The sequence below is a fragment of the Bradyrhizobium ingae genome, assembly GCF_055791185.1.
This window is the reverse complement of sequence record NZ_JBVUBB010000038.1, coordinates 1-57,273: the sequence shown is the minus strand read 5'-3', so window position 1 is coordinate 57,273 and position 57,273 is coordinate 1. Positions and strand designations below refer to the sequence as shown.

Annotated in this window: 49 protein-coding genes, 1 tRNA gene and 2 pseudogenes (1 of these 52 only partly in view); 33 read left to right on the top strand and 19 right to left on the bottom strand. The window is 63.7% G+C overall.

Translation table 11 applies throughout. From position 1 onward, the window contains the following. Together ACV1FX_RS34795 and ACV1FX_RS34790 are read right to left on the bottom strand one after the other, a co-directional pair. On the bottom strand, nt 1–765 hold the 5' portion of the coding sequence (locus ACV1FX_RS34795) for an alpha/beta fold hydrolase (RefSeq protein ID WP_473122059.1). The gene continues 42 nt to the left of window position 1, outside the view; only the first 765 of its 807 coding nucleotides appear in the window; it begins with the start codon at nt 763–765; the stop codon falls past the left edge of the window. Nucleotides 766–767: 2 nt separating this feature from the next. Then, a complete protein-coding gene (locus ACV1FX_RS34790; RefSeq protein WP_473122058.1) occupies nt 768–1,586 on the bottom strand; it encodes an alpha/beta fold hydrolase in 819 nt (272 codons plus the stop codon). A 137-nt stretch (nt 1,587–1,723) separates the two neighbouring features. On the opposite strand from ACV1FX_RS34790, the gene ACV1FX_RS34785 reads away from it, so the two are divergent. Further along, on the top strand, nt 1,724–2,266 hold the full coding sequence (locus ACV1FX_RS34785) for a methylated-DNA--[protein]-cysteine S-methyltransferase (protein ID WP_473122057.1): 543 nt from the start codon (nt 1,724–1,726) through the stop codon (nt 2,264–2,266). Nucleotides 2,267–2,382: 116 nt separating this feature from the next. Here ACV1FX_RS34785 and ACV1FX_RS34780 read toward each other — a convergent pair whose 3' ends face one another. The 4 genes from ACV1FX_RS34780 to ACV1FX_RS34765 form a co-directional block, all read right to left on the bottom strand. Then, the gene (locus ACV1FX_RS34780) at nt 2,383–3,252 is read right to left on the bottom strand and encodes an MBL fold metallo-hydrolase (protein ID WP_473122056.1); all 870 of its coding nucleotides are present in this window, start codon (nt 3,250–3,252) and stop codon (nt 2,383–2,385) included. A 13-nt stretch (nt 3,253–3,265) separates the two neighbouring features. Further along, complete coding sequence (locus ACV1FX_RS34775) at nt 3,266–3,877, bottom strand: glutathione S-transferase family protein (RefSeq protein WP_473122055.1); 612 nt, start codon at nt 3,875–3,877, stop codon at nt 3,266–3,268. A 149-nt stretch (nt 3,878–4,026) separates the two neighbouring features. Further along, complete coding sequence (locus ACV1FX_RS34770; protein WP_473122054.1) at nt 4,027–4,869, bottom strand: fumarylacetoacetate hydrolase family protein; 843 nt, start codon at nt 4,867–4,869, stop codon at nt 4,027–4,029. Between the two features lie 202 nt (nt 4,870–5,071). After that, a complete protein-coding gene (locus ACV1FX_RS34765; RefSeq protein ID WP_473122053.1) occupies nt 5,072–5,923 on the bottom strand; it encodes an MBL fold metallo-hydrolase in 852 nt (283 codons plus the stop codon). Between the two features lie 110 nt (nt 5,924–6,033). On the opposite strand from ACV1FX_RS34765, the gene ACV1FX_RS34760 reads away from it, so the two are divergent. Next, nucleotides 6,034–6,510: a DUF3775 domain-containing protein gene (locus ACV1FX_RS34760; protein WP_473122052.1), complete on the top strand. Its 477-nt coding sequence runs from the start codon at nt 6,034–6,036 to the stop codon at nt 6,508–6,510. 135 nt (nt 6,511–6,645) lie between these two features. Here ACV1FX_RS34760 and ACV1FX_RS34755 read toward each other — a convergent pair whose 3' ends face one another. From ACV1FX_RS34755 to ACV1FX_RS34745, 3 genes and pseudogenes are all read right to left on the bottom strand, one after another. Then, entirely contained in the window at nt 6,646–7,428 is a 783-nt protein-coding gene (locus ACV1FX_RS34755) for an SDR family oxidoreductase (RefSeq protein WP_473122051.1), read from the bottom strand. Nucleotides 7,429–7,551: 123 nt separating this feature from the next. Beyond that, entirely contained in the window at nt 7,552–8,064 is a 513-nt protein-coding gene (locus ACV1FX_RS34750) for a CvpA family protein (protein WP_473122050.1), read from the bottom strand. 183 nt (nt 8,065–8,247) lie between these two features. Further along, nucleotides 8,248–9,845, bottom strand: a pseudogene (locus ACV1FX_RS34745) (GMC family oxidoreductase). Nucleotides 9,846–10,342: 497 nt separating this feature from the next. On the opposite strand from ACV1FX_RS34745, the gene ACV1FX_RS34740 reads away from it, so the two are divergent. Next, a tRNA-Met gene (locus tag ACV1FX_RS34740) sits at nt 10,343–10,419 on the top strand. Between the two features lie 198 nt (nt 10,420–10,617). Here ACV1FX_RS34740 and ACV1FX_RS34735 read toward each other — a convergent pair. From ACV1FX_RS34735 to pxpB, 3 genes are all read right to left on the bottom strand, one after another. Beyond that, a complete protein-coding gene (locus tag ACV1FX_RS34735; protein ID WP_473122049.1) occupies nt 10,618–11,547 on the bottom strand; it encodes a dihydrodipicolinate synthase family protein in 930 nt (309 codons plus the stop codon). Between the two features lie 69 nt (nt 11,548–11,616). After that, on the bottom strand, nt 11,617–12,666 hold the full coding sequence (locus tag ACV1FX_RS34730; RefSeq protein WP_473122048.1) for a 5-oxoprolinase subunit C family protein: 1,050 nt from the start codon (nt 12,664–12,666) through the stop codon (nt 11,617–11,619). Nucleotides 12,667–12,674: 8 nt separating this feature from the next. Continuing rightward, a complete protein-coding gene (gene pxpB, locus ACV1FX_RS34725; RefSeq protein WP_473122047.1) occupies nt 12,675–13,424 on the bottom strand; it encodes a 5-oxoprolinase subunit PxpB in 750 nt (249 codons plus the stop codon). Nucleotides 13,425–13,570: 146 nt separating this feature from the next. Here pxpB and ACV1FX_RS34720 point away from each other — a divergent pair, with 146 nt between their 5' ends. Continuing rightward, nucleotides 13,571–14,347, top strand: coding sequence for a LamB/YcsF family protein (locus tag ACV1FX_RS34720; protein WP_473122046.1), 777 nt, complete (start codon nt 13,571–13,573; stop codon nt 14,345–14,347). Nucleotides 14,348–14,371: 24 nt separating this feature from the next. Here ACV1FX_RS34720 and ACV1FX_RS34715 read toward each other — a convergent pair whose 3' ends face one another. After that, on the bottom strand, nt 14,372–15,634 hold the full coding sequence (locus ACV1FX_RS34715) for a Zn-dependent hydrolase (RefSeq protein WP_473122045.1): 1,263 nt from the start codon (nt 15,632–15,634) through the stop codon (nt 14,372–14,374). After that, the gene (locus ACV1FX_RS34710) at nt 15,631–16,623 is read right to left on the bottom strand and encodes a hydroxyacid dehydrogenase (protein WP_473122044.1); all 993 of its coding nucleotides are present in this window, start codon (nt 16,621–16,623) and stop codon (nt 15,631–15,633) included. Before ACV1FX_RS34710 ends, ACV1FX_RS34715 begins: the two co-directional genes overlap by 4 nt. Before the next feature lie 131 nt (nt 16,624–16,754). Here ACV1FX_RS34710 and ACV1FX_RS34705 point away from each other — a divergent pair. The 4 genes and pseudogenes from ACV1FX_RS34705 to ACV1FX_RS34690 all read left to right on the top strand — a co-directional run bounded on the left by ACV1FX_RS34705 (nt 16,755) and on the right by ACV1FX_RS34690 (nt 19,944). Then, a pseudogene (locus ACV1FX_RS34705) lies at nt 16,755–17,583 on the top strand (amino acid ABC transporter ATP-binding protein). A gap of 34 nt (nt 17,584–17,617) precedes the next feature. Then, nucleotides 17,618–18,289, top strand: a complete 672-nt coding sequence (locus ACV1FX_RS34700) for an amino acid ABC transporter permease (protein ID WP_473122043.1) — start codon at nt 17,618–17,620, stop codon at nt 18,287–18,289. A gap of 59 nt (nt 18,290–18,348) precedes the next feature. Further along, nucleotides 18,349–19,137, top strand: a complete 789-nt coding sequence (locus tag ACV1FX_RS34695) for a transporter substrate-binding domain-containing protein (RefSeq protein ID WP_473122042.1) — start codon at nt 18,349–18,351, stop codon at nt 19,135–19,137. 150 nt (nt 19,138–19,287) lie between these two features. Then, complete coding sequence (locus ACV1FX_RS34690) at nt 19,288–19,944, top strand: GntR family transcriptional regulator (RefSeq protein WP_473122041.1); 657 nt, start codon at nt 19,288–19,290, stop codon at nt 19,942–19,944. Between the two features lie 159 nt (nt 19,945–20,103). Here ACV1FX_RS34690 and ACV1FX_RS34685 read toward each other — a convergent pair whose 3' ends face one another. Next, nucleotides 20,104–20,997: a LysR substrate-binding domain-containing protein gene (locus ACV1FX_RS34685; RefSeq protein WP_473122040.1), complete on the bottom strand. Its 894-nt coding sequence runs from the start codon at nt 20,995–20,997 to the stop codon at nt 20,104–20,106. Nucleotides 20,998–21,109: 112 nt separating this feature from the next. On the opposite strand from ACV1FX_RS34685, the gene ACV1FX_RS34680 reads away from it, so the two are divergent. The 7 genes from ACV1FX_RS34680 (at nt 21,110) to ACV1FX_RS34650 (ending at nt 29,828) form a co-directional block, all read left to right on the top strand. Continuing rightward, on the top strand, nt 21,110–21,859 hold the full coding sequence (locus tag ACV1FX_RS34680; protein WP_473122039.1) for an SDR family NAD(P)-dependent oxidoreductase: 750 nt from the start codon (nt 21,110–21,112) through the stop codon (nt 21,857–21,859). Between the two features lie 18 nt (nt 21,860–21,877). Beyond that, complete coding sequence (locus ACV1FX_RS34675; protein ID WP_473122038.1) at nt 21,878–22,726, top strand: transketolase; 849 nt, start codon at nt 21,878–21,880, stop codon at nt 22,724–22,726. A 59-nt stretch (nt 22,727–22,785) separates the two neighbouring features. Further along, nucleotides 22,786–23,739: a transketolase family protein gene (locus ACV1FX_RS34670; protein WP_473122070.1), complete on the top strand. Its 954-nt coding sequence runs from the start codon at nt 22,786–22,788 to the stop codon at nt 23,737–23,739. Nucleotides 23,740–23,790: 51 nt separating this feature from the next. Beyond that, nucleotides 23,791–24,816, top strand: coding sequence for a TRAP transporter substrate-binding protein (locus ACV1FX_RS34665; protein WP_473122037.1), 1,026 nt, complete (start codon nt 23,791–23,793; stop codon nt 24,814–24,816). Beyond that, nucleotides 24,813–26,678: a TRAP transporter large permease gene (locus tag ACV1FX_RS34660; RefSeq protein WP_473122036.1), complete on the top strand. Its 1,866-nt coding sequence runs from the start codon at nt 24,813–24,815 to the stop codon at nt 26,676–26,678. The genes ACV1FX_RS34665 and ACV1FX_RS34660 overlap by 4 nt, the downstream gene beginning before the upstream one ends. Before the next feature lie 133 nt (nt 26,679–26,811). Further along, on the top strand, nt 26,812–28,770 hold the full coding sequence (tkt, locus tag ACV1FX_RS34655) for a transketolase (protein ID WP_473122035.1): 1,959 nt from the start codon (nt 26,812–26,814) through the stop codon (nt 28,768–28,770). Between the two features lie 71 nt (nt 28,771–28,841). Then, a complete protein-coding gene (locus ACV1FX_RS34650; protein WP_473122034.1) occupies nt 28,842–29,828 on the top strand; it encodes a D-2-hydroxyacid dehydrogenase in 987 nt (328 codons plus the stop codon). A 183-nt stretch (nt 29,829–30,011) separates the two neighbouring features. Here ACV1FX_RS34650 and ACV1FX_RS34645 read toward each other — a convergent pair whose 3' ends face one another. Further along, the gene (locus ACV1FX_RS34645; RefSeq protein WP_473122033.1) at nt 30,012–30,809 is read right to left on the bottom strand and encodes a transporter substrate-binding domain-containing protein; all 798 of its coding nucleotides are present in this window, start codon (nt 30,807–30,809) and stop codon (nt 30,012–30,014) included. A gap of 288 nt (nt 30,810–31,097) precedes the next feature. Next, the gene (locus tag ACV1FX_RS34640) at nt 31,098–32,084 is read right to left on the bottom strand and encodes a Bug family tripartite tricarboxylate transporter substrate binding protein (protein ID WP_473122032.1); all 987 of its coding nucleotides are present in this window, start codon (nt 32,082–32,084) and stop codon (nt 31,098–31,100) included. 335 nt (nt 32,085–32,419) lie between these two features. Here ACV1FX_RS34640 and ACV1FX_RS34635 point away from each other — a divergent pair, with 335 nt between their 5' ends. The 4 genes from ACV1FX_RS34635 to ACV1FX_RS34620 all read left to right on the top strand — a co-directional run bounded on the left by ACV1FX_RS34635 (nt 32,420) and on the right by ACV1FX_RS34620 (nt 37,166). Continuing rightward, on the top strand, nt 32,420–34,081 hold the full coding sequence (locus ACV1FX_RS34635; RefSeq protein ID WP_473122031.1) for an IclR family transcriptional regulator domain-containing protein: 1,662 nt from the start codon (nt 32,420–32,422) through the stop codon (nt 34,079–34,081). A 185-nt stretch (nt 34,082–34,266) separates the two neighbouring features. Next, nucleotides 34,267–35,055: an RraA family protein gene (locus tag ACV1FX_RS34630; protein ID WP_473122030.1), complete on the top strand. Its 789-nt coding sequence runs from the start codon at nt 34,267–34,269 to the stop codon at nt 35,053–35,055. Between the two features lie 159 nt (nt 35,056–35,214). Then, nucleotides 35,215–35,520 (top strand): YciI family protein, encoded by a 306-nt coding sequence (locus ACV1FX_RS34625; RefSeq protein ID WP_473122029.1) that lies wholly within the window; start codon nt 35,215–35,217, stop codon nt 35,518–35,520. A gap of 65 nt (nt 35,521–35,585) precedes the next feature. Beyond that, entirely contained in the window at nt 35,586–37,166 is a 1,581-nt protein-coding gene (locus ACV1FX_RS34620) for an aldehyde dehydrogenase (NADP(+)) (RefSeq protein WP_473122028.1), read from the top strand. A 48-nt stretch (nt 37,167–37,214) separates the two neighbouring features. Here the strand turns inward: ACV1FX_RS34620 and ACV1FX_RS34615 are convergent, their stop codons facing one another. Both ACV1FX_RS34615 and ACV1FX_RS34610 read right to left on the bottom strand, forming a co-directional pair. Next, the gene (locus ACV1FX_RS34615; RefSeq protein WP_473122027.1) at nt 37,215–38,627 is read right to left on the bottom strand and encodes a sensor histidine kinase; all 1,413 of its coding nucleotides are present in this window, start codon (nt 38,625–38,627) and stop codon (nt 37,215–37,217) included. After that, a complete protein-coding gene (locus ACV1FX_RS34610) occupies nt 38,624–39,289 on the bottom strand; it encodes a response regulator (protein WP_473122026.1) in 666 nt (221 codons plus the stop codon). Before ACV1FX_RS34610 ends, ACV1FX_RS34615 begins: the two co-directional genes overlap by 4 nt. Before the next feature lie 92 nt (nt 39,290–39,381). On the opposite strand from ACV1FX_RS34610, the gene ACV1FX_RS34605 reads away from it, so the two are divergent. The 14 genes from ACV1FX_RS34605 to ACV1FX_RS34540 form a co-directional block, all read left to right on the top strand. Continuing rightward, nucleotides 39,382–40,476 carry an ABC transporter substrate-binding protein gene (locus ACV1FX_RS34605; RefSeq protein WP_473122025.1) on the top strand — a complete coding sequence of 365 codons (1,095 nt, stop codon included), beginning with the start codon at nt 39,382–39,384 and terminating at the stop codon, nt 40,474–40,476. Nucleotides 40,477–40,632: 156 nt separating this feature from the next. Next, nucleotides 40,633–42,036, top strand: a complete 1,404-nt coding sequence (locus ACV1FX_RS34600; protein ID WP_473122024.1) for a 2-hydroxycarboxylate transporter family protein — start codon at nt 40,633–40,635, stop codon at nt 42,034–42,036. A 64-nt stretch (nt 42,037–42,100) separates the two neighbouring features. Then, nucleotides 42,101–44,797: an aconitate hydratase AcnA gene (gene acnA, locus ACV1FX_RS34595; protein WP_473122023.1), complete on the top strand. Its 2,697-nt coding sequence runs from the start codon at nt 42,101–42,103 to the stop codon at nt 44,795–44,797. Nucleotides 44,798–44,843: 46 nt separating this feature from the next. Beyond that, nucleotides 44,844–45,863, top strand: coding sequence for an isocitrate/isopropylmalate dehydrogenase family protein (locus ACV1FX_RS34590; RefSeq protein WP_473122022.1), 1,020 nt, complete (start codon nt 44,844–44,846; stop codon nt 45,861–45,863). Nucleotides 45,864–46,188: 325 nt separating this feature from the next. Further along, a complete protein-coding gene (locus tag ACV1FX_RS34585; RefSeq protein ID WP_473122021.1) occupies nt 46,189–47,841 on the top strand; it encodes an acetolactate synthase large subunit in 1,653 nt (550 codons plus the stop codon). Nucleotides 47,842–47,851: 10 nt separating this feature from the next. Beyond that, nucleotides 47,852–49,237, top strand: a complete 1,386-nt coding sequence (locus ACV1FX_RS34580) for an aldehyde dehydrogenase family protein (protein WP_473122020.1) — start codon at nt 47,852–47,854, stop codon at nt 49,235–49,237. 39 nt (nt 49,238–49,276) lie between these two features. Then, a complete protein-coding gene (locus ACV1FX_RS34575; RefSeq protein ID WP_473122069.1) occupies nt 49,277–50,449 on the top strand; it encodes an iron-containing alcohol dehydrogenase in 1,173 nt (390 codons plus the stop codon). A 45-nt stretch (nt 50,450–50,494) separates the two neighbouring features. After that, nucleotides 50,495–51,823 carry an MFS family transporter gene (locus ACV1FX_RS34570; protein WP_473122019.1) on the top strand — a complete coding sequence of 443 codons (1,329 nt, stop codon included), beginning with the start codon at nt 50,495–50,497 and terminating at the stop codon, nt 51,821–51,823. A gap of 53 nt (nt 51,824–51,876) precedes the next feature. Beyond that, nucleotides 51,877–52,545, top strand: coding sequence for a poly(R)-hydroxyalkanoic acid synthase subunit PhaE (locus ACV1FX_RS34565; protein ID WP_473122018.1), 669 nt, complete (start codon nt 51,877–51,879; stop codon nt 52,543–52,545). Beyond that, on the top strand, nt 52,542–53,639 hold the full coding sequence (gene phaC, locus ACV1FX_RS34560) for a class III poly(R)-hydroxyalkanoic acid synthase subunit PhaC (protein ID WP_473122017.1): 1,098 nt from the start codon (nt 52,542–52,544) through the stop codon (nt 53,637–53,639). Before ACV1FX_RS34565 ends, phaC begins: the two co-directional genes overlap by 4 nt. A gap of 21 nt (nt 53,640–53,660) precedes the next feature. Continuing rightward, nucleotides 53,661–55,619, top strand: a complete 1,959-nt coding sequence (locus tag ACV1FX_RS34555; RefSeq protein WP_473122016.1) for an acyl CoA:acetate/3-ketoacid CoA transferase — start codon at nt 53,661–53,663, stop codon at nt 55,617–55,619. A 22-nt stretch (nt 55,620–55,641) separates the two neighbouring features. Beyond that, nucleotides 55,642–56,052, top strand: coding sequence for a TIGR01841 family phasin (phaP, locus tag ACV1FX_RS34550; protein WP_473122015.1), 411 nt, complete (start codon nt 55,642–55,644; stop codon nt 56,050–56,052). A gap of 87 nt (nt 56,053–56,139) precedes the next feature. Then, nucleotides 56,140–57,090 (top strand): alpha/beta fold hydrolase, encoded by a 951-nt coding sequence (locus ACV1FX_RS34545; protein WP_473122014.1) that lies wholly within the window; start codon nt 56,140–56,142, stop codon nt 57,088–57,090. Continuing rightward, nucleotides 57,083–57,273: acetyl-coenzyme A synthetase N-terminal domain-containing protein (locus ACV1FX_RS34540; protein WP_473122013.1), on the top strand; the 191-nt coding region annotated here is incomplete at its 3' end. The genes ACV1FX_RS34545 and ACV1FX_RS34540, both read left to right, overlap by 8 nt.

Sequence of the window (57,273 nt, the reverse complement as noted above, 5' to 3'; positions counted from 1 at the left end):
CGGCGCCTGATCGAACATCCAGTGACCGGCATTCGCGATCACCGCCGTCTTTGCACCGGCGATGTGCGCGGCCAGGACGCGCCAGATCACCGACAGGCTCCCTGTCGTTGCGCCGCCACCGATCAGCAGCGTCGGCATCTTGATCGCCTGTGCATCAGCCAGCGTATACGGCCTGCGCTGCTCGTTGAGCTGACCGAGGAAGGTGACAACATTGTCGCGCAGTTGCTGTTTTGCGGCCGCCGGCACGCGCCGCCAGGTGCCATCGCCCTCGATGCCCTCGTAGAAATTCTGTAGCGCGCCTTCGACGTCGCCGGCACGGAGCATCTCGACCGAGCGCGCCGTGCGCGCGGCGAGGGGTGGGTGTCCGCCATCGGCCGGAGCAAGACTGGCATCGAGATCGCCGCCGGGCTCGGCGAGCACCAGCTTGCGCAACAGGTCAGGTCGCGCCTGCGCTACGCGAAACGCGATGTGTCCGCCGCGCGAATGTCCCATCAGATCGACTGGCGTGCGCCCGATTCTCTCGATGAAGCCGATCACGTCGGCGACATGCTGGGTCATCTTGTAGTCCGCGCCGGCGCCATTCCAGTGCTCGGGAAAGAAATGCCGCAGGCTGATCGCGATCACACGATGCCTTTTCGAGAGCGGGCCGAGCACCGAATACCAGGTTCGGAAATCGCCGAGCGTGCCGTGCACGCAGAGCAGCGGTGGGCCGTCTCCGACTTCGAGACAGGCCATGTCGTATCCGTTGACGTGAACAGTCTGCATGATCAGCCCGCCAGAAAATCCAGAACGACGTCGGAATATTTTTGCGGCGCCTGCTCGAACATCGGATGCGTCGTGTTCTCGATGATCGCCATTCTGGAGTAGGGCACGTGCGCCGCGAGCGCATGCAGCACTTTCGGCAGCAGGCCCTTTGTTCGGGCGCCCAGGATGAACAGCGTCGGCATCGGAATCGACTCCGCGTCGACCTTCGAAAACGGTGCGCGGTTGTCCCGGACCTGGCCGATCAGCGTATAGGCATTGTCGCGCAAATTCTGCTTCACGGTCGCCGGCAGCCGCGGCCAGGTGCCGGGGCGCTCCAGTGTATCCACGAACACGGCGAGGCCGCCGTCGACGTCGCCGGCTGCAATCTTTTCCGCGGCGGCCGTGAAACGGGCCCGCAGCGGCGAGGGGCCGCCCTTGTAGTCGGGATCAAGGCTGCTATCCAACTCGCCGCCGGGTTCGGCGAGGATCAGCCGGCGCAACAGGTCTGGACGCGCTTGCGCAACACGAAAGCAGATGTGCCCGCCGCGGGAATGGCCCATCAAATCGACCGGACCGGTGTCGAGCTTCTCGATGAAGGCGATGACGTCAGCGACATGCTGGCTGATCGAAAAGGTGTCGCCGACGCCATCCCATTGCGCGGGAAAGAAGTGGCGCAGGCTGACGCAGATCAGCCGGTGGCGCTGCGACAGCGGTCCGAGCACGCAGCCCCAGACGCGGAAATCATTGAGCGAACCGTGCACGCAGACCAGCGGCGGTCCTGCCTTGGCTTCGCCCACGTCGAGATAGGGCATGTCATATCCGTTGACGTGAAGGCTCTGCATGGAGGCTCTCGAAAGGGGCGGGAACTCTTGTGCAAGATTCCCGGAAACCGGGTGGATCGCAACTATTTCCAAGCCTAGATTGCGCAGGACGATCACAAGCGGGGGCCTGCGACGAGGAAGAGCCCAGGAACCTAGTCATGAACGACCAGCATTTCGTCCTGTTCGAGACCAAAATCGGCCTGTGTGCCATCGCCTGGGGCCCGCGCGGCATCAACGGCGTCCAACTGCCGATGGGCGGCGAAGACAGGATCCGCACCCGCATTCATCAACGCCATCCCGAGGCCGGCGAGGCCGAGCCGACGGCCGAGGTACAACAGGCGATCGACCGCATCGTCAGGCTGCTCGATGGCGAGCCGGACGATCTCACCGATATCCCGCTCGATCTCGACGGTGTTCCCGACTTCAACCGCGGTGTCTATGAGATCGCTCGCACCATCCCGCCCGGCAAGACCATGACCTATGGCGATATCGCAAAGCGCCTCGGCGGTGTCGAATTGTCGCGCGATGTCGGTCAGGCGCTCGGCCGCAATCCCTGTCCGATCGTCGTGCCCTGTCACCGCGTGCTGGCCGCCGGCAACAAGCCCGGCGGCTTCTCCGCCAATGGCGGCGTGGTGACGAAGCTGAAGATGCTCGAGATCGAAGGCGCGCTGGTGAACCACACGCCGAGCTTGTTTGATTGACGCGCCGCGTACGGGGAAATCGTAGGGTGGGTTAGCCGAAGGCGTAACCCACCACTTCCATCGCCGCGCGAGAAGAGGTGGGTTACGCTTCGCTAACCCACCCTACGCATCTCGCCCTAAGCCGCCGCGCAGACGAACGCATTTCCCTTGCGTCGGATCTTCCCGACCGACGGCGAGGGAAAATGCGCCGTGCAGCACAGCGTATCGGTGTCGCAATAGCGCTCCAGGAAGCTGCGGCGCGTCTTCGCCGCCTGCGCCTGGTCGACGTCGAACTTGATCGACAACTCCGGATGCAGCGTCTGCAGCGGCGAGTGCATGAGGTCGCCGGAGAACACAGCCTCGTCCTTGCCGCGGCCGAAGGTGAAGGCGACATGGCCGGGCGTATGACCCGGCGTCGGCAGGATACGCATGTGGTCGCCGATCGCAAAATCGCTGCGCACGATCTCGACCATGTCAGCCTCGACCACTGGCAGAACGCTATCGCCGAACGCCGGCGCTGGCGTCTTCGCATGCGTGTCCGTCCAGTAGTCGAACTCGGTCTTGTCGAACACATAGCGTGCGTTCGGGAAAGTTGGCGCCCAGCGGCCGTTCACGAGCCGCGTGTTCCAGCCGACGTGATCGACATGCAGATGGGTGCACATGACGTAATCGATGTCGCCGACCGAGAAGCCTGCGGCGCCTAGCGCGCGCAGGTACGTGTCGTCGGTCTTCATGTTCCATTTCGGGCGGTTGGGCCGTGGCTTGTCGTTGCCAATGCAGCTGTCGATCAGGATGGTGTGATGCGGCGTCTTCACCACATAGGACTGGAAGCACAGCATCAGCACATCGTCGTCGTCGAGCGCGTTCGCTTGCTTCATCCAGGCGCGGTTCTCGGCCAGCACCTCGGTCGTGAGTCCGGGCAGCATTTCCAGCGCAGGAACGAACGACGTCTCCTGCTCGATGATGCGATGGATGGTGAGGTCACCGACCGAGAATGTGAGGCTCATGGGAACTCCCGCGCTACGCCGACGGCGGCACCGAGATCTTCACGGAGGGCCGCTCGAGCATTCGCTGATGGAAAGCGTCGAGCTTCGGGTAGGCCTTGCGCCAGCCGCAATCGGCGAAGCGGAAGTCGGCATAGCCGAGTACGCAAACGAGGCCGATCTGCGAGATGTCGAAGGGACCGTTCAGGACCTCGGGGCGGTTCTCGAACCGGGCCATGCCGGTCCAGGCGCGATTCCAGTGGTCGTCGGCCCAGGCCTGCCATTGCAGTCCCTGCGGCCGCACCATCCGCTCGTAGCGGCACAGCAGCATGGAATCGAGCATGCCGTTGATCAGCGAATGGTCGGTCTTGGCCGACCAGCGGCGCGGACCATAATCCGGAATCAGATTGCCGCCGGCGAGCTCGTTGAGATATTCGACGATGACGTAGGAATCGAGGATCACCTCGCCATTGTCGGTGGTCAGGACGGGAAGCTTCTTCAGCGGCGTGATCCGCGAATAGTCCTCGTTCGCTTGCCCGGGCGCAACAGTTGCTGGCACGAACTCGATCTTGTCGACGAGCCCAAGCTCGATCGCGGCAATGCGCACCTTGCGGGCGAAAGGCGAGGCGGCGGAGAAGCTGAGTTTCATTGCAATATCCTACGGCGTGCGCGGCTGTTGAAGGTCGTCATTGCGAGCGAAGCGAAGCAATCCAGGCTCTCTCTGTGGAAATAGTCTGGATTGCTTCGTCGCTTCGCTCCTCGCAAGGACGGTGTGGCGGCAGTCGTGTTCGCCGCCGCCTACGCCGCGACGATCTCCTGGCGCTGCTCGCCGAGGCCTTCGATGCCGAGCGTGACGACGTCGCCGACATTGAGGAAGGTCGGGGGCTTCATGCCCATGCCGACGCCGGGCGGGGTGCCCGTCGTGACGACGTCGCCGGGCAACAGCGTCATGAACTGCGAGACATAGGAAATGCACTTGGCCATCGAGAAGATCATCGTCGCCGTGGTGCCGTTCTGGCGGCGCTGGCCGTTGACGTCGCACCACATCGGCAGGTTTTGCACGTCCTTGATCTCGTCCTTGGTGACGAGCCAGGGCCCGAGCGGGCCGAACGTGTCGTGCGACTTGCCCTTGGTCCACTGTCCGAGACGTTCGATCTGGAAGTTGCGCTCGGAGACGTCGTTGCAGACGCAGTAGCCCGCGACGTAGTTGAGCGCGTCGGCCTCCGAGACGTATTTGGCGCGGGTGCCGATGATCGCGGCAATCTCGACCTCCCAGTCGAGCTTGGTCGAGCCGCGCGGCTTTTCGACCGCATCGTATGGACCAGACAGCGCCGTATTGGCTTTGAGGAAGAAGATCGGCTCGGCCGGAATCGGGTTGCCGGTCTCCATGGCGTGATCGCTGTAGTTGAGACCGATCGCCACGAATTTCGTGATCCCGGTGACGGGGGCGCCGAACCGCGGCTTGCCCGAGACCGCCGGCAGCGAGGCCGGATCGAGGGCTGCGAGCTTCTTCAGGGACTCCGGCGAATAGGCCTCGCCGGTCAGGTCCTTCACGTGGGCCGAGAGGTCGCGCAGTTGGCCGGATTTGTCGATCAGCCCGGGCTTCTCAGCACCCTTTTCACCATAACGAACAAGCTTCATTCTCGTCTCTCCCTGGGATGGACTGGTCGGTTGAACAGCTTCATGGAACAGGGCGGCGGGAATTTCAACCGCCTGTCGGCCGGTGCATTGCAGCCCTCTCAATTCGCCGTGCGATCGTAGGGTGGTTAGCCGCAGGGCGTAACCCACCACAGTTATCTCCGCGAAAAACGAAAGAGGTGGGTTACGCTTCGCTAAACGCTCCCTACGATTGCAGTGCCACGAACTTGAACGCGTCTGCATCACGCCTGATATGCCCGCCGGAAAAATGCCCGCCGATCACGAGCGTCGGGGTATCGGCGAAGCGCGAGAACAGCTCACGTCGCGTCCTGACGGATTGTTGCGGGTCGGAATCCGCCGTCGAGCACCAGTCGAGATGCGCCATCTGGCAGGGGTGATGGGCCGCATCGCCTGCGAGCAACGCCTGCTCGCCGCCGGAGCGGATCAGGACGCTCATGTGGCCGGGGCTGTGGCCGGGGGTCGGGATCATGCTGATCTCCTCGCAGAGCCGGTGATCGCTCGGAATCAGCTCGACGAGGCCCGCGTCCACGATGGGTTTCACGGAATCGTCGAACACGGCCGCCTTGTCCGGTTCGGTCGAGTGGTCGCGCCAGTAGTCGTATTCGGTTCTGCCGAACACGTAGCGGGCCCTTGGGAAGGTCGGTATCCACTGCCCGGCGACCAGCTTCGTGTTCCAGCCGACATGATCGACATGCAGATGCGTGCACAGCACGGTATCGATGCTGTCAGGCGCAAAGCCCGCCGCCGTCATCATCTCCAGAAACGGCGTATTGCGATTGTTCCAGGTTGGGACGTTGCGGCCCTGCTTGTCGTTGCCGAGGCCGGTGTCGACGACGATGCGCCGTGACGGCGTCTCCACCACCAGCGCGTGGATCGACATCTTCAGCCGGCCCTCCTCGGTGGCGAAATGCGGGATCAGCCAAGGCAGCTTCCGGATGGTCTCATTGGTCGCCAGGGGGAGGATGAAGCGCGTCGAGCCGACCGTCTCCATTTCCACGAATTTGGTGATCCTGACCTGGCCTACCGTCCACTGCATCGCCCGCGTCCGCTTGTTTTGGTTGAGGCGGACATTGCGGGTTTCCACGAGGCGTCGCAATGGATCATCCGGTGCGATGCGGCGTTATCGGGGGAACCCAGGAGGGAGCCATGCCGGAGCTTGCCATTTCCGCCGAGAAAGTCGCCTTCTTGATCGAGAAGGCGCGCGAGTACGACGTCAAGGAAACGGAATCCGATCCGGACTCCGGATCGAATCCGACCGATGACGATGCGATCGACGTGCTGCAGGACAACGGCTCCGATCCGGTCGGTCGGGAGCTCACCAGCTTCATCATCGCCCTGAATGAGGACGAGCAGATCGATCTGGTCGCGTTGATGTGGCTCGGGCGTGGCGACGGCGGGCCGGACGATTGGGAGGACTTGCGCGACCGCGCCGTCGAGGCGCGCAGCGAGTATCAAAATCCCCGACGAGAAACCGCGCATTATCTGCTGGGCGAGCCGATGCTCGGCGATCTGCTCGCCGACGGCCTCGACGCCTTCGGCGTCGATTGGACCGACGAGCGCCCGAGCGCGGATTCCTCAGGCTTCAGCGAGCGCGACGAGGACGAGCCGACCAAGCGGCGGTGATTGAAGTCCCTTCTCCCCTTGCGGGAGTAGGTGGCGCGCGCAGCGCGCCGGATGAGGGGTTGCATCCGCGAACTCTCCTTGAGAGATTCACTCGCGGAGAGAGACCCCTCACCCGTCTCGCCGCTACGCGGGGGCCTACAGCGTCCCCGGGAATGCGCCGCCGTCGAGCAAAATGTTCTGCCCGGTGATGAAGCCGGCCTTGGCGCCGCACAGGAAGGCGCAGGCATAGCCGAACTCGTCGGGATCGCCGAAGCGGCCGGCAGGATTGAGCTTTGCGCGCTCGGCGAGAAGCTGCTCCGGCGTGACGCCGCGCTTGTCGGCCTCGGCCTTTGCCGTGCCGCGCAGGCGATCGGTCTCGAACGGGCCCGGCAGCAAGGCATTGATGGTGACGTTGTTGGCCACCGTCTTGCGCGAGAGCCCGGCGATGAAGCCGGTGAGGCCGGCACGCGCGCCATTGGAGAGGCCCAGGATATCGATCGGCGCCTTCACAGCGGCCGAGGTGATGTTGACGATGCGGCCGAACTTGCGCGCCATCATGCCGTCGACCGTCGCCTTGATCAGCTCGATCGGGGTGAGCATGTTGGCGTCGATCGCCTTGATCCAGTCGTCGCGGGTCCAGTTGCGGAAATCGCCGGGCGGCGGGCCGCCGGCGTTGTTGATCAGAATGTCCGGATCGGGGCAGGCTTTCAGCACGGCCTCGCGGCCGGCAGGCGCGGTGATATCGCCGACGATCTCGGTGACGGTGACGGACGGATTGGCTTTCCGGATGTCGGCGGCCGTTGCCTTCAGGGCATCCGCACCGCGCGCGGTCAGCGTGACGTGCACGCCTTCATTGGCGAGCGCTACGGCGCAGGCGCGGCCCAGGCCCTTGCTGGATGCGCAGACGATGGCGCGGCGACCTTTGATCCCAAGATCCACTGTTTCACTCCCGTGATGTCAGGCAGGTAAGGAGGCGGCACTCTAGCCAACATCATTGCCGCTGATAAGGGACGGGCTGCCGCCAAAATGCATGGCGCGCCCGCGGAAGAAGGCCGTGCGACGTCAGATTCGCCGCTCCCTCTTGATGCGGTCAATGGTGGCCGCAGCCTCGGGAGGCAGGGATTTGAATCCCATCTGTCCGACCGCCGAGAACAGGGGGCGCAATTGCGAGCCGACAAGGAATGGCGGTTGCCGGTTGGCGGGCACCAGTTGATCGAAGACCAGGACCAGCGTGGTGGCGACGAGGCCGACCCGCAACGCACCGAGTGCCGCGCCGCCGATGCGATCGCCTAGCCCGGCTTCGCCGATCGTATCGTCGAGCGCCGCGCGGCCGAGATGTCCAAGCGCCATCCCGGTTGCGACGAAGAGGCCGAAGAACAGCACCCAGCCCTGAAGCAAGGGCGAGGCTGTCTCACCGGTCAGGTGCCGCTCGATCAGCGACATCAGCCACACGGCGATGGGCGCAGCCAGAAGATAAGCGAGGATGGTCGTCGCACTGCGTAGCAGGCCGGTCCTGAAGCCGAAGCCTATCGCCACGGCAAGTGCTGCATAGACTGCGAGATCGAAACTGTTCATGAGCTGCGCCCTGCCTGCATGGAACGAGTGAACGGCGAACCCATCATTCCGGTTTCAGATCGCTAAAATCGTCTGTATTTATGCTGGGGGCACATCCTGGGACCTTCGCCATGTCAGACGTATTCGACGTCAGTAAAGAAAACATCCTCATTACTGGCGCGAGCCAGGGCCTTGGGCGCCGCTCTACTTTGCCTGCATCTCCGCCCTGATCATGTCCGCCGCCTTCTCCCCGATCATGATGGTCGGCGCATTGGTGTTGCCGCCGATCAGGGTCGGCATGATCGAGGCGTCGACGATGCGCAGGCCTTCGAGGCCGTGCACCCTGAGCTTGGGATCGACCACCGCGAGTGGATCGGTGCCCATCTTGCAGGTGCCGACCGGGTGATAGACGGTATCGACGCGCTGGCGCAGGATGGCGCGGATGTCGTCGTCGGTTTTCACATCGGACGTGAACACGTCCTTTTTCTGCAACGCGCGCAGCGACGGCGTCTCCATCAGCCGCCGCGTCGTCTTGTAGCCCGCGACCATCGCTTCCAGGTCGGCGGCCTCGCCCAGGAAGTTCGGATCGATCAGCGGCGCCTGCGCGGGATCGGCATTCCTGAGCGATACGCTGCCGCGGCTCTTCGGCCGCAACAAACAGACGTGACACGAAAAACCCGCCTCCTTGTGGCGCTTGCGGCCGTGGTCGTCGAGCATCGCAATGACGAAGTGCAATTGGATGTCGGGCAGATCGAGATCGGGCCGGGTCTTCAGGAAGCCGCCGCATTCGGCGAAGTTGGTGGTGATCAGGCCGCGACGCTCGCGGCGGTATTGCCGGATAGCGCGGAGCAGGGACGGCAACCGGCCGAGCGACGAGTGCACGAAATGCGGATAGTCGGAGGCGTAGACGAAGACGAAATCCGGATGGTCCTGGAGATTGCGTCCGACGCCCGGCAGATGATGCACGACGCCAATGCCGTGCGCGCCCAGGGCCTCACCGTGGCCTACGCCCGACAGCATCAGGAGCTGCGGTGACTGAAAGGCGCCAGAAGCGAGGATCACCTCGCGTCGGGCACGCAGCTGCTTCCTCTGCTTGCCCTGCACATATTCGATGCCGACTGCGCGCCCGCCTTCGAACAGGATCTTCGTCGCCTGCGCCCCGTCTCGACGCGTAGATTTGTGCGCGTTCCGATGTGCGGATTCACATAGGCGCGCGCCGCACTCCAACGCTCGCCATTGTGCTGTGTCACCTGGTAGCTGCCGAGCCCTTCGTGGTCCTCGGCATTGAAGTCTTCGCGCACGCGGAACTGCGCCTCGCGCGCGGCCTGCAGGAAGACGTCATGGATCGGATTTTCGGAGCGCAGCTTGTTGACATGCAGGGGACCACCCTTGCCGTGATACTCGCCGCCGAAATCGGCATTGTTCTCCGAGCGCTTGAAATAGGGCAGCACGTCCGCGTGCGACCAGCCGCTATTGCCGAGCGAGGCCCAGTGGTCATAGTCCCACTTGTTGCCGCGGATGTAGACCATGGCGTTGATCGCCGAGGAGCCACCTAACCCCTTGCCGCGCGGTTGATAGCCGATGCGGCCGTTCAACCCCTTCTGCGGCACGGTCTCGAATGCCCAGTTGGCCACGCTGTATGGCAGCGCGAGCCCGAAGGGCGTGGTGATCCGCCAACTGTCGTTCCTGCCGCCGGCATCGAGCAGCGCTACCGAGGTCTGCGCATCCTCCGAAAGGCGCCCCGCCACCGCGCAGCCGCCCGAGCCCGCACCCACTACGACGAAGTCGAATGCGTCAGTCATTGTTGTTTCCCCCTGCGGATTTTTCTTCTCGTCATTCCGGGCGCGACAACAGGTCCGCGCAAAGCGCGGCCCGATGACGGGCTCGCGCGACGCACGCCCCGGAATGACGGCGTTGAGACGATCTACGCCATGACGCCGAAAGACCCAAAAGCCCGATTCGCGGTAAAAGGTGCCGGTACCGGAGGCGTCGATCGGCTGGTTGACATGGCGCTTCCCCGTCATCTTGTTGCCGCAGGCTGGCCCTTTGCGGAACTTATGGCAAGTACTGGCTTTTTCGGCCCCGACCGGTTGCGTTTTTGCCTGTCATAAAGTCGAAAAAAACGGATCCCGGGCCTTTCCAAAGGGCCTCGCGGTTGATACATAGCCCTCGCACCCGATGGGCTGTGCCCCGGGGTTGCCTTCCAAGGAAGCCTTTGGGACGCGAAAGCAAGCCACGCATCCGCGCTGGTCCGCATTCACCGTCTCAGGTCGTCTTCGAAGGTGTTGCAAACGCTTAACGCGGGGTGGAGCAGCCCGGTAGCTCGTCAGGCTCATAACCTGAAGGTCATAGGTTCAAATCCTATCCCCGCAACCAAGGATACCGAAACTCCCGTAGCTGCCGCTGCGGGAGTTTTTGGTTTTTGCGACGAAGAGCGCTTGGCAACCGCCAGACGGTAGCGCTCGAGCGTGGGAGCCGACGGCTACAGGTCTCTCCCCACAGGTGTCACTCGCGAGAACCGCAGGCATTGCCATACCTGCGTTTCGCGCTGACATCGGCTGTGGCGTGTTTCCATCAGCCGAGTTCTTCGAGGCGCCGGGTCTGACGTGCGATCAGCCGCTCGACATCGGCAATGTCGGCCGCCGACAGTGCTGCGCCCGGCTTGCGCAGGGCTGCTGATGCAATGACGCCACGCCGGGCCAGAACGTATTTGCGAATGGCAAGACCGGGGCCGGGCTGTTGCTCGTAGCGAGCCAGCGGCAGATAGGCATCGAACAGGTCGTGGGCGCGATCGATGTTGCCGGACGTGTGGGCGCGCCAGACGTCCACCATCATCTCCGGATAGGCGAAGCCGGTCATCGCACCATCGGCGCCGCGGCTGAGTTCCTCTGGGAGGAAAACGCCACCGTTTCCGACCAGGATCGAAATTCGCCGGGCTTTGCCGGCATCGCTGGCCGCGCGCAGCGCGGACAGCTTGGCAAGGCCGGGCCAATCCTCGTGCTTGAGCATCACCAGATTGTTCAACCGCTCCGCGATGGTCAGGATCACCTTGGGCGTAAACTGCACTTGAGTGGTCAGCGGGAAGTCCTGCAGCACGAGCGGCGCCCCGGCGATCGCCTCGGCGACCATGTCATAATAACCGACGATCTGATCGTCGGTGCGCAGCGAGGCGGGTGGCGCGACCATGACGCCTGCGGCGCCGTCGTCCATTACCGCGCGGGTGAGTTCGGCCATGGCGGCCAAACCGGGTCCCGATACGCCAACGACGATCGGCACGCGACCGGCGGTGCGGGCGAGAACGCGGCGAACGAGTCGCTGCGACTCCTCCGCGGTGAGCTTGGGTGCCTCGCCCATCATGCCGAGCAATGTGAGTCCCGTTGCTCCCTTCTCCAGGTAGAAGTCGACCATGCGATCGGTGCTATCGAGGTCGAGCGCGCCGGTGTCGGTGAACGGTGTTACGGCGATCACGTAAACGCCGTTCGCGGTTTCGTTGAGCAACGCCATGGATGGTTTTCCCTTGTCTTCAGGAGGTAGGCTCGCGGCGGTCAGTCGATTTCGCCACGATGAGCAGATCTAGGATGTTGCGACGGCGTGAACGCATTCGAGAGCCGAGATCACGCCGCTGATGAGGTTGCTGGTCAGCAAATGCTCAGTTGTGAGATTGCTGCCGCCATGGACCTCGATTATTGAATCGTCAATACGATCGATCTGCCGTCGCATCTCACATGCGAGCTTCACGGCCTCGTCTTCCTCGATCGCCTGAAAACGGACGCGCTCGCCGGGGCGAAGCTGGGCGAGCCGGGGAATATCTGCGGAGATGACGGTGGCGATCTTCGGATAACCGCCGGTCGTCTGGCGATCGGCGAGCAGGATGATCGGCTGGCCGTTGCCGGGAATCTGGATGCTGCCGAACACCGTGCCGTCGGACACGATGCCGACGGCGCCGGCATGCTGAACCCGGGGCCCTTCGAGCCGGCAGCCCATGCGATCGGACAGCGCCGTGACCGCATAGTCGGAGCCGAAGAAGGTGGCGAGGCCTTCTGCCCCAAATGCGTCGTCCTGCGGCCCGAGAAGCACGCGAACGGGTCCCCGTGCACGGTGGCGATGTGCAGGTGACACCATCAGATGCGGCCTTGCCGGAAGGCGAGGGACCGCGAGCGGAAGCCTGTCGTTCTTGCGCAGCGGACCGCCGTCGAGTCCGCCAAGCTGGCTGCGCGAATGGGTGGAGAGGCTGCCCAGCATCGGTGCGATCGCAAAGCCGCCGGAGATGGCAAGCACGGCCCGTGCGCCGTCCCGCGTCGTGCCGATCGCGAGATGCTGGCCCGCCATCAGATCGTGCGACTCGTGGGAAGCGACGGGGCGGCCATCGATGCTGATCGAGAACTCCGCGCCGGCCAGCGCGAACCGGATGTCTGCGCCGACGGGTGTGAGCACCGGTCCGGCCAGAGTGATTTCGAGCGCGGCGGTATCGGTCGGGTTGCCGACCAACGCATTCGCCGTGGCAAGCGCAATCGGGTCCATCACGCCCGACGCCGAGATACCGAAGCGTTGCAGGCCGCGGCGGCCGAGGTCCTGGATGGTCGTCGCAAGGCCGGGCTCGATGATTTCAAGATGGGCAGACATCGCGCCGCTCATACCTCGACCTCCTCCCTCTCGGCGACGATCTCGCCTGCGTCCGCGGCGCGTTCGAGCGCGGCAAATTCCGCAACATCGATCGGGCGGAAGCGCAGGAGATCGCCGGCGCTAAACAGGAAAGGTTCGTGCGCGCGACGTGGATCGTAGGAGCGCACCGGCGTGCGTCCCAGCATGTGCCAGCCGCTGGGCGCCGCGAGCGGCGGCGCGACCGCAGCCTGCTGGCCTCCGACGGAGACACTGCATGGCGGCGTCACCAGCCTCGGCTCCGGGCGCCGATCGACATGAAGCAGCGGATCGAGTCCGCCGAGATAGGCAAATCCCGGCATGAAGCCGATCATGTAGACGCGATATTCGGCCGCGCTGTGTCGCGCGACGATGTCGTCGGTCGTCGTATCGAGGCGCTGCGCAAGCCAGTCGAGATCCATCCCGTTCTCGCCGCCATAGGCGACGGGAACGGTCCAGCGCCGGCGAAGCTGTCCCTTTGGTTTGACCGGCGGCCACAGCGACATCACTTCGGCCTCGACGGCGCGCCGCGACAACACGGTCGGATCGAAGCAGACCAGCAGGGTGCGGTAGGTCGGCACGATCTCCACGATGCCGGGCAGTGCACGCCCGGTCAGGGCGCGATCGAGATCGACGACGCACGCATTGACGTCCGCGTCGATGCCGTCTCCGACTTCGATCGTCAGTGCCGCGTCGCCGGACCGGCGGAAACGCGGCAGGGCGTAGAGAGCGTCGGATGTCATGCTGGTCGATCGCTCGTCACGAGATCCATGATCGTGCATCCACTCTTCGGAAAGTGACGCCGTCCCATGCAAGCAGCGCGCCGGATTCCTCGTGACCTGCACTTCACGCCATGTCTATATCGCACAAGCGCGAAACGAGGACGATAATGACTCTGATAGATATGAACTGCGACATGGGCGAAGGGTTTGGCGTCTACACGCTCGGCGATGACGCCGAGATGCTGCGAACCGTCACCTCCGCCAACATTGCCTGCGGCTTCCATGCCGGCGATCCCCTGGTGATGCATCGCACCCTGACGGAGGCGAAAGCCAACGGCGTTCAGGCCGGCGCGCATCCCGGCTTTCTCGATCTCTGGGGTTTTGGCCGCAGGCCCATTCAAGGCGAGCGTCCCGCCGATATCGAGAAGATCGTGCTCTATCAGGTGGGCGCGCTGATGGCGCTCGCATCCGATGTCGGTCACACCATCCGCCACGTCAAGACCCACGGCGCGCTCGGCAACATCGCCGCCGAGGACCGCGATCTCGCCGAAGCGGTGGCGCGAGCGATCCGCACCATCGACCGCAACTTGATCTTCGTGGTGATGCCCGGTCAGGAGACCGAGCGGGCCGGCGAGAAATTCGGCCTGCCGCTGGTGCGCGAGATCTATGCCGATCGCGCCTATGCCGACAACGGCAATCTGGTGTCGCGTCGTCTTGCTGGCGCCGTGATTCATGATGCGGAGATCGCTTCCGAACGCGTCATTCGCATGGTGGAGGATGGCGCCATCGCCTGCCTGTCGGGAACGCGGCTGCCGACCCGGATCGACAGCGTCTGCGTCCACGGCGATACGCCGGGCGCGGTGGCGATGGCGCAGCGCCTGCGCGAGCGCCTCGCCTCGGCCGGCATCACCCTTGCCCCGATGTCGAAGGTCATTGGCGCCTGATCCCGCGCGCTGGTCGTCATCGCCTCACTCCAGGATGAGATGGGTGAGGACGGTGGCCACAGCATGAAAATCCTCGATCCGCATCGCTTCATGCGGATTGTGGCTGCCGTTCTGGTTGCGCACGAACAGCATGACGCTGGGAATGCCGGCATTGGCGAACACCGCCGCGTCGTGGCCGGCGCCGCTCGGCATTGACAGATGCGCGACGCCGAGGCGATCGGCGATGCCGCCGAGCTGGCTCAGCAGCTCCGGGCTCATCACGGCGGCCTGGCTGCCCGTTCGCTCTCCGAGCGCGAAGCGCACGCCGCGTCTCGATTCGATTTCGGTGATGAAGGTCACCAGCCGCGCGTGAATTTCGTCCAGCAGAGCGCGATCGGCGCTGCGCACGTCGAGGCAGAAATTGAGCTCGCCCGGGATCTTGCTGAAGCCGTGCTGGCTCGCGTCGGTGAAGACCTCGCCGAACGTGATGGTCGCGGCTCGGCCGGCGCCGTCGAGCTCGCTCCAGAGCCGGTCGAGTGACTGGATCAGATCCGAGACGGCGAACACCGCGTCTTGACGGTACTGGCGCGGCACCGCGCCGGAATGCCCGTAGCTGCCGAGGCAGCGTGCCTTGCGATAGCGAAAGCTGCCGCTGATGCCGGTGACGAGACCGAGCGGCTTCTCCATCGCTTCCAGCGCCGGTCCCTGTTCGATATGCGTTTCAACGAAGCCGTGGATGCGCTCGGGCGCGAGCAGCCGCTCGCCCTTGGCGACGCCCTCGGGCGAGAACCCGAGCTCGCGCATGTGGTCGCGAAGCGGACGTCCGGTGTCGGAACGGGGCAGATCGAGCAACTCGGGGGGCAGCAGGCCGAGCAGGGTGCGACCGCCGATATAAGAGGCGGGAAACCAGTTGCTCTCCTCGGCTCGCGTGGCGACCACGATGACCGGACGTCTCGGCCGCCGGCCTGCGCGCTTCAGTCCTGCGACCGCGGCAAGCCCGGCAATGACGCCGGCAGCACCGTCGAAGTTGCCGCCATGCGGCACGGAGTCGAGATGCGAGCCGACGACCCAGGCCGGAAGATCGGGCTCCGTCCCCGGCAGGGTGAGCAGCAGATTGCCGGCAGCATCGACCGCGCGGACGAGGCCGAGCTCGGCGGCCTCCCTGCTGACCAGATCATGCGCGCGCTGTTCGCCGGCACCATAGGCATCACGAGTGACGCCGGGCTCGTCGCGGCTCTGCTCCGCCAATTGATCGAAAAGCCGAACCGCGAGCTCGCGATCCGCGCTGAGCAGGGGCTGAACGGTCATGCGCTCGCTCCACGGCGTTGCGGCCAGACCGCCGGATTGACAAGGAAGCGAGGCCGTTCGCCGGCAAGCACCGCCAGGACACCGCGGGCAACGTCCTCCGCGGTGCGGGCAAGGCTCGCTTCGGTCGACCCGGCGATGTGAGGCGTGAGCAGCAGCCGCGGGTGGTGGAGCAGGGGGTGATCCGGCGGCATGTTCTCGCTTGCGAAGACATCGAGACCGGCGCCGGCGATCGGGCCGCTGTCGAGTGCATTGATGAGCGCGCGCTCGTCGACGACACCGCCCCGACCGGTGTTGACCAGGAATGAACCCGGCCGCATGGCCGCAAATTCCTGCGCGCCGATCAGCTCCTTCGTGGATGCGGTGAGCGGCAGATGCAGCGAGACGATATCGGACCGCGACAGCAGGTCGCGAAGATCCGCCACCGGCTCGACGCCGGTCTCCGCATAGATATCCGGCGCGCTCTCCAGCGAATGGGCAATCACTTTCAGCCCGAGCGCTTTTGCAAGAACCGCGGTCTGGCGGCCGATACTGCCGAAGCCGACGATGCCGAGCGTCAGCCCGTCAAGCTCTACGAGCCGGGTGCGGTACTTGAAGCCAAAATCGCCGGCGCGTGTGGCGCGGTCGGCTGCGGCCAGCGACTTGGCCAGCGCGAAGATCATTCCAATCGCATGTTCCGCCACCGCGCGGACATTGCTGTGCGGCGCATTGACGACGGCGATGCCGCGTGCAGTTGCGAGGGGCACATCGACCGCGTCGACGCCAACTCCATGGGAGCCGATCACCTGCAGCGCCGGCGCAGCCTCGATCGCCGCGGCCGGAAAACCGGCGCTGCGCGTCACGACGGCGATGCAGTCGCCGGCTTGGCGGGCGATCGCCCCGGGATCCACCTGATCGAGATGGCGCAGTGTGAGCCCGCCTCGCGTGAGGAGATCCAGCCCGGCCTGATGGATCGGCTGAATGATCAGGCAGGTTCGCGAAGCATCGGTCATGCTCATTTCCTGTGCAGCTCAAGCCTAAAAAATGCCATTTGCACTCCAGTGGTATACCATTAACCTCCAAGCGTTGATCTTTTCAAGCGTGGAAATTCGGCTTCGCAAAGACGCGATGCGGCGCCGGCGAGATGGAGACAGACATTGGCATTCGTCGGGAGACCCTCGTGACCGCAACGCCAGTCGATGCGCCGATCCTGAAACTGAAGGACATTCGCAAGCGCTTCGACGCCAACGAGGTGTTGAAGGGCGTGTCGCTCGACGTCAGGGCGGGCGAAGTCATCTCGATCATCGGCGCCAGCGGCTCCGGCAAGAGCACGTTCCTGCGTTGCGTCAATCTGATGGAGATCCCGGACGAAGGCTTCATGGACTTCGGCCGTTTCTCCTTCGACTACATCGAGGGAGCGCGACGCCAGCCGACGGCGCTCCAGTTGCGTGAGTTGCGGGCGCACATCGGCATGGTGTTCCAGAGCTATAATCTGTGGCCTCACATGTCGGTGCTCGAAAACGTCATCGAGGCGCCGGTGCGGGTCAAGAAGGTGCCGCGCAAGGAGGCGGTCGAACAGGCGGAGGCGCTGTTGCGGCGCATCGGCCTGTATGAGAAACGCGGCGCCTATCCCTCGAAGCTGTCAGGCGGGCCAGCAGCAGCGCGTCGCGATCGTGCGGGCGCTCGCCATGAAGCCGGAGGTCATGCTGTTCGACGAGGTGACCTCCGCGCTCGATCCCGAACTCGTTGGCGAGGTGCTCGAGCTGATGGGATCACTCGCTGCCGACGGCATGACCATGCTGCTCGTCACCCACGAGATTGCGTTTGCGCGCGACGTGTCCTCGCGCGTTGTCTTCTTCGATCAGGGTGTCATCGCCGAAGCCGGGCCGCCCGGCGATATCCTCGCCGATCCCAAGAGCGATCGTCTGCGCCAGTTCCTCAAGCGCGTCCTGCACCAAGGCGTGGCCGGATGACGTTCACCGCATTGTTTCACCGGATCTGACGACGATGAACCTGACGAAAATCAAAGAGTGGATCGTCGATTTCGCGGTCTATGTGCCGGGCTTCGCGAAGGCGGCAGGGATCGTTCTCGTCCTGACGCTCCTGATCATCATCGTGAGCTGGATCTGCGGTCTGATCGCTGCGCTCGGCAAGCAGTCGCAGCTGAAGTTCGTGCGATCCGCCGCGTCCTTCTATGTCTGGTTCATCCGCGGTACGCCGACGCTGGTGCAGGTCTTCATCGTCTATTTCGGCTTTCCGCAGCTCGGCATGAAACTGTCTCCGTTCGTCGCCGGCACGCTCGCGCTCGGCATTTCCAGCGGCGCCTATGTCGCCGAGACCATCCGCGCCGGCCTCACCGCGATCCCGAAGGGCCAGATGGAATCCGCGCTGGCGCTCGGCATGAGCCGGGCCGGCGCGATGCAGCGGATCATCCTGCCGCAGGTGTTTCGGATCATTCTTCCCTCGCTCACCAACGAGGCGATCGCGGCGCTGAAGAACACCTCGCTGCTGTCCACCATCACGGTGGTCGAGCTGACGCTCTATTCGCAGCTCCTGATTGCCAGCACCTTCCGGCCCTTCGACTTCTACATCGCCAGCGCGTTCATCTACCTCGTCATGACATCGCTGCTCTCCAAGCTCGCATACTGGCTCGAGCGGCGCTACGCACTGCGCTACTGACCTCCAAGCGCGCAAAGACTCACGGAATGCAAGCCACCAACCACGAAAGGACCTGACTGATGATCTCGCGACGGCAATTCTCCCTCCTGGCAGTCGGCATCGGCCTGACGCTCGCAGCTCCCGCTTCCGCCGCCGATCTCGAGTTGCTTCAGCCAGGCAAGCTGCAGGTGGCGACGCAGGGCACGTTCGCGCCCTTCTCCATGCGCGGGCCGGATGGCGAGCTCGATGGCCTGGAGATCCGCGTGGTCAAGGAAATCGCGCGCCGTCTCAAGCTTGAATACACGCCCATCATCACCCAGTTCGATGCCGCCCTCGTCGGCCTGCTCGCCGGCCAGTATGACATGACCAGCGTCTCGATGGACATTACGGCGGCGCGCCAGAAGCAGGTGACCTTCGCCGATGGCTGGCTGGCATCGGGCGCGATCATCCTCACCCGCAAGACGACCGGCATCCGCACCGGCGACGACCTGAAGGACAAGAATGTCGGCGCCGTCGCGGCCTCGACCTTCGGCAAGATTGCCGAACAGAACGGTGCCACGCTGAAGAGCTACAAGGCCGAGGTCGACGCCGTGCAGGATCTCGTCAACGACAATCTCGACGCCGTCATCACCGACGCGGTCGCGGCAAACTATGCCATCAAGGCCAAGAAGTTGCCGCTGGTCACCGGTGAGGGCACACTGAGCCAGGTTCAGAAGGGATTCGCCATCCAGAAGGGCAAGCCGAATCTCACGAAGGCCATCAACGGCGCCTTGGCGGATATGATCGCAGACGGTACCTACGCCAAGCTGACGGGTGATTTGATCGGTTTCGATCCGCATCCGAAGGAGCCGATTCGCAGCGAGCTTTGAGGCCATCGCTGCGAACTTGGAAGCAATTTCGCCCGGCTGTTCCGATCATTTCGGAGGCAGCCGGGCGGGGCAGTGAAGGAATTTGATGATATGCCGCGCAGGCCGTCTACAGCGAGGAAGGCATCCAGCCGACATCAACCTTCGTCCGACGTGTCCGTTCTGCTCGCGCCGTCCGAGAAGAGCCTGAGCCAGCTCGCTTATGAGCGAATCCTGGACCTGCTGGTGAAGCGCGAGCTACCGGCCGGCACGGTGATGCAGGAACGGCGGCTTGCCGAGTTTCTCGACATCTCGCGTACGCCGATCCGCGAGGCGCTCTATCGCCTGGAAACCGAGGGGCTCGTGGCGCGTGCGCCCGGCAACAGCCTGATCGTCAAGGAATTCTCGCTCCAGGAGTTCATCGAAATACTGCAGGTTCGCCGCGTGCTGGAGGCCGAGGCTGCGGTGCTGTCGATCGATCGCATCGCGCCGCCGGAGCTCGATGATCTGGAGGCGCACATTCTGCGCCTGCGCGAACGCGGCGATCCGAATACGCCGGAGAATCGCGACGTCGACCAGCGGTTCCACGAACTGCTGGCCGAAAACAGCGGCAATACCGTCCTTGCGGGCTTGATCCGCGACCTGCGGCTGAAGACCCGGATGTTCAACCTCAGTCGTCTGCCGGAGCGCTTCATCCCCGTGCACAACGAGCACCTGGCCATCATCGCCGCGTTGCGCGCCAAGGATCCTGTGGCAATTCGTGCTGGCGTCGATGCTCATATCGAGAACATCAAGCTCAGCATCATGCGCAAGCTTGGTGCAATCGGCTGATCGGGGACGGCCCCCAATCCGGCGAGCCGACCGCATTCGAGCCTGGAGTCGCGAGCAACTAGAGCATGATCCGGAAAAGTGTGAAGCGGTTTTCCGAAAAGATCATGCTCAAACAATAACCTAAAGCGCGATGACGATTCATCCTGATCTCATCGCGCTTTAGTTTTTCAAGCGGCCTTCCGGGAGGCCCAGTTCCTCCGCGATCCATTTCGTAAAGGTGCGGACCGATTGCCTGTGCCTGGCTTGCGGCGGGCACACGAGAAAGTGGCCCACATAGGTAACGTCGCGCGCCTGGCCGGCAAGGGGGGCGACCAATTGGCCGCTCGCCAGCTCGCGCTCCGCAAGCCGGGTGGATTCCAGGGTCACGCCAAGACCGTCGGTCGCGGCAGCTATGGCCATAAAGCTTCGGTCGAAGCGAAATCCACCAGGGCTTGGTGCAGAAAGGCCGTTTGCGGCGAACCAGGCGTTCCAGCGGACGCGCTTCTGCTCGCTTTCGATAAGCACCAGTCTCAGAAGGTCCGCAGGCTCGCGGATCGTGCCCGCGAGGGAAGGCGCGCACATCGGGCGCACGGTCTCCTCGCCGAGCGGCAGCACGGATAATCCCTCCTGCCGCGGCGGCCCGTAGCAAATGTCGACATCGAATTCGTCGTTGCGAAAATGCGGGTAGTCGACGCCGGCGGCCAGCCGGACCTCCAGCTCCGGATGTCCCTCGATCAGGCTTCGCAGCCGCGGCATGAGCCACTGCGCCGCCATGCTGGGCGCGCAGTGAAGCCGCAACAAATTGGATGAGCGCGAGCTCGCGACCTCGAGGCCATGCCTTAGCTCATCGAATCCACTTGAGACCCGGCGCAAGAGCGCATCGCCAGCCGGACTCAGCCGAACATTGCGTCCTTCCCGCTCAAACAGCGTCGTTCCGATCTGATCTTCGAAACTTCGGATCGCGTGGCTGACTGCACTTGGCGTCAGTGCCAATTCGGTTGCTGCGGCGCGAAATGACCCGGTGCGCGCGGCAGCCTCGAAAACCCTCAACGCTCCGAGAGGAAGCTTGGACATGCCACAGGTGAGCACAGTTCATCTATTAGTGCAAATTTCGCCTATTTTCGCGCCATGCCACCCCCGACCATAGTCCGCATCCAACAAACAAGCTCTCTCGGAGGAAACTAGTATGCTTCTTGCAGGCAAGACTGCGATCATTTCTGGCGCCGCGGGAGCTCGCGGTATTGGCTTCGCTACTGCAAAAACCTTCGCGCAGAATGGTGCGCGGGTCGCGATCCTCGACATCGACGGCAAGAGCGCGGTCAGCGCCGCGGCGGAGCTGGGCGCCGGCCATGTCGGCGTTGCCTGCGACGTGACCGACAAGGCCGACTGTGCGCGCGCCGTCGCAGACGTTCTCAAGGCCTTCGGCCAAATCGACATTCTGATCAACAATGCCGGCATCACCCAGCCGGTCAAGGTCTGGGACATCTCGTCCGAGGATTGGGACCGCATCCAGGACGTCAATCTGCGTGGCGTGCTCTTTCTCTCGCAGGCCGTGATGCCGCACATGCGGAGCCGCAAGTCCGGCGCGATCGCCTGTATGTCCTCCGTCTCGGCCCAACGCGGTGGCGGCATTCTCGGCGGCGCGCATTATTCGGCAGCCAAGGCTGGCGTGCTCGGCCTTGCCAAAGCGATGGCGCGTGAGCTTGGCCCGGACGGCATCCGCGTCAACTGCGTGACGCCAGGCCTGATCCAGACCGACATCAACGCGGGCAAGATCTCCGACGAAAAGCGCAAGGAGATCATCGACGGCATCCCGCTCGGCAGGCTCGGCGTGCCGCAGGATGTCGCCAACATCTATCTCTTCCTCGCCTCGGATCTCTCCGCCTACACGACAGGCGCCGTGATCGACGTCAACGGCGGCATGCTGATCCACTAAGGATTGAGGAGACAACTCATGGACGATGCTGCGTTGCGCATCAACGAGCCCAGCCTCGTGGAGCGCGCCTACCGCATCCGCCGCAATGCGGTGCGAATGGGCGAGGTGCAGGGCCAGGGCTACATCGCGCAGGCCCTCGACATCGCCGACGTGCTGGCCGTGGCCTATTTCCACGCCATGCGCTACCGGCCGGAGGATCCGGCCTGGGAGGGGCGCGATCGCTTTCTGCTCTCGAACGGCCACTACGCCATCGCGCTCTATGCCGCGTTGATCGAGTCCGGAATCGTTCCGGAAGCCGAGCTCGAAACCTATGGCTTCGACGACAGCCGGCTGCCGATGTCCGGCATGGCGAGCTACACGCCCGGCATGGAAATGTCGGGTGGCTCGCTGGGTCTCGGCTTGAGCATTGCAGTCGGGATGTGCCTCGGCCTGAAGCGCAAGGGCTCCGACAGCCGCGTCTACACGCTGTTCTCCGATGGCGAGCTCGATGAAGGCTCCAAGTGGGAGGCAATGATGTCGGCCGCCCACTACAACCTCGACAATCTCATTGCGATCGTCGACGTCAACAACCAGCAGGCCGATGGGCCGTCCAAGCAGATGATGGGCTTTGAGCCGCTCGCGGACAAGGTTCGGGCGTTCGGCTGGTTCGTACAGCGCGTCGACGGCAACGATCTCAACGCGGTTGTTGCCGCGTTCGATGCGGCCAAGACGCACGAGGGCGCAAGGCCGCGCATGATCATCGCCGATACGCTGATGGGGAAGGGAATTCCATTCCTCGAGGCGCGTGAGCGCAATCACTTCATGCGTGTGGATGCACACGAATGGAAGCTGGCACTGGAAGCTCTCGATGCAGGGAGGCGTGCGTGAAGCCGGTCTCGACTACGACAAGTTCTACGGCCGCCAAACCGCGGCTTACCACGTCTGCGATGATCGCCTCGATCGCTGCCGAAGGGCAGCGGACGAAACCGGCGCCGTTCGGCCATGCGCTGATCGATGTCGCACGGCAGCGTCCCGACATCGTCGGGATGACCGCCGACCTCGGCAAATATACCGACCTTCACATCTTCGCGAAGGAGTTTCCCGACCGCTACTATCAGATGGGCATGGCCGAACAACTGCTGTTCGGAGCCGCATCGGGACTGGCTGCGGAAGGCTTCACGCCATTCGTCACGACCTACGCGGTGTTTGCGTCTCGTCGTGCCTACGACTTCATCCACCAGACGATTGCGGAGGAGAATCGCAACGTCAAGATCGCCTGCGCGCTTCCTGGTCTCACCTCCGGCTACGGACCGAGCCATCAGGCCGCCGAGGATCTCGCGCTGCTTCGCGCGATGCCCAACATGACGGTGATCGATCCCTGCGATGCCCTCGAGATCGAGCAGGCCGTGCCGGCGATCGCCGCCCACCAGGGGCCGGTCTACATGCGGCTGCTGCGCGGCCAGGTGCCGCTCGTGCTCGACGAGTACGGTTACAAATTCGAGCTCGGCAAGGCGAAGCTGCTCCGTGACGGCGCCGACGTCCTCTTCATCTCCTCGGGGCTGCTCACCATGCGCGCGCTGGAAGCTGCAAAGCAGCTCGAGGCCGACCGCATCAATGCCGCCGTGCTGCATGTGCCGACCATCAAGCCGCTCGATGTCGAAACGATCGTGGAGGCCTGCCGCAAGCCGGGCCGGCTCGTCGTCGTCGCCGAAAATCATACCGTCATCGGCGGATTGGGTGAGGCAGTCGCGGCAACCCTGATGCGAGCTCGCGTCCATCCTGCGTTCCATCATATCGGATTGCCGGACGAATTCCTCGCTGCGGGCGCGCTGCCGACGCTGCACGACCGCTACGGCATCTCGACGGAAGCAATCTGCGCTGCAGTCAAAAAATGGCGATGAAGGGACAACCTTCCGCAATACGCATCACAAAATAACATTAGGGAGAGAGAAATGACCAAGGAAACGAAGAAGGGCCTGACCCGCCGTGCAATGTTGGCCGCCGGCGCCTCCATTCCACTGGTATCCGTCTTGTCGCGGCGCGGTGACGCCGCCGAGTTCACCCTCAAATTCGCCACCGGCCAGGATCCGTCGCATCCGGTCAACAAGCGAGCGCGCGAGGCGATCGACCGCATCAAGGAAGCAACGAGCGGGCGTGTCGAGATCAACCTGTTTCCGGCGAACCAGCTCGGCTCCGACACCGACCTCCTGGGCCAGATCCGAAACGGGGCCGTCGACTATCTGAACATCGGCTCCTCGGTTCTTGCAACGCTCGTGCCGACCGTTGGCATCGTCAACACGGGCTTCGCCTTCGCGTCCTATGACGAAGTCTGGAAGGCGATGGACGGAGATCTCGGAAAGTTCGTCAAGAGCGAGATCGAGAATGTCGGCGTCCTTCAGGTGGGCAAATCCTGGGACAATGGATTCCGTCAGCTCACCTCGTCCACGCGCGAGATCAAGACCCCGGACGATCTCAAGGGTTTCAAGATGCGCGTGCCGGCGGCCCCCATCCTGACCGGCCTGTTCCAGGCGCTCGGCGCCGGCCCGACGCCGATCAACTTCAACGAGGTCTATTCTGCGTTGCAGACCAAGGTCGTCGAAGGCCAGGAGAACCCGCTTGCGATCATCGCGACGGCGAAGCTCTACGAGGTGCAGAAATATTGCAGCCTCACTAGCCATGTCTGGGACGCCTACCTCATCCTCGGCAACCGCCGTTCCTTCCAGCGACTACCGGCCGACGCCCAGGAGATCGTCACGCGCGAGTTGAACAAGGCCGCCGACGCTGAGCGCGCCGATATTGCCGAGCTTTCGAAGTCGCTCCGCGACGAGCTGTCGGGCAAGGGCTTGCAGTTCGTCGAGGTCGACAAGGCCGCGTTCCGGACTGCGCTCGGCAAGACCAGCTTCTACAAGGATTGGCGCACGAAGTTCGGCGACAAGGGCTGGGTGCTGCTCGAACAAGCCGTAGGGCAGCTCGCATGAGTGCCGAGCCGCTGTCGGGAGAGCTGGCGCTGCCCGCACTGGGCGTCGCCGCACCGCTCGACAGGTTGCTGGCGCTCGTGACCGAGCCGCTGGCAGCCGCCGTAGTCGTCGCCGAGGTCCTCGTCCTGCTCACGGGCGTCATCTCGCGCTTTGTTTTCAACAATCCCCTGACCTGGTCGGACGAACTCGCCTCCATCATGTTCTTGTGGCTGGCGATGCTTGGCGCGGCGATCGCGCAGCGGCGCGGTCAGCACATGCGCATGACGGCGCTTGTTGGCAGGTGCTCCGGCTGGCTGCGCGGCCTGCTTGAGGCAGTCGGCGTGGCGGCGCCCGCGCTCTTCCTCCTTCTCATTCTCAGCCCGGCCTACAATTTCGCCGAGGACCAGACCTTCGTTCATACGCCGGCGCTCGGCCTCAATGACGCCTTTCGGGCGGCCGCCCTGCCGGTCGGCGTCGTGCTCATGCTGGCGGCGAGCCTGGTCCGCTGCGCCGATCGCGGCTGGCGCGACCTCGTCCTCGCCATTGTCGTCATCGCCGCGCTGGCGGGCGCACTGCACGTGCTCGGTCCGTGGATCAAGTCGATCGGCAACTGGAATCTCGTCATCTTCTTTGCGGTCCTGCTCGGGTTCGGCGTGCTCGCCGGGGTGCCGATCGCGTTCTGCTTCGGACTGTCGACCGTCTCCTATCTCATCTTGACTACGACTACGCCGCTCGAAGTCATTCCGGGCCGTATCGACGAAGGCGTCAGCTCGTTGATCCTGCTCGCGGTGCCTCTGTTCATCCTGCTCGGCTACCTCATCGTCATGACGCGCATGTCGACCGCCATGGTGAATTTCCTGGCTGCGCTGGTCGGTCATATCGAGGGCGGACTTGCCTATGTGCTGCTCGGCGCAATGCTGCTGGTGTCGGGCATTTCCGGCGCCAAGACGGCCGACATGGCGGCGGTCGCCCCCGTGCTCTTCCCCGACATGAAGAAGCGCGGCATCCACGAGGGCGAACTCGTATCGCTGCTGGCGGCGTCGGGCGCGATGGCCGAGACGATCCCGCCGTCGATCGTGCTCATCATCATCGGCTCGGTGACGGGTGTCTCGATCGCGGCGCTGTTCACCGGCGGCATCATGCCCGGCATCGTGCTGGCGCTGGCACTTGCCCTGATCGCGCGGGGCCGGATGGTGGAGCGCAAGGATGTGGAACGCGGGACAACGAGCCCAACCACGATCGGCCGCACCTTCGTCATCGCCGCACCGGCCCTGATGCTGCCAGTCATCATCCGCGTTGCCGTGATGGAAGGCGTGGCGACCGCGACCGAGGTTGCCACGATCGGGATTGCCTATGCGATCGTCATCGGAATCCTCGTCTATCGCTCCTTCAACTGGCGCGAGCTCTATCCGGCGCTTGTCGGCACCGCGGCGCTTTCGGGAACCATCCTGTTCATCATTGGCGCCGCGACCTGCATGTCCTGGGCATTGACGCAGTCGAACTTCTCGCATGCGCTTGCTGCCGCCCTGGCGCATGCTCCCGGCGGGATGTATGGCTTCCTGGTCGGCTCCATCGTGCTGTTCATCGTGCTCGGCAGCGTGCTCGAGGGCATCCCAGCCATGGTGCTGTTCGGGCCTCTGCTGTTCCCCGTCGCCAAGCAGCTTGGTGTGCACGAGGTGCATTATGCGATGGTCGTGATCCTGGCGATGGGGATCGGTCTCTTCGCGCCGCCTTTCGGTCTTGGCTATTACGCCGCCTGCTCGATCGGGCAGGTCGATCCGAATGCCGGCCTCAAGCGCATCTGGAGCTACCTTGCTGCGCTGGTGGTCGGCCTCCTGGTCGTCGCTTTCGTTCCCTGGATTTCGACCGGATTCCTCCCGTGACGCGCCGGACGCGCGTTTGACCCGGCAGCCTCCGTTCGGCGGAGGCTGCGCCGAACTGGTGTTTTTGCCGATGTCCGTTCACTCTTCCGTTGCTTCACCTGTCGCGCAGGTGTCGGCCGATCTGGACAAGCGAATGGCCGATGCCATTCGTTTCCTGTCGCTCGACGCCATCGAAAAGGCCTCCGACGGTCATCCCGGCGCGCCGCTCGGCTGTGCCGAGATCGCGACCGCGCTGTTCACGCGGCATATCAAGTGCAATCCGCTCGACCCGCTCTGGCCGGATCGCGACAGGTTCGTCCTGTCCAACGGCCACGGCTCGATGTTGATCTACGCGTTGCTGCATCTGTCGGGCTATAGCGCTTTTCCGATCGAACAGATCAAGCGTTTCCGCGAGCTGGGCTCGCACACCCATGGCCATCCCGAGCGCGCGCCCGAGCTCGGCATCGAGGTTACGACCGGTCCGCTCGGGCAGGGTATCGCCAATGCTGTCGGCATGGCGGTCGCGGAAGCCTGGCTCAACGCAACGTTTGGCGATGGGATCGCTGACCATCGCACCTACGCGGTCGTCGGCGATGGCTGCCTCCAGGAAGGCGTCGCCCATGAGGTGATTTCGCTGGCGGGCCATCTGCGCCTTGGCAAGCTCTGCTTCCTCTGGGATGACAATCGGATGACCGATGACGGTCACACGGATTTTTCGATTTCGGAAGACGTGCGCGCGCGCTTCCGCATCGCAGGTTGGCATGTCATCAACGCCAACGGACATGATGTCGACTCGGTTTCCGCCGCCCTGCTGCTCGCCAAGGAAGACCCGCGCCCGACGATGATCGCCTGCCGCACCACCATCGGCAAGGGCCTGCCGCGTCTCGAGGGCCAGCGCGGCGCTCATGGCGGTCGCGTATTCGCGAAGGATCTCGAGGAGGCGCGTACGGCCGCCGGCTGGACCGCCGGGCCATTCGAAGTTCCAGGCGATGTTGCGGATGGCTGGAAGGCTGGCGTACTCGATCGCAACTTGCCGACCTACGAGGCGTGGCGTGCGCGCGTCGCAGCGATGTCGCCGGAGAAGCGCACCCTGTTTGAGCGCATGATGGCAGGCGATCTGCCCAGCGGCTGGGTCGAGACTCTCGCCGCATGGCGCCGCAAGGTCGCGGTCGAGCGTCCGAGACGCTCAACGAACGAGGCAACCGCCGACATCGTGGCGAAGCTCGCCGAGGTGATTCCCGAACTGATCGCCGGCGCTCCGGATCTCGAAGGGCCGACTGGCTGCAAGCGCTCGCTTGGCGCCTTCACGCCTGAGAACCCGGCCGGTCGATATGTCCACTATGGCATCCGCGAACACGCCATGGGCGCCATGATGAACGGCATGGCAGCGCATGGCGGGGTGCTGCCGCTCGGTGCAACCTATCTGGTGTTCTCTGACTATATGCGACCCGCCCTGCGAATGGCCGCACTCATGGAATTGCCGGTCGTGACCATCTACAGCCACGACTCCATCGGCATCGGCAAGAACGGTCCGACCCATCAGCCGGTCGAGTATCTGGCGGCGTTGCGAGCGATGCCGAATATGGCTGTCTTTCGGCCGGCCGATCATGTCGAAGCCGCCGAATGCTGGGAACTCGCGTTGCAGCGCAAGCACGGGCCATCCTCGATGATCTGCTCCCGGCAGGCCTTGCCGCCGGTTCGCAGCGATGACGGCGCGGTGAACCATTCGGCACGCGGTGCCTATCTGCTCACCGATGCAGAGGGCGCGCGGCGCGTCACTCTTCTTGCGACGGGCTCGGAAGTCCAGATCGCGCTGGCGGCGCGAGCTATCCTCCAGGCGAAGGGAATACCGACCGCGGTCGTTTCCATGCCGTGCTGGGAACTGTTCGAGGAGCAGGATGAGGCCTATCGCGAGAGCGTGCTCGGCAAGGGCGTGCGCGTCGCGATCGAAGCGGCGGTGCGATTGGGCTGGGATCGTTGGGTTGGAGAGCGCGGCGGCTTCATCGGCATGTCGAGCTTCGGAGCGTCGGGCCCGGGCGAAGAGCTCTTCAGCCATTTTGGCATTACGGCCGAGAAGGTCGCGGAATTGGCATCGAACCTGCTTCGTGAATAGCCTGCCGGCCTCTAATCCTGCAATGGACGTGCAGAGCGCCCGCACGTCCGACAACTGACTGTGAGACCACGATGACCATGCCGGAACCTGCACGTATCGTCTTCCTCGATCGGGACACGATGCCGCCGGACATTCACCTGCGGCGACCGTCGTTTCGACACGAGCTGCTGGAATACGGAGCCACTGCCCCCGAGGACGTCGCCGCGCGGATCGCGGATGCTCACATCGTGATCACCAACAAGGCACCGGTGCGACGCACCGAGCTCGAAGCGGCACCGAACCTGCGCTTCATTGCCATTGCCGCTACCGGATCGGACGTCGTCGACATCCGCGCATGCGAAGATCGTGGTGTCGCCGTTTCCAATATTCGCGGCTATGCGGTGAACACGGTTCCGGAGCACACCTTCGCATTGATCTTCGCGCTGCGCCGCAGCCTCACCGCTTACCGCGATTCCGTTCGCAATGGCCGCTGGCATGAAGCCGGCCAGTTTTGCTATTTCGACTTTCCCATCCGCGACCTGGCCGGATCGACGCTCGGCATCATCGGAGACGGGACGCTAGGCCGCTCCGTGGCGGACATCGGTCGCGCACTTGGAATGCGTGTGTTGTTTTCCACATACAAGGGCGTGGAGGGCATGGGCCCGCTCTATACCCCGTTCGAGGAGGTGTTGCGGACGTCCGACATCATTACCCTGCATGCGCCGCTGATGCCGGCAACGCGCAACATGATCGCAGCGCCCGAATTTGCGACGATGGAGCGTCGCCCGCTCCTGATCAACACCGCGCGCGGCGGCCTTGTCGACGAGGTCGCGCTCGGCGACGCGCTTCGTTCGGGTCAGCTTTCCGGAGCCGGATTCGACGTTGCCACGGTCGAGCCGCCATCAGGCGATCATCCGCTGATGCAATTGGTGGGATTGCCGAACTTCATCCTGACGCCGCACGTCGCCTGGGCAAGCCGCGAGGCCGTACAGGCGCTTGCCGATCAACTCGTGGACAATATCGAGGCCTTCTGGCGCGGCCAGCCACGCAATCTCGTTACCGTGGCTCCGCCGGCGTGATTTCACGTAGCGCAGTGCCCACGCTCGCGGGGCATAGCCGCTTGCTCTCTACGGACAACTATGTGCTGGGGCGCGATGAGATTGGAATAAATCATCATCGCGCTCCAAATCTTGCTTTGAGGCGCTTTCTTGCAAACCGGCGTCCGGGTTGATCGAGAACGGTCGATCTCGACGCCAAGGATTTCAGGACTTGGCCGACAAAATCCTCGCCGGCAATCCAATGCCGTGAAACTTCTTGAAGATTTCCTCGAGCCGCCCGTTTGCGAGATTGGTTCGGACCCAGCCATTCACGAACTCTTCGAGCGGCTTATCGTCTTTTCGCATGCCGACGCCGACATCGAACTCGGCAATGGTGAACTTCGGCTCGATTTGTCTTGCCGGGTTTTGTTTGGCGACTTGTGCGATGACCGCCGGCTCCTGGGCGACGATATCGACCTGTCCGCTGGCGAACGCGGTCATGTTGGTCGATTCATCGTCGAAACGAACGATCTCGACGCCGGGCACTCCGAGTTTTGTCAGGGCGCTATCGCCGGTCGTGCCGCGCGTGACGCCGACGCGTTTTCCTTCGAGGTCTTTCGGGTCACCGAGCTTGATGCTCTTTGGGGCTGCTATGTATTGAACGGCGGCAGCGTAGGGTACGGAGAAGTCGACGACCTTCTGACGTTCCGGTGTGATCGAGAAGGTGGAAATAACGACGTCCGCTTTCTTGCTGATCAGGAACGGGGCCCGGTTCGGACCAGTCACTTCGACGATCTCGAGGTCGACGCCCATGTCATGGGCAAGCAGCACGGCGGTCTCATAGTCGGAGCCTGTTGGCTTGAGGTCCTGATCCTTGTAGCCCCAGGGCGGCCGTCCGAATTCGAGCGCCACCCGAATCTTGCCGGCCGACTTGATGGCAGAAACGCTGTCTTGCGCGGCAGCCGGAAGCACATTCAGGAATGGCATCGCAAGGCCGGCCATGATCAATGTTCGTCGCTTCATCTCTTTCCTCTCCGAGACAGGTTTGAGCGTGGCCACTCCAGCTGTCTTGTTTGGTTTTTGAAATCGTCGTCGTCAGTTTTCGCGGGGATCATAGAGTGAAGGCAGTTCGTGTGAAGCCTCGATCCGCGGCTAGCCGAAGGGCGTTCCTACATAGTGAGATCAGGGCATACGGATCGAATGCGTGAGACGTTCGGGGCGCATCTCGGCCGATGGTGGCGGGAATGAGAGGTCGCGAGGCCGGACAGAATTGTCCGACCGTCCCATGGATCATGTCCCTGTATTGCGCATTCAGTCGACGCTGATGCCGGCAGATTTCGCCACGGTGGCCCACTTCTCCACCTCGGCTTTGATGAAGGCCGTGTATTCGTCCGGATTGTTGCCGCTTGGCACGAGGCCGGTCGTTTCGAGCTTGGCCTTGATCGGACCGTTGAGCGCCTTGGCAATCTCCTGATGCAGGCGATCGACGATCTCCTTTGGCAACCCGGGTGGCGCGGAGATGCCGCTCCAGGAGATTGCGGAAAAGTCGGGATAGCCGCTTTCCGCGATGGTCGGGGTGTCCGGATAGATGGGGTTGCGCTGCGCGCTCGTCACCGCGAGAATGCGCAGCAATCCTGCCTGAACGTTGGACAACACCGCGTCCGCATTGGTGATCAGGATCGGCACCTGGCCGCCGATCACGTCCTGCATCGCGGGAGCTCCTCCCTTGTAGGGAATGTGCTCGATATTCAATCCGGCCTTCTGCTTGAACAGCTCCATCGCCATGTTGCCCGACGAGCCGGCGCCCGAACTGGCGTAGTTGTATTTGCCCGGATCCTTCTTCGCCATGACCACGAGGTCCTGCAAGGTTTTTGCCGGGAAATCGGGGTGCACGACGATGGCGTTCGGGCCCGACGCAATCATGGTGATGTGGGTGAAGTCCTTCACCGGATCGTACGGCATATTCTTGTAGATCGCGGCGTTGATTGCGTGTGATCCAACCCCAGACAAGAGCAGCGTGTAGCCGTCCGGTGCGGCCCGTGCCGCGGCCAACGAGCCGAGATTTCCGTTGGCGCCAGGGCGGTTCTCGACGACCACCGGCTGGCCAAGGGATTTCGCAATCTCCTGCGCCACCAGGCGTGCATTGGCATCGCTTGTGCCGCCTGCCGGGAACGGGACGACGATGGTGATCAGTCGGCTGGGGTAGGTCTGGGCCAGAGCAGCGTCGGTGGCCGCAAGCACGCAAAATGCGGTCGCGCAAATGAAGCGCGCAACGCGCCCGATCGCTTTGGCAGTCATGATGTCCTCCTCGACGTTCGCCCCAGTTTCTCGAGCGTTTGCCGTCGTTTTTCACTGACATCCATTTTGTTGGGATGCGGCGCGTTGGCACGGTTCAGACGGTCATCCCACATTGTGAGACTGACCGTTCTCGCGAGGTGGGCAGGATCACTTGAAACGGCTTGCCGCGCCAACACCGTTTACGGATGATGGCGGAAGAGGGAATTGGAGCCCGGACGTACCGCCCTGTTTCCTCTTCAAAAAAGGGGTTCCTCTCGATCAACCGCCAAGCAGCCCGCAGAGGTCGGAGGTTGTCGAAACAAGAGGGGCGGCACCCGGAGGGATAGGAAACGCTGATGGCGCGACGGTCGACAGAGTCCGAGCCAACGAAGGAAGCGGCGCGGCCCGAAGGGGCCGCATTGCTGTCAAAAGCGTGCGACGTTCTGGAATCCGTCAGCGCGACGGCTGGAGGAATCCATCAATCCGAGCTGCAGGCGCGGGTGCGGCTGCCACGCGCAACGCTGTACCGCATTCTGTCCGGCCTGGTGGCGCGTGGCCTGTTGCGTCATGATCCCGTGCGGCAAACCTATGCACTTGGTTTCCGGCTCGTCGAAATGGCGCAAAATGTCTGGTCCGCGCGCGACCTGGCGACGATTGCGGAGCCCGAACTGCGGCGGTTGCGCGACGTCACCGGAGAAACCGCCTATCTTGCCGTGCTCGAAGGCGGCAAGGCCGTGCAACTTTGCAAGTGCGAAGGTGCGCATGACTTGCGTTCCTCGGCGATGCCGGGCCAACGCAAGCAGCTCTATTGCACGAGCCAGGGCAAGGCGATGCTCGCATTCCTTCCCGATGATGAGCGCGAGGCGCTGCTGCGCAAGCTCACATTGAAGGCGGTGACGCCGAACACGATGACCGATCGCGGCCGCCTGAAGACCGATCTCAGCATCGTGCGAGCCAGGGGATTCTCGATCGATCTCGAAGAGATCGTGGAAGGCGTACATTGCGTCGGTGCTCCCGTCATTTCGTCCGACGGCCGATTGCTGGGGTCGGTCAGCATCGCCGGTCCGTCGTGGCGTTTGACGCTGGAGCGGCTCGAATTGCTGGGGCCCGAGGTCGCGGCGGCCGGACGGCGTATCGGCGCGCAGATGCGGGCCTCACCGGACACGGATTCCGTCGCGATCCGGCCGATTGGCTCGGCGGCTTTCAACGGAAGCAGTCCGCGATGGTCGGCCAACGACGACCGTCTCTGGTGGCTCGATACCCTGGGACCCGACGTCCGTTGCACCTCGGCGACGGCTCCGGATTATCTCGTCGCCAGGACCGATGAGCCGCTGAGGATTCTTGCGATCGCCGCGAACCGCAAATCGATTGCAATCGATTCGGCCGGAGCCGTGTTCTGGATCGACGAGAATGGTGTGCGCGCGAAGCAGCACGTAGCCGAATTTTCGCGATTGCTGGCGTTGCGTGCAGCGCCGGATGGTCAGGTCTGGGCAAGCATGCTGGACGTCGATCTGGTATCGAGCGTCATCGGCACCATTGCCATGGACGGGTCGATGAAGCCCATCTGGCGGCTGCCCGGCCAAGTTACGTCACTTGCCTGGATGCCGGGCGGAGGGCTCGTCGCTTCCGTCCCCGATTCCGGCAAGATCTTCAGATTGGAGCCCCGACGGTCCGCTCCCTTGCTTCTGGCTCACCTTCCGCCGGGTGGCGGACGGCCGATGGGCATTGCTGTAGATGCTGCCGGCGGAATCTGGGTTGCATTGTGCAATGGTTGGAGCGTGGTTCGTCTCGACGCCGAAGGAGAGGTCGAGCGCGTCGTGCCGTTACCTGTCGCGCGACCGACCGACATTGGATTCGGCGGAAAAGATCTCAAGACCTTGTTCGTCACCACCGCCAGGCACGGGATCAGTCTCGACGTTCTGGAGTCGGCGCCGCAGTCGGGACGCCTGCTGGCGTTCGAGACGGCTATTGCGGGAGTCGCTGAGTCCGAAATCGATTGGCCTGCGCCAATCTCATGACATGAGACAATCCGGGCATTGGGACGCGACCCGCTGTTGTGCCGACAATTGGTTTGCTCTCATAATCCGCCAGCTCGCAAGTCACCCATACGTAGCTGAACCAGCAAGGACGACGGGCGGGGCGTAGTTGCACGGCGTCTTTGCGCCAACGTGTTCCAAGCCTCGCAGAAGCAGGGAGGAATTCAGTGAACAATCCGACAAACGGACAACGGAATCGGGTCGATGTCCCGCGAGAGGTCATCGATCGTCTGCGCAACGTGTCGAGCGGCTCCCTCACGACGGAACTGTTCCGAAAGGGGCTGCGCCAATGCTTTCTCGTCGGCGTCAAGCCATTGAACAAGAAGGCCGCGCGGTTTGCCGGCGAGGCCTTCACGCTGCGGATGATTCCTGCGCGTGAAGACGTCGACACCTACGATACGCTGACGCCTTATCCCAACGAGATGAACTTGCAATGGGAAGCCGTAGAGCGGATCGGCAAGGGGCAGGTTCTGATCATCGATAGCCGAAACGATCCGCGCGCAGCATCGGCCGGTGCCATGCTGCCGACACGCCTCAAAATCAGGGGCGCCGAGGCTGTGGTCACCGATGGTTCCTTCCGGGACGGTATCGAACTGGCGGAGCTCGATTTCCCGGCCTACGCCCGTGAGGTGGTCGCCTCGACGCGACTCTCGTTCCATCACGTGGCGGATCTGAACGTTCCCATCAGTTGTGCGGACGTTGCGGTCTATCCCGGCGACATCGTGGTCGGTGATGGTGACGGCGTCACCGTTGTTCCCAGGCATTTGGCCGCTGAAATGGCTGATGCGTGTGAGAGACGCGATCTACTCGAGAAATATCTCTACTACCGTGTGGAGGCAGGCGAGGGACTCTATGGTCTGTACCCGCCCACGGATCAGACGCGTGCCGACTACGCTGCGTGGAAAGAGGCGGGAGGCAAGCGGGAAGAGGCCGGCAAGATCCGAGCCGGCAAGTAAGGTCAATGATCGCTGATTGATTGACCGCGACAGCCGCCGCGGCTTCGACATCCACCGTGCGGCGAGCGTGCGAGTCGTTGCGATCTGACACAGCCTGAGCCGCGCAGTCGGTTCGGGCGGGGGCGATATGTCCTCGCGCAAGTTTTTGGAGATGAAGCGATGCAGTTTACGATCTTAGCGCATGACGCGCCAGGCGATGAGGCGCACGCGCGACGCCTCAATGCACGCGCCGAACACATGGATGGCATCAGGCGTTTGAAGATCGAGGGCCGCATCCTGGATGGGGGCGCTTTGCTCGACGAGTCCGGTCGTATGAGCGGATCGGTCGTTCTCTGTGATTTTCCCGATCGTGCGGCGTTGGATGCATATCTGGCGAGCGAGCCATATGTGCGCGATAAGGTCTGGTCGGATGTGAAGATTCTCTCGTTCCGCCGCGTCGATTGGGATGCGTTGCTCTCGCGCTGAGAAGTCTTCGTCCTGACTTGAAAGTCGTGACCTGAAAGATGAATGGCGCCGTGAAGAGGCTTGAAATGATGCTGAATGGAGAAATGCTGATCGGTGCGACGCCGGTACGCGGAACGGGGGCTGGTTTCCGGGGTATCGATCCCGCGACGGGGGCGGAGCTCGATCCGGTCTATGGTGCCGCGAGCGTGGCCGATATCGATCGCGCCTGTGCGCTCGCATCGTCGGCATTCGATGCTTATCGCGAGATCGCGCCGCAACGGCGCGCCGGCTTCCTCGAGCGGATCGCGGCCAATATCCTTGAACTTGGTGACGATCTGATCGTCCGCGCGATGCAGGAGACCGGGCTGCCGCGCGCTCGGCTGGAGGGCGAGCGGGCGCGCACGGTGGGACAGTTGCGCTTGTTTGCCGAGGTCGTTCGCGATGGCGTCCATCTGGATGCGCGCATCGACCCTGCGATGCCGAACCGCAGTCCGATGCCGCGCTCGGACCTGCGGTTGCGCAACATCGCCATCGGGCCGGTCGCCGTGTTCGGCGCGAGCAATTTCCCGCTCGCATTCTCCGTCGCCGGAGGCGACACCGCCTCGGCCCTGGCTGCGGGTTGTCCCGTCGTGGTCAAGGCCCATCCCGCTCATCCAGGAACCTCCGAACTGGTTGGCCGTGCTGTCCAGGCTGCCGTGAAGGCGGAAGGCTTGCCCGAGGGTGTGTTCTCGCTGCTGTTCGGGCCTGGCAACGATCTCGGCGCTGCGCTGGTTGCCGATGCACGAATCAAGGCGGTCGGCTTTACCGGCTCGCGGCGCGGCGGCGTAGCGCTGGTCGACATCGCATCGCGGCGAGAGGAGCCGATTCCCGTTTATGCCGAGATGAGCAGCATCAATCCCGTCGTCTTGATGCCGAAGGCGCTCGCCGCACGCGGCGAAGAGATCGGCAAGCAGTTCATCGCATCGCTTACGATGGGCGCGGGCCAGTTCTGCACCAATCCGGGCGTGATCCTGGCGCAAGAGGGCGAAGGGCTGGATCGCTTCATCAAGGCGGCATCGGCCGCACTCGGCGGGGCCGCGGCCGCGACGATGCTCTCGCCGGGAATATCGCGGGCCTACGAGACCGGCGTCGCGCGGATGATCGAGAAAGACAACGTCCGGGTGGTGGCCCGGGGCGGCGGTGCGACGGGAGCCAACCAGGGGGCGGCGGCGTTGTTTGAAACCAGCGCGTCGGCATTCTTGTCGGACGTCGAATGCCGCGAGGAAGTCTTCGGCGCCTCGTCCGTGCTGGTGCGTTGCCGCAGCCAGGCCGATATTCGCTCCGTGTTGGAGGTGCTGGAAGGGCAGCTGACGATCACGCTACAACTCGACGAAGCCGACAGGGAGGATGCGCGCGCGCTTCTCCCGGTCATCGAACGCAAAGCCGGCCGAATTGTCGTCAATGGCTGGCCGACCGGCGTCGAGGTCGCGCACGCGATGGTGCATGGTGGTCCGTTTCCCGCGACGTCGGACTCGCGGACCACATCGGTCGGGACGCTCGCGATCCGCCGCTTCCTGCGTCCGGTCTGCTATCAGGATCTGCCCGCCGACCTCTTGCCTCCGGCGTTGCAAGACGGCAATCCGCTTCGTATCCCGCGACTGATCGATGGACGGCTGACGCTGCCGTGATCCTAAGCGCGATGAGATCAAGATGAAACGTCATCGCGCTTGATCAAGTCAGGGCGTTGGTCCGGCGGGGAAGCTCACTGTAACGGCGAGGCCGCGGCCGTCGATGTTGTCAGTCAGTTCGATCGCGCCGCGACTCTGTCGCAGCAAGGTTCTGACGATGGATAGACCGAGCCCGGAACCAGCCGGACGGTCGGCCGCTGGAACGCGATAGAAGCGGTCGAATACCCTTTCCCGGTGCTCGATGACGATGCCGGGCCCGTCGTCGGCAATCTTCACCGCATATCCGTCGCCTAGTGCGAGCACGCTGACGACGACCGACCCGCCTTCTCGATTATACCTGATCGCGTTGTCGATCAGGTTGGTCAGTATGTCGTGCAGTGTTGCGGAATCCACGTTGACGAGCGCGCCTTCCACGGCGGGATCGAATGCCAGATCGACATTCTTGGCTGCCGCAAATGGCGCCATCATTCCGACTGCCTCGCTCGCGCTTGCAACGAGATTGGTCGGCGCGGCATCAAGGCCGTGTTCGGTGACAGCGGCCTGCTCGGCGCGGGCCATCGCGATAAGCTGGGCGACCAGTCGATCGAGATGCTTGGTGGATCGTTCGATCTCGGCAATCGTATCGATGTTGTCCGGCAGGTGTCCCGCATCACGTTGCAGCAGCGCCAGATGGACTCGCAGAGACGCCAGCGGCGTCTTCATCTGGTGCGACGCATCGGCTATGAAATCGCGGATCAGTTGCATCGCGGCCTCGAGCCGCGCGAAGAGCTGGTTCATTGCCCGAACGGGCGGGTGCGCCTCATAGGGAATGTTCTCGAGCTCCAGCCGGCGGAGACCTGTTCCCGTGCCGAATTGCCGGGCGTCGATCTCGCGTCCGAGATCCACAAGCGGCGCAAGTCCGCGACGGACTGCAAACCAGCCAAGCGCCGCGGCAGTGGCGATAATGCCGACCTCCAGCACGATGAGAGGGAGGAGAAGCTCGCGTTTCGCCCCGGTCCGTGCGTTCGTTGTCTCGGCAACCTGCACCAGGACCGGCGATGGCTTGCCATAGGTGGCCTGGGTCGTCGCGGCAATGCGGACCGACGCGCCCTTGTAGCGAGCATCGAAATGCTTGATGGTGCCGGTCGAAATGGTCGCGGGATCGGCGCGCGGCAAGTCCTGGTAGCCGGTGACTGGCGTCTGCTCGTAAGAAACGCTGTAGTAGACGCTGTCGTTAGCCCGCGTTTCAAGCATTCCAAGCGCGACTTGTGGAAGATCGACGGATATCTCGCCGTCCTCCACGGTAATTCGCTCGGCGATGGCTTTCACCGAGCCGTCGAGCACACGGTCGTAGGCCGTTTCGATGGTCTGGTTGATGAGCACCAGGCCGGCAAGGCCAAGGGCGGCAGCCAACGCGCTGGTTGGAATAAGCAGGTTGAGCAGAAGTGCGCGGCGCAGCGACGGTGCGCGTTTCGGTGTCACCTATCCTCCATGAGATAGCCGAGACCTCGGACCGTCTTGATCATGGGGCCGTCGGAAGCAAGCTTCTGCCGCAACCGGGCGACGTAGAGTTCGATCGCGTTCGGAGCCACTGGCTCGTCGAAGCCGAAGACCTCGGAAATCAGGCGATCCTTCCGCACGAGCCGGCCGGCATGCGACATCAGGATTTCGAGCACGGTAACTTCACGCCGGCGCAGAACCAACGGCTTGCCGGCCAGCGTTGCCGTCGCCGAAGAGGTCTCGAGCATCAAGGCCCCGCACTTCAGGACCGGATCGAGACGCCCCTTGCCGCGTCGCACCAATGCCTTGACCCGCGCCTCGAACTCGTCGAGGTCGAACGGCTTCGTGAGATAGTCGTCGGCCCCGAGATTGAAGCACCTGACCTTGTCTTTGACTTCTCCGAGCGCGGTCAGAATCAGGATCGGCACTTCGCAGCCATTGCTGCGCAGCCTGCGAAGCACTTCCTGGCCCGGCAAGTCCGGCAGGCCCAGATCGAGAATGATGAGCGAATACGCCTCGGATGGGGCAATCTCGATGGCCCCCAAGCCGCTCGCCTCGTGATCGACGGCGACGCCGGAGTGTGCCAGGGCCTTCTTGAGGCCCTTCACCAGCGACAGGTCATCCTCAACGATCAGGATACGCAAGACGACGAACCTCGGGCAGGGGTAGGGGGCGTTGCCAAGTGGGACAATGTAAGTTCAGATGCATCCCAAGGTCAAAAGATTGCGCAGCATCGATGAGAACACGCCACCACGCGTCGCCGCTAGACCGTCTGCTTGTCGGCCTCTGGGCGTTCGCGGCATGGTTCCTGCTGTGTGCAACAGCTCTCGCCGGGGATACCGGCTCGGACGGAAAGGCCGGCTCCGGCGATACGCGGGCCCGTCTGGTGGTCAAGGCGACCACTGACATCGCAGAGGCGAGCGAGCTGGTTGCCGAGTTCATGAAGCTCAATCCCGAAGTTCGCGTCCAGTACTCCAAGATCTCATCCACCGAGCTGTATGACGAGATCGCAAAGCCTTCCGGGCAGGTTGCCGCCGTCGATGTCGCCTGGAGCTCCGCCATGGATCTCCAGATCAAGCTTGCCAATGACGGATACGCGTCCGAATACCGTTCGACAGAAATCGAGGGCATCCCGGATTGGGCCCGATGGAAGGACCGCGCTTACGGCATTACGGCCGAGCCGGTCGTGATCGTCTTCAACAAGCGGTTGCTTCGGGGCAATTTGGTGCCGAAGGACCACGCCGAACTGTTGCGTGTGCTGATAGATCATCCGGCAGTCTTCCACGGGAAGATCGCGACCTATGATCCCGAACTCAGTGGAACGGGCCTCCTGTTCCTGAGCCAGGACGTGCGCGTCACCGCCGAGACATGGAAGCTGGTGACGACGATGGGGCAGTCGGGGGTCAAGCTCTACACCTCATCTGCAGCGATGATCGATCGCGTCAGCGCCGGCGAGCTCGTCTTGGCCTATAATGTCCTCGGCTCGTACGCGCTCGAGCGCGCCAAGCGTGAGCCGGACCTGGGTGTCATCTTTCCAAGCGACTACACACTGCTGTTGTCGCGAATTGCGCTCATCCCGCGATCTGCGGAGCAGCCCGAGCTGGCGAGGCGCTTCGTCGATTTCCTGTTGTCGCGCGCCGGCCAGACATTGTTGGCCCGACATTCCCTTGGATCGGTTCGTGAGGACATGAAGCCGGCGATTCCGGGCTTCGTAGATGCAGAAAAAGCCCTTCGGCCGATAGCATTGAGCATCGACCTGCTGACATATCAGGACCAGGCAAAGCGCCGTCGCTTTCTCAGGGACTGGAAAGGCGCGCTGAGCGAGCATTGAGCGGGCGGCGCTGCGTGACAGGTTGCTGACAGGTTCGGCGACATATCCTGCCCTCAACAAGAAGACACGGAAAACCTTCGCACCGCGCCCACGATTGTGGAGCGTGGGCGAACGTCTACTCCTTGCGAACATAAAAACATTGGGAGGAATACGAGCATGTCAGCGCAGCACGCAGACGGTATCGTCCCGCATCGCGGGGGAGAAGCGGGATCGGAACGTCTCAACGCGGCGAATGCCGCGAACCGGTTCTGGCCCGAAGGATGGTGGCGGCTGACGGATATCCGGATCGGGATCATCCCGATTCCGATTTATCTCGTGCTTATCCTTCTCATCGGTGCGCTGGTCTATACCGGCGAGATCAAGTCGGACGGACCGACTATGATCGCGGTGCTCGTGCTTGGCGGCTTCACCTGCGCCGAGATCGGCAAGCGATTGCCGGTGCTGCGCAGCATAGGCGCCGGCGCAATCTTCGCCACCTTCATTCCCTCGGCGCTGGCGTTCTATCACTGGATTCCTCCGCAGGTCGAGAAGTCGATCATCGACTTCACGAAGTCGACCAACTTCCTCTATCTCTTCATCGCCTCGATCATCGTCGGCAGCATTTTCGCGATGGATCGCGAAGTCTTGATCCGCGGCTTCCTGAAAATCTTCATACCGCTCGCCGTCGGCTCGGTCGCCGCGGCGATCGTCGGTACCCTGGTCGGCACGGCGCTCGGCCTCGGTGCCAAGCACACCTTCTTCTATGTCGTGGTGCCGATCATGGCCGGCGGCGTCGGCGAGGGCGCCATCCCGCTGTCGATCGGCTATGCCGCATTGACCGGCGTGCCGCAGGGCGAGGTGTTCGCACAGGTGTTGCCGCCGGTGATGCTGGGCAGCCTGACCGCAATCCTGCTGTCCGGCGCGCTCAATTTCGTGGGCAAGAAATATCCGCATCTCACCGGCGAAGGCCGGCTGCAACCGCACGGCGATGACGAACTCGATGCTCATGCGGTGCACGAGGAAGGCGGGAACGAGCAGGGCGTCGGCCATGTCGGCGTCAGCACGATCGCAGCCGCAGGCCTGACCGCGATCACGCTCTATCTGCTCGGCGTTCTCTGTCATCACCTGTTTGGATTGCCGGCGCCGGTGGCGATGCTGTTCCTGGCAGTGCTCGCCAAGCTCAGCCGCGCGGTATCCCCGGAGCTGCAGCAGGGCGGAATGGTGGTCTACGAATTCGTCCGCACCAACATGACCTATCCGCTGCTGTTCGCGATCGGCGTCGCCCTGACGCCCTGGGACAAGCTGGTCGCGGCGTTCCACTTCGCCAACATCATCACCATCGCGTCGACGGTGGTCACGATCATGGCGACCGGCTTTGCCGTCGGTCGCTTCATGAACATGTACCCGATCGAGACCGCGATCGTGAACGCCTGCCACAGCGGTCAGGGCGGCACCGGCGATGTCGCGATCCTCACCGCCGCCAACCGCATGCAGTTGATGCCATTCGCGCAGATCGCGACCCGCATCGGCGGCGCGGTCACCGTCACCCTGGTGCTGATCATCATGGGCTACATGAAATGATCGCGCAGCCGAGCATTGCAGGGGTCTCCCTTAAAAATCATCCGCGCAAGAGGATCGATCGTCCATGAGCAGTCTCGACAGCTTCAAATGCCGCAAGACACTGGTCGTCGGCGGGCAGGCCTACACCTATTTCTCGCTGCCGGATGCCGAGAAGAACGGCCTTGCCGGCATCTCTCGCCTGCCGTTCTCGCTGAAAGTGCTGCTGGAGAACCTGCTGCGGTTCGAGGATGGCCAGTCGGTGACACGCGCCAACATCGAGGCGCTGGCGCGCTGGACCGACGACCGCGGATCGGCCGCGGCCGAGATCGGCTTTCGGCCTGCGCGCGTGCTGATGCAGGATTTCACCGGCGTGCCCGCCGTGGTGGATCTCGCGGCGATGCGTGACGGCATGGAGAAACTCGGCGGCGATCCCTCGAAGATCAATCCACTGGTGCCGGTCGATCTCGTGATCGACCATTCCGTCGTGGTCGATCATTTCGGCAATGCACAGGCGCTGCATGACAACGTCGCCCGCGAATATGAGCAGAACGGTGAGCGCTACAATTTCCTGAAGTGGGGACAGGGCGCGTTCGCCAATTTCCGCGTGGTGCCGCCCGGTACCGGCATCTGCCATCAGGTCAATCTCGAATACCTGGCGCAGACGGTGTGGACCGCCGAGCGTGACGGCAAGACCTTCGCATATCCGGACACGCTGGTCGGTACCGACAGCCACACCACCATGGCCAATGGTCTGGCCGTGCTCGGCTGGGGTGTCGGCGGCATCGAGGCCGAGGCCGCGATGCTCGGCCAGCCGCTGTCGATGCTGGTGCCGCAGGTGATCGGTTTCAAGCTGTCCGGCAAGCTCCGCGAGGGCGTGCTGGCGACCGATCTCGTGCTCACCGTCACCCAGATGCTGCGCAAGAAGGGCGTGGTCGGCAAATTCGTGGAGTTCTACGGTCCCGGCCTCGACCACATGACGCTGGCCGACCGCGCCACCATCTCCAACATGGCGCCGGAATATGGCGCGACCTGCGGCTTCTTCCCGGTCGACCGGGAGACGCTGAACTATCTCAATCTCTCCGGCCGCGCCAGCGACCGCATCGCGCTGGTGGAGGCCTATGCCAAGGCGCAGGGCCTGTTCCGTAACCCGGGCATGGCGGATCCGGTGTTCACCGACACGCTGGAGCTCAATCTCGAAGAGGTCGTGCCGTCGCTCGCCGGGCCAAAGCGTCCCGAGGGCCGGCTCGGCCTGTCCGTCGCCAAGACCAACTTCCTCACCGTGCTCGAAAGCGAATACGGCAAGCAGGGCCAGGCCGCGAAGCAATTCGCGGTCGAGGACAAGGAGTTCAAGCTCGGCCACGGCCACGTCGTGATCGCGGCGATCACTTCCTGCACCAATACCTCGAACCCCTCGGTGTTGATCGGCGCGGGGCTCCTGGCGCGCAATGCGCTGCGCAAGGGCCTCACCGTGAAGCCTTGGGTCAAGACCTCGCTCGCGCCGGGCTCGCAGGTGGTGGCGGAATATCTTGCGAAGTCCGGGCTGCAGGCGGATCTCGACGCTCTCGGCTTCTATCTCGTCGGCTTCGGCTGCACGACCTGTATCGGCAATTCCGGTCCGCTGCCGAAGGAGATTTCCAAGTCGATCAACGACAATGGCGTGATCGGCGCGGCCGTGCTCTCCGGCAACCGCAATTTCGAAGGCCGTGTCTCGCCCGACGTGCAGGCGAACTATCTCGCCTCGCCGCCGCTCGTGGTGGCCTACGCACTCGCAGGCTCCCTCCAGGTCGATCTCGTCAATGAGCCTCTCGGCAAGAGTCCTGACGGCCTGCCTGTCTACCTCGAGGACATCTGGCCATCGAATGCCGAGATCGAACAGTTCATCCGCGACAATGTCACGCGTACGATGTTCGAGACCAAATATGCCGATGTGTTCGAGGGCGACGCCAACTGGAAGGCGGTCAAGGTCGCGACCGGCCTGACCTACCGCTGGAACATGTCGTCGACCTATGTGCAGAACCCGCCTTACTTCGAGGGCATCACCATGAAGCCCGCGCCGACCGGCGACATCGTCGGCGCGCGCATCCTCGGCCTGTTCGGCGACAAGATCACGACCGACCACATCTCTCCGGCGGGCTCGATCAAGCTATCGTCGCCGGCAGGAGAATTCCTGCGCGCTCGCCAGGTCCGGCAGGAAGACTTCAATCAATACGGCACGCGGCGCGGCAATCACGAGGTGATGGTGCGCGGCACCTTCGCCAACATCCGCATCAAGAATTTTGCCGTGACCGGCGAGGGTGGCGCGACGCCGGAAGGCGGTTGGGCCGTGCATCAACCGTCCGGCGAGCGGATGTCGATCTTCGATGCGGCGATGCGCTACGAGCGGGAGAAGGTCCCGCTGGTCGTGTTTGCCGGCGTCGAATATGGCAACGGCTCCTCGCGCGACTGGGCGGCCAAGGGCACCAAGCTGCTTGGCGTCCGCGCCGTGATCGCCCAGAGCTTTGAGCGCATCCATCGCTCCAACCTGGTGGGCATGGGCATCCTGCCCTTCGTGTTCGACGAAGGCACCTCCTGGAAGAGCCTCGGCCTGACCGGCACCGAGCAGGTCTCGATCAAGGGGCTGACGGATATCTCGCCAGGCCAGCGCATCACCATCGATATCACGATGGCCGACGGCACGGTGAAGCAGGTCCCGCTGACCTGCCGCATCGATACGCTCGATGAGCTCAACTACTACAAGCACGGCGGCATTCTGCCCTACGTGCTGCGCCAGCTTGCGGCGTGATGCGCCGCCGATCTCTCAGAGCAAGATCAAGACAGGGGAAATGAAGATGGCAGGCAGAATTCCGGCGACATTGATACCCGGTGACGGGATCGGTCCCGAGATCACGGCAGCGGTGACGCGCATCCTCGATGCGCTGGGCTCGCCGTTCGAGTGGGACGTGCAGCAGGGCGGCATGGCCGGGATCGAGAGCGCCGGCGACCCGCTGCCGGGAGTTCTGGTCGACAGCATCCGCCGCACCAGGCTCGCGCTGAAGGGACCTTTGACGACGCCGGTCGGTGGCGGCTTCCGTTCGGTCAACGTCCGCTTGCGCGAGGAGTTCGGGCTGTACGCCAATCTGCGTCCCGTAAAGACCATGGTGCCCGGCGGCCGCTACGAGGACATCGACCTCGTCCTGATCCGCGAGAACATCGAAGGCCTCTATGTGGCGTTCGAGCACTTCATCGCCGTGGGCGACGATCCGCACGCGGTTGCGATCTCCTCGGGCGTCAACACGCACGCGGAAGCGCGGCGCATCGTCCGCTTCGCGTTTGAATACGCGCTCGCCCACGGCCGCAAGAAGGTCACCGTGGTGCACAAGGCCAACGTGCTGAAGGCGCTGACCGGGCTGTTCCTGCAGGCCGGCCGCGAGATCGCCAAGGAATATGAGGGGCGGATCGCGATGGACGACCGCATCGTCGATGCCTGCGCCATGCAGCTCGTGATGAACCCGTGGCAATTCGACGTCATCGTCACCACCAACCTGTTCGGCGACATCCTGTCCGATCAGATGTCCGGCCTCGTCGGCGGCCTCGGCATGGCGCCCGGCGCCAATATTGGCGAGAAGGCCGCGATCTTCGAGGCGGTGCATGGCTCGGCACCCGACATCGCCGGAAAGGGGATCGCTAATCCGCTGGCGCTGCTGCTCGCGGCCGCCTTGATGCTCAAGCACGTCGGCAAGGAAGATCTTGCGACGCGGCTTCGGGCGGCGATCGAGCAGACCCTGCAGATCGACAATGTTCGCACTGCCGATCTCGGCGGTAAGGTCTCGACAGCGGATTTCGCGGGCGCGGTGATCAAGCGCCTGTAACGTGAGGCTGCGAAGGCCGGGAAGGGGAATGTCGTGACGCGCTCTGAGCCGTTGATCGTGGCGCGGGAGCATGAGGGGCCGTCCGGATCGTTGGTGTGCCAGGCAAGCACATTTCTGATCGGCGGGGTTGTCAGGCGGGCTCGGGTTTCCGGCCTGACAGTCTCGCTATCTGAGACGGAAGGCATGAGAATCCACCCTTGCAATTGGCGGGACCGTCGTCCCGCATCGTATAGTTTGGCGGGACACAAGAAACTGAAAGCCGATGGAAGAGAAGCTCGGTGCGGTTACGTGTTGCACTGCGGTAGTCGGCAAGAAGGAGAGGAAAATGGCGAAGGGCTCTGACCTGTTGGTCGCGGCATTGGAACATGAGGGCGTTGACCGGATTTTCGGCGTGCCGGGCGAGGAAAATCTCGACGTCGTCGAGTCGCTCCGCAATTCGAAGATCCAACTGATTTTGACCCGCCATGAGCAGGCGGCGGCGTTCATGGCGGCGACGCATGGCCGTCTCACCGGCCGCCCGGGCGTGTGCATCTCCACCCTCGGTCCGGGCGCGCTGAACTTCTCGACCGGCGCGGCCTATGCGCATCTCGGCGCGATGCCTATGGTGATGATCACCGGACAGAAGGCGATCATGAGCAGCCGTCAGGCGCGCTTCCAGATCGTCGACGTCGTCGCGTCGATGAAGCCGCTCACCAAGCTGTCGCGCCAGATCGTCAGCGCCGCCAGCATTCCGACGCTGGTTCGCGACGCCTTCCGCGTTGCGATGGAGGAGCGGCCGGGCCCGGTCCTGCTCGAGCTGCCGGAGGATATCGCGGGCGACGAGGTCGAGCCGGTGTCGATGGTGCCGATCCACCCGATCGAGATTCCGGTGGCGCATCGCGCGGCCCTCGATCGTGCGGCCGAGATGATCCTGGCGGCAAAGAAGCCTCTGATCATGCTGGCTGCCGCGGCCAGCCGTCCGCGTTCGACTTTTGGCATCGCCGGTTTCGTGCGGCGCACCGGGATTCCTTTCTTCACGACCCAGATGGGCAAGGGCACCGTACCCGGCGGCACCAGCCTTTACATGGGCACGGCCGCGCTGTCCGAGCGCGACTATGTGCACGAGGCGATCGACCAGGCCGATCTGATTATTGCCATCGGCCACGACACCGTGGAGAAGCCGCCCTTCATCATGGGTCCGAAGGGGCCGCAGGTGATCCATGTCAGCTACACGCCCGCGACGGTGGAGCAGGTCTATTTCCCGCATGCCGAGGTGGTGGGCGACGTCGGCCCGAGCCTTGAACTGCTCGCAGACCGGCTCGAAGGCCGGCTGCCGAACGCCAAGGCACTGCTGCCACTGCGCGAGGGCATTCTCGGCCGGATCTCCGACCGCGCCACAGAGAGCCGCTGGCCGGTGACGCCGCAGCGGCTGGTGCACGACATCCGCCAGGTCATCCCCGAGAACGGCATCGTCGCGCTCGACAACGGCATGTACAAGATCTGGTTCGCGCGCAACTACCGGACCTACGTCGCCAATACGCTGCTGCTCGACAACGCGCTCGCCACCATGGGCGCCGGCCTGCCGTCGGCGATGATGGCGGCAATGCTCTATCCGGATCGCCGGGTGATGGCGATCTGCGGCGACGGCGGCTTCATGATGAACAGCCAGGAGCTGGAGACGGCGGTCCGCCTCAAGCTCAACCTGGTCGTCCTGATCCTGAACGACGGTGCCTACGGGATGATCCGCTGGAAGCAGGCGGTCGACAATTTCCCGGACTTTGGCCTGAGCTTTGGCAATCCGGACTTCGTGCGCTATGCGGAGTCCTACGGCGCCAAGGGCTCGCGCGTCACCTCAGTGGAAGGGCTGCTGCCGACGCTGGAAGCGGCCTTCAAGGGCGGCGGCGTCCACCTCGTCGATGTGGCCATCGACTATTCCGAGAACACGCGCGTGCTGGTCGATGAGCTGCGCAACCGCAAGCTCGGGGTCGAGCCGTCCTGACGAGAGAGTGATGCTACAGGTAGTACAAGCGTTCGATCGGGCCCCGTTTGCCGAGGTCCCGGTCGACGATGTCGAGGCAATGGAAGCGAAGCTTGGGGCCGCACTGCGCGTCCTCGGCGATCGTGACGGCTGGTTGGCGCCGCATGCGCGCATCGCGGTGCTGCGGCGGGCTGCCGGTCTTCTGGACGGACGGCGGGACCATTTCGCACGCCAGATCGCACGCGAAGGCGGCAAGCCGCTCACGGATGCGATCATCGAGGTGACGCGCGCGATCGACGGCCTGCATTGCGCCGCCGACGAGCTCAGGACCTTTGCCGGGCGCGAGATTCCGATGGGACTGACGGCGGCCTCCAGCCGTCGCTGGGCCTTCACGACGCGCGAGCCGATCGGTGTCGTGTTCGCGATCTCCGCGTTCAACCATCCGCTCAATCTGATCGTGCATCAGGTGGCGCCCGCGGTCGCGGTCGGCTGTCCCGTCATCGTCAAGCCGGCGAGCGCCACGCCGCTGAGCTGCCGTGATTTCGTCGCGCTGCTGCATGAGGCCGGCTTGCCGGAGGCGTGGTGCCAGACCTTCATGCCGCGCGGCAACGCGCTTGCCGAACAGCTCGCATGCGATCCCCGCATCAGCTTCCTGAGCTTCATCGGCTCGGCCAGTGTCGGCTGGCGGCTGCACAGCAAGCTTGCGCACGGCACCCGCTCGGCGCTCGAGCATGGCGGCGTGGCACCCGCGATCGTCGATCGCAGCGCCGATCTCGACCGCATCATCGAGCCGCTGGTGAAGGGCGGCTTCTACCATGCCGGCCAGGTCTGCGTGTCGACCCAGCGCATCTTCGTGCACGAAGCGATCTTCAAGACCTTCACCGAGCGTCTGGTCGCCCGCGTCGCCAAGCTGCGGACCGGCGATCCGACCCTGCTCGAGACCGAGGTCGGGCCGTTGATCAATCCCAAGGAGGTCGACCGCATCACCGGCTGGATCGGCGAGGCGGTGGCGGCCGGCGCGCAGCGGGCGATCGGCGGCGAGCGCCTGTCGGCCACCACGATGCAGCCGACGGTCCTGCTCGAGCCGCCGTCCGACGCAAGGGTGTCGCGCGAGGAGGTGTTCGGTCCGGCTGTCTGCGTCTATCGTTACGCGCATCTGGATCAGGCGATCGCGCAGGCGAATTCGCTGCGCGTGCCGTTCCAGGCCTGCGTGTTCAGCGAGGACATCGACGTTGCGCTGCGGGCCAGTGAGCGGCTCGACGCATCGGCGGTCATGATCAACGACCCCACGACGTTCCGGACCGACTGGATGCCGTTCGCCGGACGGCGCGAGGCCGGTTACGGCGTCGGCGGCATCCCCTACACAATGCGCGACATGACACAGGAAAAGATGGTGGTGCTGCACCGGCGAGCGTGAGGCCGGGGCACCATCAAGAAAAAGAGGAGAGGGAACATGATCGGAAAATTCACCTTTCAATCGCCGTCGAACATTCTGTTCGAGCCGGGCGCCTCGCGAAAGATCGACGAACTCGTGGCCAGCTACGGCGCGCGTCGCGTCATGCTGGTGACCGACAAGGGCGTTCGCAACGCGGGCCTGACTAAGGGCGCCGAGGCCTCGCTGGCCGAAGCCGGGATCGAGGTCAGCGTCTTCGAAGACGTCGTTGCCGATCCGCCTTCACATGTTGTCGAAGCGGCGGTCGCGGCCTGCCAGGCCAACAAGATCGAGCTCGTGCTCTCGATCGGTGGCGGCAGCGCGCTCGATACCGCAAAGCTCGTCGCCTACCTTGCCAAGACGCCGGACCGTCTCGATGACATCTATGGCGTCGGGCTCGCCAAAGGAAAGCGCCTGCCGCTGCTGCTGGTGCCGACCACGGCCGGCACCGGCTCCGAGGTGACGCCGATCGCGATCGTCACCACGCCGACCACGGAGAAGAAGGGCGTGGTCTCGCCGGTGCTGATTCCGGACTGGGCGATCCTCGATCCCGAACTGACGCTGGGCCTTCCGGCCGCCGTCACCGCGGCGACCGGCATCGATGCCATGGTGCACGCCATCGAGGCCTACACCAGCAAGGTCAAGAAGAACCCGATGTCCGACCAGCTCGCGCGGCAGGCGCTGGCGTTGCTGTCGGCGAATGTGCGGCGGGTCTGCGAGAACGGCAGCGACCTCGAGGCGCGGTCGCAGATGCTGCTGGGCTCGATGCTGGCCGGCATGGCCTTCGCCAATGCGCCGGTCGCGGCGGTTCATGCGCTGGCCTATCCGATCGGTGCGATCTTCCATGTGCCGCACGGGCTGTCGAATGCGCTGGTGTTGACCCAGGTGCTTCGCTTCAACCTGCCGCAGGCTGAAGCTCTCTATGCCGAGCTTGCGCCGATCGTCGACCCGAAAACGGACGGTCTGTCGACGGCGCAGAAGGCCCGCCTGTTCGTCGATGCGATGGCCGCGATCTGCCGCGACTGCAAGGTGCCGCCGTCGCTCGCCAACGTCGGCATCACGGCAGGCGACCTGAACAAGCTTGCCGAAGACGCCATGAAGCAGACCCGGTTGCTCGTCAATAATCCGCGCGAGGTCAAGTTCGAGGACGCGCTCGCGATCTACACGGAAGCTTTCGGCAACAGGACCGCAGCCTGACGCTCGATCGTCAGGAGGCGTGGGGAGACCGGGGGAGAGGCGAGGATGAGCACTGTCTTTATTGCTGGGGCTGGACCGACGGCTAGTACGAGTTCGGCCGTCGAAACCCGGCAGCGCATCGTGGCGATCGTCGCGGCGTCGTCGGGCAATCTCGTGGAGTGGTACGACTTCTACGCCTACGCGTTCACGTCGATCTATTTCGCCGGCGCCTTCTTTCCCTCGGGTGACCGCACCAGCCAGTTGCTGGCGACGGCGGGCATTTTCGCCGTCGGATTTTTCATGCGTCCGCTCGGGGGGTGGCTGTTCGGATGGATCGCCGACCGTCATGGCCGCAAGAATTCCATGGTCATTTCGGTGCTGTTGATGTGCGCGGGATCGTTGATGATCGCGCTGCTGCCGACCTATGAGACGATCGGTGCGTTGGCGCCGGCTTTCTTGCTGGTCGCGCGACTTGCGCAAGGACTTTCGGTCGGCGGCGAATACGGCACGGCTGCGACCTATATGAGCGAAATCGCCGTCCGGGGTAATCGCGGGTTCTATTCGTCGTTCCAGTACGTGACCTTGGTCGGCGGACAGCTGCTCGCGCTGCTTGTGCTGGTGCTTTTGCAGCAGACGCTCTCGGATGCCAGCCTCAAGGCGTGGGGGTGGCGGATTCCCTTTGTCGTCGGGGCGGTGGCCGCGATCGTTGCGCTGTATCTGCGCCGCTCGCTGAAGGAGACGATCTCGGCCGACGCGGCGCACCACAAGGAGGCCGGTTCGCTCCGTGCCCTGCTGCAGCACAAGCGCGCGCTCCTCATTACCTTTGCCCTTACCATGGGCGGGTCGCTGTACTTCTATTCGATGACGACCTATATGCAGAAGTTCCTGGTGAATTCGGTCAAGATCGACGCCAGGACGGTCAGCACATTGATGACCTGCGTGCTCGTGGTCTTCATGCTGATGCAGCCGGTGTTCGGCATACTGTCCGACAGAATCGGCCGACGCAACAATCTGCTTTGCTTCGGCGCGCTTGCCGCGCTGGCCACGGTGCCGATCATGATGGCGCTGCCGGCGACGACCAATCTCTATGCCGTATTTGCGCTGGTGACGTGTGCGCTCCTGATCGCCTGCTTCTACACCTCGATCAGCGGCGTCGTGAAAGCCGAGCTGTTTCCGGCGGAGGTTCGCGCGCTCGGCGTCGGTCTGCCCTATGCCATCGCCAATGCGCTGTTCGGCGGCACGGCGGAATACGTCGCCCTGTCGTTCAAGTCCTCAGGGCATGAGTCGGTGTTCTTCTACTATGTCGCGGCGATGGCCGCGGTTGCGCTTGCCGGCTCGCTGGCGATGCCCGACACGCGGCGCCACGGCTATCTCGAGGGTGACGGCCGCGTGTGATGCTGCGGCCGATGTTCCCGAGCTGATTTGTGATCCATGATCGAGTGGAACGAATGACGGAAGATACCAAGACTGGTGCCAGCACGCTGGCCGACACGTTCACGCAATGGACGGAGCAGTGGCGCCGGATGGCCGAGGTTTCGGTTGGCGCCAGCGAGACCTGGTCGAACTCGATGCTCCCCTTCATTATGAAGCGCGCCGCCGAGAGCGGCTTCGGCATGACCGCAGGCAACGATCTCGCCGAAGCCATCGAGCGGATGGCGAAGGGGCCGCGGCTCGCCGATGTCCTGGATTTCGACCGCAAGCTCGCGCATCTGACGGCGGCCTGGAACGAGCTGCAGGGCAAGCTCGCGGCCTATCAGGTGGTGGCCGCAAAGCCCTGGACGCGCGCGGCGGAGCAGTTCAGTTCGCGGCAGTCGGATGGAAAGGTGAAGGACGCCGGCTGGCGCGAGCAGCTCGGCGCTTGGAACGAACTCGCCAATGAGGAGCTACTCGCCAATCAGCGTACGGATGAATTCCTGGTCGCGCAGAAGCAATTGCTGCAGGCCGCAACCGAGTTTCGTGCGCGCCAATCCGAAATCGCCGATACCATCGCCGCCATGCTGGGCATCCCGACCCAGCGCGATTTCGATGAGGTGACGCGCCAGCTCACCGAGCTCAGGCGCGAGGTTCGGGCGCTCGAGCGCCGGGTCGGTGAGGCGGGATCGCGGGGGAACGCATGAGCAGCGACAAGCCGAACTGGAACGTGACCGGCCCGTTCGCCGAGATGACCGACAAGATGCTGAAGGCCGGCAAGCTGCTGTCGACCATCAAGGACGATGACGTCGATGTCGGCGCGACGCCGAAGACGCTCGTCATGCGCCGCGACAAGGTCGAGCTGTTTCGCTATGCGCCCATCGCCGAGCAGAAGGTCAAGACGCCGGTGCTGCTGGCCTATGGCCTGATCGGCCGCTACACCATGGCCGACCTGCAGGAGGATCGCTCGCTGGTCCGCAGCCTGCTGTCGCAGGGGCTCGATCTCTGGCTGGTCGATTGGGGCCAACCCAACCGCACCGAGCGCTGGCTGACCATCGACGACTATGTCGACGACTACATTCATGCCGCGGTGGAGCGGGTCTGCCGCGAGACTGGTCACGACAAGATCATGCTGCTCGGCATCTGCGAGGGCGGCGTGTTCACGACCTGCTACGCCGCACTGCATCCCGACAAGGTCAAGGGTCTGGTGCTGACGATCACGCCGATCGACTTTCATGCCGACCGCGACGACCCGGATACGCATCACGGCTTCCTCAATCTCTGGACCCGCAGCCTGGAGCGCGGCGATATCGACAAGCTGGTCGATACCTATGGCGGGCTGCCCGGCGAGTTCATGAGCTCGGTGTTCTCCCTGATGACGCCGATGCGATCGCTGACCAAATACAATGTCGACCTGATCGATGTCGTCGACGACGAAGCCAAGCTGATGAACTTCCTGCGGATGGAAAAGTGGCTGGCCGACCGGCCGGCGCATCCGGGCGAGGCGGCCAAGCAGTGGCTGAAGGATCTCTACCAGGACAACAAGCTGGTGAAGGGCGAGTTCGTGCTGTCGGGGCGGCGCGTCGATCTCTCCAAGCTCACCGCGCCGGTGCTCAACGTGTTCGCGTTGAACGACCACATCATCCCGCCGACCTGCTCGCGCGCGCTCGGTGAGCACGTCGGCACCAAGGACTATTCGGAGATCGAGCTGCCCGGCGGCCATGTCGGCCTGTTCGTGTCGAGCAAATCGCAGGGATCGCTCAGCAAGGGCATATCGGCGTGGCTGGCAGCCAGAGACTAGCGCGATGACCCAGGAACTCGCATGATGAGCAAAGACAAGATCGTTTCCGCCGACGAGGCTGTCGCCATCATCCGTGATCGCGACACGGTCTGTACTTCCGGCTTCGTCGGCATCGGCACGCCCGATGAGCTCCTGATCGCACTGGAAAAGCGGTTTCGCGAGACGCGCCATCCGTCCGACCTGACGCTGATGTTCGCAGCCGCGCCCGGCGATGCCGCCGACCGCGGCCTCAATCGGCTCGCCCATGACGGTCTTCTCAGGCGCGTCGTCGGCGGCCATTGGGCGCTGGTGCCGAAGCTCGGCGAGCTCGCGCTGGCCAACCGAATCGAGGCCTACAATCTGCCGCTTGGCTGCATCTCTCATCTCTATCGCAACATCGCTGCGCGCGGCCCGGGTGTGATCTCCAAGGTCGGCCTGAAAACCTTCGTCGATCCGCGACTGCAGGGCGGCAAGCTCAACGAGAGCACCACCGAAGACCTCGTCGAATTGATGCGGATCAATGACGAGGAGTGGCTGCGCTATAAATCCTTCCCGATCCACGTGGCGCTTCTGCGCGGCACCACGGCAGATCCGGCCGGAAACATCACCATGGAACGCGAGGCGCTGACGCTCGATAACCTGGCGATGGCGATGGCGGCGAAGAATTCACGCGGCTTCGTCATCGTGCAGGTTGAACGCATCGCGGCGAGCAACTCGCTCAACCCGCGCGAGGTGCAGATCCCCGGCATTCTGGTCGACTGCGTCGTCGTCGCCGACCCCACCAATCACGTCCAGACCTATGGCGCGACCTACAGCCACGCCTTCTCCGGCCGGCAGCGGGTGCCGATGGACCGTGTCAAGCCGCTCGAGCTCGACGAGCGCAAGATCATCGCCCGGCGCTGCGCGTTCGAGCTGCCGCCCGGCGGCGTGGTCAATCTCGGTATCGGCATGCCCGAGGGCGTATCCGCGGTTGCTGCCGAAGAGCACATGCTGAAGTTCCTGACGCTGACCGCTGAGCCCGGCATCATCGGCGGCATGCCGCAGGGCGGGCTCAATTTCGGCACTGCGCTCAATCCCGACGCGGTGATCCACCAGAACCAGCAGTTCGACTTCTATGATGGCGGCGGCCTCGATCTCGCCTGCCTCGGCATGGCGCAGGTGGATGGTGCAGGCAATGTCAATGTCAGCCGCTTCGGTTCGCGCCTTGCCGGCGCCGGCGGCTTTATCAACATCTCGCAGAGCTCGAAGAAACTGGTATTCGCGGGCACCTTCACCAGCGGCGGGCTGAAGATCGCGGTCGAGAACGGTGCGCTGCACATCCTGCGCGAAGGAACCGCGAAGAAGTTCATCTCCGCGGTCGAGCAGATCACCTTCAGCGGCGAGCATGCCGCGGAGACCGGCCAGCCGGTGTTCTACGTCACCGAGCGCTGCGTGCTGCAGCGGACGCCGGCCGGCGTCGAACTGATCGAGGTGGCACCCGGCATCGACATCGATCGTGACATTCTCGGCCAGATGGATTTCAAGCCGCTGGTTCGCAACGTCCGCACGATGGACGCCCGGATCTTCCGCGAAGGACCGATGGGGCTCGATCACATGCTGCTCGGCCGCAGCCTTGCCGATCGCATCAGCTACGACGCCGAACGCAACATGCTGTTCGTCAATTTCGAGGGATTCGATGTCAGGACAGTCGAGGACGTCGATCTGGTCCGTCGCGAGGTGGAGCGTGCATGCCGCGCCGTCGGCAAGCCGGTTGCGCTGGTCGCCAACTATGACGGGTTCTACCTGGAGCCCATCGTCAGCGACACGTATTTCTCGATGATCGCCTATCTCGAGCAGCGGTACTACAGCTCGGCTTCACGATACACCACCAGCGCATTCATGCGCATGAAGCTTGGAGAGGGGCTCGCCGAGCGTCACGTCGCGCCGCATATCTTCGAGACCCAGGCGGAAGCGCAGCGCTTTGCACGTTCCGAAGCATTGATCGAACCATCCAGCAGGTAGAATCCCGAAGGAGGCTAGCATGATGACAGACGCCGATAAGATCGCCCAGGCCGTGAAAGAGCAGATGCAGAAGCTCTCACAGACGTTCAAATTGCCCGATGTCGATGTGCCGGCACTGCTCGAGAGGCAGCGCAGCACGATCGACGCCATCTCCAAGGCTGCTCAGCTCTCGAACGAAACGGCGGCCGAGGTGTCGCGCCATCAGCTGGAGATTCTTCGCTCGGCCTCGGAACACGCGGCGGCGATGATGCGCGACATGAAGCTTTCCGGCGAGCAAGGGCGCGAATTGGCGACCAAGTCGTTCGAGGCCGCTCTGACCAGCGCCCGCGAATTCGCCGAGATGACGGCGAAGTCCAACGCCGAAGTGTTCAATCTGATCAAGCAGCGCATGACGGACAATTTCGAAGAGATGCGCAAGAACTGGAAATCGTAGCGTTGTTGAACGAACGTCAATTGGCTCACGGGTTGTCGGCGCCGTGCTTGGCAAGCGTTCGTGTCGTGGCTTGCCAGGAGAGGTGGGATGTCTGACGGATCGGAAGAGGTGGCATTGAAGGTTCGAAGGGACAGGCCGGAGCATCCTCGGCCTGATCGCGAGGGTATTGTACAGGGCCTTTCGCCGTCCGGTTTCCACCAGTTGGCATACACCGATTGGGGACCCGTCGACGACAAGAGACCGATCGTCTGCGTTCACGGACTGACGCGGCAGGGGCGGGACTTCGATCATCTCGCCGAGCGGCTGGTCGCAGCCGGTCGGCGCGTGATCTGCCCGGACCTGCCGGGCCGAGGCCGCAGCGGCTGGATCGGCAACCCCGACCACTACACGCTGCCGCAATATTGCTCCGACATGAACGCGTTGATCGCGCGTCTCGGTGTGTCCGAGGTGGATTGGGTCGGAACCTCGCTGGGCGGCTTGATCGGCATGATCATGGCAGGCTTCTCCGGCAGCATCGTGCGCAGGCTCGTCATCAACGACATCGGTCCCTTCGTGTCGTCGACGGGGTTGCAACGGATCGGCCAGTACATCGGCAACATGCCGGCGCTATTCAAGTCGATCGAAGATGCAGAGACGTACTTCCGGACGGTGCTGGCGCCTTACGGCAAGCTCGCCGATGAGCACTGGCGTCACCTGACCGAACACAGCGTCCGCTGGGATGACAGCCGGCAGGGTTATGCGCTGCTATGCGATCCCGCTATCGCGAAGGGCTTCAGGTTGCCCTGGTTCGCGGCGTTGAACCTGTGGGACTATTGGGAAGCCATCAACGTGCCCGTGCTGGTGCTGCGCGGCATAAATTCCGACCTGCTGTCGTTCGATCTTGCGGCCGAGATGCGCAAGCGCAATCGAATGGCCAACGTCTTTCAGTTCGACGATTGCGGACACGTCCCGCCATTGATGGCGTCCGAGCAGATCGATGTGGTGACAAAGTTTCTGCTCAAGGACACGATTTTTGGTTGGGGAGAGCGAAATGGATAGCAGCAAGCAGGGCACTTCGGTCGCCGAGAAGATCTACGACGTCCCGGCGGAGTGGGCGAAGCGTGCCTGGGTCGACCAGGCCAGGTACAAGGACATGTACGCCCGCTCGATCTCGGACCCGAACGGCTTCTGGGCCGAGCAGGCCAGGCGCATCGACTGGATGAAGGCGCCGACCAGGATCGA

What these genes read in the sequence shown, in the direction of transcription:
- ACV1FX_RS34770 (WP_473122054.1), bottom strand. Translation starts at nt 4,869, where the DNA reads ATGAAGCTTGTTCGTTATGGTGAAAAGGGTGCTGAGAAGCCCGGGCTG.
- ACV1FX_RS34600 (WP_473122024.1), top strand. Translation starts at nt 40,633, where the DNA reads ATGTCAGCGCAGCACGCAGACGGTATCGTCCCGCATCGCGGGGGAGAA.
- ACV1FX_RS34585 (WP_473122021.1), top strand. Translation starts at nt 46,189, where the DNA reads ATGGCGAAGGGCTCTGACCTGTTGGTCGCGGCATTGGAACATGAGGGC.
- tkt (WP_473122035.1), top strand. Translation starts at nt 26,812, where the DNA reads ATGGCCGATGCCATTCGTTTCCTGTCGCTCGACGCCATCGAAAAGGCC.
- ACV1FX_RS34735 (WP_473122049.1), bottom strand. Translation starts at nt 11,547, where the DNA reads ATGGCGTTGCTCAACGAAACCGCGAACGGCGTTTACGTGATCGCCGTA.
- ACV1FX_RS34590 (WP_473122022.1), top strand. Translation starts at nt 44,844, where the DNA reads ATGGCAGGCAGAATTCCGGCGACATTGATACCCGGTGACGGGATCGGT.
- ACV1FX_RS34775 (WP_473122055.1), bottom strand. Translation starts at nt 3,877, where the DNA reads ATGAAACTCAGCTTCTCCGCCGCCTCGCCTTTCGCCCGCAAGGTGCGC.
- ACV1FX_RS34695 (WP_473122042.1), top strand. Translation starts at nt 18,349, where the DNA reads ATGATCTCGCGACGGCAATTCTCCCTCCTGGCAGTCGGCATCGGCCTG.
- ACV1FX_RS34760 (WP_473122052.1), top strand. Translation starts at nt 6,034, where the DNA reads ATGCCGGAGCTTGCCATTTCCGCCGAGAAAGTCGCCTTCTTGATCGAG.
- ACV1FX_RS34565 (WP_473122018.1), top strand. Translation starts at nt 51,877, where the DNA reads ATGACGGAAGATACCAAGACTGGTGCCAGCACGCTGGCCGACACGTTC.
- ACV1FX_RS34545 (WP_473122014.1), top strand. Translation starts at nt 56,140, where the DNA reads ATGTCTGACGGATCGGAAGAGGTGGCATTGAAGGTTCGAAGGGACAGG.
- ACV1FX_RS34660 (WP_473122036.1), top strand. Translation starts at nt 24,813, where the DNA reads ATGAGTGCCGAGCCGCTGTCGGGAGAGCTGGCGCTGCCCGCACTGGGC.
- ACV1FX_RS34640 (WP_473122032.1), bottom strand. Translation starts at nt 32,084, where the DNA reads ATGACTGCCAAAGCGATCGGGCGCGTTGCGCGCTTCATTTGCGCGACC.
- phaC (WP_473122017.1), top strand. Translation starts at nt 52,542, where the DNA reads ATGAGCAGCGACAAGCCGAACTGGAACGTGACCGGCCCGTTCGCCGAG.
- acnA (WP_473122023.1), top strand. Translation starts at nt 42,101, where the DNA reads ATGAGCAGTCTCGACAGCTTCAAATGCCGCAAGACACTGGTCGTCGGC.
- ACV1FX_RS34645 (WP_473122033.1), bottom strand. Translation starts at nt 30,809, where the DNA reads ATGAAGCGACGAACATTGATCATGGCCGGCCTTGCGATGCCATTCCTG.
- ACV1FX_RS34670 (WP_473122070.1), top strand. Translation starts at nt 22,786, where the DNA reads ATGATCGCCTCGATCGCTGCCGAAGGGCAGCGGACGAAACCGGCGCCG.
- ACV1FX_RS34715 (WP_473122045.1), bottom strand. Translation starts at nt 15,634, where the DNA reads ATGACCGTTCAGCCCCTGCTCAGCGCGGATCGCGAGCTCGCGGTTCGG.
- ACV1FX_RS34710 (WP_473122044.1), bottom strand. Translation starts at nt 16,623, where the DNA reads ATGACCGATGCTTCGCGAACCTGCCTGATCATTCAGCCGATCCATCAG.
- ACV1FX_RS34720 (WP_473122046.1), top strand. Translation starts at nt 13,571, where the DNA reads ATGACTCTGATAGATATGAACTGCGACATGGGCGAAGGGTTTGGCGTC.
- ACV1FX_RS34750 (WP_473122050.1), bottom strand. Translation starts at nt 8,064, where the DNA reads ATGAACAGTTTCGATCTCGCAGTCTATGCAGCACTTGCCGTGGCGATA.
- ACV1FX_RS34620 (WP_473122028.1), top strand. Translation starts at nt 35,586, where the DNA reads ATGATGCTGAATGGAGAAATGCTGATCGGTGCGACGCCGGTACGCGGA.
- phaP (WP_473122015.1), top strand. Translation starts at nt 55,642, where the DNA reads ATGACAGACGCCGATAAGATCGCCCAGGCCGTGAAAGAGCAGATGCAG.
- ACV1FX_RS34665 (WP_473122037.1), top strand. Translation starts at nt 23,791, where the DNA reads ATGACCAAGGAAACGAAGAAGGGCCTGACCCGCCGTGCAATGTTGGCC.
- ACV1FX_RS34635 (WP_473122031.1), top strand. Translation starts at nt 32,420, where the DNA reads ATGGCGCGACGGTCGACAGAGTCCGAGCCAACGAAGGAAGCGGCGCGG.
- ACV1FX_RS34685 (WP_473122040.1), bottom strand. Translation starts at nt 20,997, where the DNA reads ATGTCCAAGCTTCCTCTCGGAGCGTTGAGGGTTTTCGAGGCTGCCGCG.
- pxpB (WP_473122047.1), bottom strand. Translation starts at nt 13,424, where the DNA reads ATGACATCCGACGCTCTCTACGCCCTGCCGCGTTTCCGCCGGTCCGGC.
- ACV1FX_RS34570 (WP_473122019.1), top strand. Translation starts at nt 50,495, where the DNA reads ATGAGCACTGTCTTTATTGCTGGGGCTGGACCGACGGCTAGTACGAGT.
- ACV1FX_RS34730 (WP_473122048.1), bottom strand. Translation starts at nt 12,666, where the DNA reads ATGTCTGCCCATCTTGAAATCATCGAGCCCGGCCTTGCGACGACCATC.
- ACV1FX_RS34555 (WP_473122016.1), top strand. Translation starts at nt 53,661, where the DNA reads ATGATGAGCAAAGACAAGATCGTTTCCGCCGACGAGGCTGTCGCCATC.
- ACV1FX_RS34765 (WP_473122053.1), bottom strand. Translation starts at nt 5,923, where the DNA reads ATGCAGTGGACGGTAGGCCAGGTCAGGATCACCAAATTCGTGGAAATG.
- ACV1FX_RS34785 (WP_473122057.1), top strand. Translation starts at nt 1,724, where the DNA reads ATGAACGACCAGCATTTCGTCCTGTTCGAGACCAAAATCGGCCTGTGT.
- ACV1FX_RS34650 (WP_473122034.1), top strand. Translation starts at nt 28,842, where the DNA reads ATGACCATGCCGGAACCTGCACGTATCGTCTTCCTCGATCGGGACACG.
- ACV1FX_RS34605 (WP_473122025.1), top strand. Translation starts at nt 39,382, where the DNA reads ATGAGAACACGCCACCACGCGTCGCCGCTAGACCGTCTGCTTGTCGGC.
- ACV1FX_RS34675 (WP_473122038.1), top strand. Translation starts at nt 21,878, where the DNA reads ATGGACGATGCTGCGTTGCGCATCAACGAGCCCAGCCTCGTGGAGCGC.
- ACV1FX_RS34625 (WP_473122029.1), top strand. Translation starts at nt 35,215, where the DNA reads ATGCAGTTTACGATCTTAGCGCATGACGCGCCAGGCGATGAGGCGCAC.
- ACV1FX_RS34680 (WP_473122039.1), top strand. Translation starts at nt 21,110, where the DNA reads ATGCTTCTTGCAGGCAAGACTGCGATCATTTCTGGCGCCGCGGGAGCT.
- ACV1FX_RS34790 (WP_473122058.1), bottom strand. Translation starts at nt 1,586, where the DNA reads ATGCAGAGCCTTCACGTCAACGGATATGACATGCCCTATCTCGACGTG.
- ACV1FX_RS34780 (WP_473122056.1), bottom strand. Translation starts at nt 3,252, where the DNA reads ATGAGCCTCACATTCTCGGTCGGTGACCTCACCATCCATCGCATCATC.
- ACV1FX_RS34700 (WP_473122043.1), top strand. Translation starts at nt 17,618, where the DNA reads ATGAACCTGACGAAAATCAAAGAGTGGATCGTCGATTTCGCGGTCTAT.
- ACV1FX_RS34580 (WP_473122020.1), top strand. Translation starts at nt 47,852, where the DNA reads ATGCTACAGGTAGTACAAGCGTTCGATCGGGCCCCGTTTGCCGAGGTC.